Genomic DNA, 43,708 nt, shown 5'->3' with positions numbered 1-43,708 from the left:
AGAATACACAAATAGAATTGATCTTATTCAAATTTAAGGACTTAAAATGTGTTGGCAAAGATAATCAGGATAATTCCATTGAAAACACTTCGGAGATTTTTGAGAGCAATAGTTTTTTAACAGATTCAATGTCCTGGCGCACACCCAATTCCTTTTGCAGGGAGGTTACGGTTTTATCAGTGAATCCACAGGGATTGATCAGGTTAAAATAATCCAGGTCCGTATTAACATTGAAAGCAAATCCATGCATCGATACCCATCGGCTGGTTCTCACTCCAATGGCACATATTTTCCTGGTTTTTGCGGGGATTCCCACCTCCAGCCATACGCCTGTAGCCCCGGGTAACCTTTGCCCGTCAATTCCATATTCAGCAATGGTTTTTATGATGGATTCTTCTAGCATCTCTATGTATTCCCGGGCACCTTTCACAAAGTACTCCAGGTTCAGGACCGGATAGCCTACAATCTGCCCCGGACCGTGATAGGTAATGTCTCCTCCGCGATTGGTCCTGATAAATTCAGCCTGTTTTGCCTGGAGTTGCAGGTAATTCACCAGCAGGTTATCCTCCGACCCGCTCTTCCCTAAAGTAAATACATGGGGATGCTCACAGAAAAGCAGGAAATTATCAGTGACCTGCTGATCAGCTAAAGCTCGTTTCTCATTAGCAAGTTTTTGAGAAATAATCCGGTTGAACAGGTTTTCCTGGTAATCCCAGGCTTCCTGGTAATTGATCAAACCGAGGTCCCGAAACTGGGTGGGTATTTTAATTGGTTTCAAAGTGTTACTTCTTTGATGTGACGTTTATATAAGCTCAGAAAAAGACTCCCGGATTGTTCCTCAAACTGATTGATGAATAATACCAGTGTTATGTTTAGGTTAAATTGACAGAAATGAGTTGGGTAATACCCTGAATTATAGTGATTTTGACCTTTGCCCCAAAGGGGAGCCTTCGGCTCGTTTTACATTTTGCATTTTGCAATTTACATTTTTACTTATCATCAGAGCTGCTTTTCTGCATGATAACTGCTTCTGACCAGGGGCTTGCTTTCCACATGGGTAAAGCCCCTCTCAAGTCCTGCTTGCCTGTAAACATCAAATTGTTCAGGGGTAATATATTCAATTACAGGTAAATGGTGCTTTGAAGGTTGCAGGTATTGGCCAATGGTTAAAATTGAACAATTGACCGCCCGTAAATCATCCATAAGCTGCAGGACCTCATCCGGTTGTTCCCCCAGGCCTACCATAATTCCTGATTTGGCAACAATTCCATACGCTGCAATCTGACGGATCACCTCCAGGCTTCTTTCATAGTTTGATGCACTTCTCACGTCGGGTGTAAGCCTTCTGACAGTCTCCAGGTTATGCGAAATAATCTCCAGCTTTTCTGACAAGACTTTCTCCAGGTGCATTGAATTCCCTCCGAAATCAGGGATCAGGGTTTCAATGGTTGTACCAGGGCAATCGGTCCTGATGGCTTTGATGGTCAATGCCCAGATACCGGCTCCGCCATCTGCCAGGTCGTCCCTGTCAACGGAGGTAAGAACCACATGCTTTAATTTCAGGGTTTTCACCGTTGCAGCGATCTTATTGGGTTCATCAGGATCGGGGGGGAGGGGCTTGCCTGATGGTGTGGCACAGAATTTACAGGAACGAGTGCAGATTTCACCTAAAATCATCAGCGTTGCAGTACCTGCAGTCCAGCACTCTCCCATATTTGGGCATTTCCCGCTTGTGCAAATGGTATGTAATCCATGAGCTTCAACCAGGCTTTTAATTTTAAGGTAATTCTCTCCACCTGGAAGTTGAATCTTAAGCCAGTCGGGTTTTTGACGGATCTTCATGAGTGTGCATTTTCAAATTCATCCCTCTGTGTAAGTGGGCTAGCTGATTTCAGCATTCAAAAGTACTTTATTTCACTAATTGTTATTCCATATATAAGCTCTTACCGGACTATCACTATAAAATGTATTTTTGTCCTCTGTAACAAACATTTTTGATTACTGGCAGTACCTGAATTTATCGATGAATACATTATATCCGCTAAAATTTAACCCTCTCTTTAAAGATAAAATCTGGGGAGGGAAAAAGGTGAAAACCCTCCTTGGTCTGGATTATGCCCCTCTCCCTAATTGTGGGGAAGTTTGGGCTCTTTCGGGATACCAGGGGAATGAGAGTATAGTGAGTAATGGTTTCCTCAAAGGCAATGACCTGAGGGAACTGATCGAGATTTATATGGAAGACCTCCTGGGGGATAAAGTATTCGAGACTTATGGAGATGAATTCCCCCTGCTGATCAAAATCCTTGACTCTAACGACTGGCTTTCAATCCAGGTGCATCCTGATGATGAACTGGCAGCAAAAAGACATGATGGGTTCGGGAAAACCGAGATGTGGTATGTAATGCAGGCGGATGAAGATGCTGAATTGATCAGTGGGTTCAGAAGTTCCATAACAAAAGAAGTGTACCTTGAGAAGTTTAATTCAGGTAAACTAACCAGCTTGCTGAATTATGAGAAAGCATCAGCCGGAGATGTATTCTTTATGCCCTCTGGCCGGGTACATGCACTGGGTCCCGGGCTGTTGATTGCAGAAATCCAGCAATCAAGCGATATCACATATCGTATCTACGATTTTGACCGGCTGGATGATAAAGGAAACGCAAGGGAACTCCATACTGAGTTGGCCCTCGATGCCCTGGACTTTAGTTTTCACCCTGACATCAAAACCGATTATATACCTGCACCTGAAAAAACTGTATCACTTGTGAAGTGCCCTTACTTTGAAACCGGGCTCATGCACTTTGGCACAACCCTTGTTAAAAACTACAGCGATCTCGATTCTTTTGTTATTCTTTTCTGCACTGAGGGGAAATGCCAGGTGCAGTATAATGGGGGAGTTGAAAGCCTGAAAGCAGGGGAAGTTGTTCTCATCCCTGCATCAATGGAAGGCAATATTGCACTCGTCCCCTCAAAAGAGACCAGGATTCTTGAAATTTATATTCCCTAGATACTTCGCAAACCTAATCCAATCCATAATTCACTCTCAACATGAAAAAACTGTTTGTCATTACACTGGTATTTTTCCTCGGATTTACATTGATAGCCCAGGAGGTGAAAACCGATAAGGTCTTATTCAAGCTCCCCTCTGTAAACGTTGTTGATATGAATGGAAAGAAGATCAATACAGCGGATCTTGGAAATGATGGGAAGCCTTTTATTATTAGTTTCTGGGCTACCTGGTGTAAACCCTGTGTTAAGGAGCTGACCACAATTTCGGAGGTGTACCAGGATTGGCAGGAAGAAACCGGAGTGAAACTGATTGCTGTTTCTATCGATGATTCCCGTTCCTCAGCACAAGTGAAAACCCTGGTCAATGGGAAAAACTGGGAATTCGAAATACTGCTCGATGCGAATAGCGATCTCAAACGTGCAATGAATGTTAATGCTGTTCCACATACCTTCATCGTAAATGGTAAAGGTGAAATCGTATGGCAGCATACCAGTTTCAGTGAAGGTTCAGAATTGGAACTGATCAGCCTGATCAGGAAGCTGAATGCCGGTGAACCTATTGCTCACTAAGACTGTACTTTCGCAAATATGACAGGATCCACCCTCAGGGAAAGGATATAATAAGGTATGCATGAAACGTACTTTCTAAAGTCATTACCCGATTTTTAATGATAATTTTATTCCTTGATTCTCAGAAACAAACCCTGATGATTTCATGGAATTACTTAGATTTGTCCATCTGTTTAACCACCTAAAACAAGCTGATTTGAAACCTTTGTCTTTCGCTTCACTAATGTTTCTGGTTTGCATGTTATTTATTGCGCAAACCACTTCTGCTCAATCCGTTTTATCAGGGGCTCAGGTTAATGGGAATTTCCAGATGGATGCCCAGTATTACCAGGTGGACTCAGCTATCGGAGCCAATGCGATTCCTGAGAAAATGCTGATGAATTCATGGACAAATATTACCTATACAGCGGGAGATTTTTCTGCCGGACTTAGGTTTGAAACCTACCTGAATCCTATCAGCGGATATTATAAAGACCTTAAAGGTTCTGGTGTTCCATATTGGTATGTAGGATATAAAACAGGTAAATTTGATATCACTGCCGGGAATTTCTATGAGCAGTTCGGAAGTGGAATGGTTCTCAGGGCTTATGAAGAGCATAACCTGGGTTATGATAATGCCCTGAATGGTATCAGGGTGAAATTCACACCGTTTAATGGTGTTACACTTAAAGGGATCTGGGGGACACAACGTTACTATTGGCAGAAAAGTCCGGGGATTGTGCGGGGCACTGATCTTGATATCTCTATGAATGAAGCCTTCCAATCAATGGCCAACTCTAAGCTGAAAATTCAGTTGGGAGGGAGTTTTGTCAGTAAATTTCAGGATGATGAGGAAATCTCCATCGGTGTAGATACCACATTACGCTTACCTTTGAATGTGGGGGCTACTTCAGGCAGGTTCAATATTTCCTATGGGAAATTCGACCTTTCTGCTGAATATGCTACTAAAATTAATGATCCTAATGCATCCAATAAGTTTATCTACCGCAAAGGACAAGCATTATTAATGAGTGCCTCATATTCTCAGAAAGGATTGGGTGTTATCCTGCAAGCCAAACGGCTGGATAATATGAGCTTTAAATCGAAAAGAACAGAAACTGGTAATGTTTTGGACATCAATTATCTGCCAGCAATTACCAAACAACATACCTATACTCTTGCAGCCCTTTATCCTTATGCAACACAAACCAATGGTGAAATGGGACTGGAAGCACAAATCAATTACAAGATTAAAAAAGATACCTGGCTGGGTGGGCATTATGGAACAGACATCAGCTTGAATTTCTCACAGATTAATTCGATATCAAAGGACTCCATTAGCGGATTCAAGCTGGATGAGCCGGGCTCTCCCGGGTATGAATCCTCGTTTTTAAAGATTGGGGATAAGATGTACTTCCGTGATATCAACCTTGAAATCAGTCATAAGTTCTCAAAACTCTATAAAGCATCATTAAACCTGATGCGTCAGGATTATGACCCACTGGTGAATGGGCATGATGGCGAACCCATGATTCATTCCAACATAGTAATACTTGATATGACTTATCGGTTTACATCCACTCATGCATTAAGAGGAGAATTTCAGCTTTTACAAACAAAACAGGATGAAGGTGATTGGGCAATGGCTTTGTTTGAATACAGTATTGCCCCATCATGGTTCTTTAGCCTTGCTGACCAGTGGAATTATGGAAATGAAACAGAGGACCAGAGATATCATTATCCATTAATCGCAGCCGGGTATAATAATGATGCCAACCGTATACAGTTGTCGTATGGAAAACAAAGAGCCGGCATCGTATGCGTTGGAGGAGTTTGTCGGCCCGTACCTGCTTCCAATGGTTTCACGATTACAATTACCAGTAGCTTCTGATGTCGGGAAACTACTGCATTATTTTCATCCAATCTGAACTGCCATGAAATCTTTTTCAATCATACTTTTAGCCATTGTCGCTGCTTTCCTGCTGAATTCATGCGATAAGCTGGAATCTCCTTATATCAATGTTCCGGCATTTGTAGATACCGCTGCATGCCCGGTCCCGGAATTCCCTGCTGTTACCACCCATCAAAAGCGGGTGTTGCTCGAAGATTATACCGGTCATACATGTCCCAATTGCCCTACAGCAGGGAAATTGGCAAAAGATCTCAAGGATCAGTACCCTGATCAGTTAGTGGTGATGGCTGTTCATGCCGGATGGTTCGCCAGGACTTACCCGGAGTCAGGGGTACCACAAATCTTTGATTATGATTTCAGAACAACCGCCGGAAATGAATGGGATGCATTCTTTGGAAATGGAAATGCAGGGAACCCTAATGGACTTGTTAATCGTCTGAAAGTAAACAGTAAATACGTTCTGCGACCCAATGAATGGGCAGGAGTTATTAGTTCGGCATTGGCAGAAGAACCTTTATTGGACCTTCAATTGATGGTTGATTATGATCCCACCGACCGAAAAATTTGTGCTCATACAAAAACCTGGTTCCTGCAAACCCTCGACCGGAATCTGAAAATCGAAGCCGTTATCATTGAAGATAATATCATTGCCACCCAGAAAAACAATGATCCTTCCATTGGCATTGTTGGGGATATAGAAGATTTTGTGCATATGCATGTGGTAAAGGGTACTTTAAATGGGACATGGGGCTCTACCCTCTCAACCATTGGCACTCCCAACCCTGCTACTTTTGTTAAAACATTGCAATCGGTGCTTCCGGCAAATTGTGACCCGGACCAATGCCATATTGTTGCTTTTGTATTTGATGAAGCTACCAAAGAAGTACTGCAGGTTGTTGAAACAGGCCTGACTGAATAACTCAGGCAATCCTGCCCCACATGCTCTCGTCTGCTCCAAAGAATTTCCAGCGACTTAATCAGGAGACCAACCAAACCATCATATATTATGGAACCAAAGAAAGTAACCCTTGAACTTACAGGGAAGCAGTACCTAGACCTTGTCAAGCTGGTTTTTATGGGTAGTGTGGTAGCAGAAGAAGTAGTGGAAGATGACCAGATGGCCGGTTACCTGGAATCACAGCAGGTATTATTTGCAGCCTCGGGCCCAAAGAAAGGGAATACCTATATTGGGTATGATGCCAAGGACGAAGAATACTACCTGGCCGACGATGTAGAGGAACAATTACTGGAGTTGATGAATGAATATGATGAGAGCAGATTCTGGGAAAACCTGGTCATGCGACTCACCCTTCGTGATCTGCAGAAGAAGTTTTCAGAAAAGGAACTGAGGGAAATGCCTGAAGATAAAGGGACTAAAGAAATGGAAGCCATTCATGAGTACTATATCAATGAATTTGACGACCATGACCTTGAGAATCTTAAGGTAATAGCATTGAAGAAAGTATAATCTTCTTTACCTGATTCCTTGAATTTGGATTGTGTCGATTTCTGATTTCAGAAGTAAAGCATCGTACCTCAAAAATCCAAATTCGTTAATCGACAATCGCTAATCAAAAGAGTTTCTTGAAATAAGAATGTCGATTGCTGATTTCTGATTTCAGAAGTATCGTACTTCAAAAATCTCAATTCGTTAATCGACAATCGCTAATCAAAAGAGTTCCATGAAATAGGAATGTCGATTGCTGATTTCTGATTTCAGAAGTAAAGTATCGTACTTCAAAAATCCCAATTCGTTAATCGACAATCGCTAATCAAAAGAGTTTCTTGAAATAAGAATGTCGATCAACTGTGATTTCTGATTTCAAGATCTGTACTTCAAAATCCAAATTCGTTAATCGACAATCGTTAATCAAAAGAGTTTCTTGAAATAAGAATGTCGATCAACGATTTCTGATTTCAGAAGTTTCCTACTTCAAAAATCTCAATTCGTTAATCGACAATCGCTAATCTAAATTTCTCTTATTCTATCTATGAATCATCAATTTCAGAACATGTTGTTCCGTATCATTGCTGAGTCTTACCATATAGATTCCTTCAGAAAGTCCTGATACATCAAGTAGGTATTCTTTACCTGCAGGAATTATTGTAGGTAGCATTGATACCTGTCCTTTAGCATCGGAAATACTAACACGAATGATTCCTGTCAGATTGCCGGTGTGAATGGTAGCTTCATTTGCAGCAGGATTAGGATAAACGGAAGGTTTTGAAGCTTTCATTTCATTCAAACCAGTGCAGTATTCAACCCAAACGTATGAAGGTTTTACCAGGGTGTCGCTGTATTGTCCATTGGAAACAATCAGCGTAACATCATATAATCCCGGTAATGCATAGGTTACAGCAGGAGCCGGATCGGTACTCGTTTCAGGGTCTCCGCCAGGGAATGACCATTGCCATGCATTGGCTCCCCCGGTTGAATAATTGTTGAAGGTAACAGTTCCGCCTTCGCATACATTGATAGGGCTACCCATAAAATTGGCTGCAAGAGGTGTTGAAAGAACTCCGAAGAATTCAATAATCCTGCGCATATACTCATTCCTGGTGGATGGGAAATCTCCACTGGTTAGTCCTCCAAATTCAAAAGCGGAAGCAATAGAACGATAGGTTCCTGCATCATAAGCAATGGCTGAAATATACACAGGCATATTGTTCTTGAAGATGCTGAATGCGGGAGCAATCGGGGCTATATGATCAATAAATTCATTATCTCCAGCAAAAGCAAAGGAGAGGCTGTCGCAGAAGGTGCCGGCCTGTCCTGTTTCAACAGAGAGGTCATTGCCACCATCCATTACACCATTGGCTTTGAACATAGGATGGACAGCTGTTTTGGTATCATAATACCATGTGTCGCCACCTTCCATATACAGTTTTCCACCTGCCGTTAAGAAATCAGCAAGTTTCTGTCCTTCTGTGGAGGTAAGCACATGCTTTTTATTGCTTGTGCCCAGGCAGACAAAGATGGTCTGGTAGCCACTGATATCAGCAGGCATCACATTCTTGTATTCAGCAAACACATTGTTGGCAATGAGTGCGTTTAGCATCATCGGCCCTGAATTGCCATTCATATCGAGGTCGATAACGGCTACAGGAATCTGGCCTATAATCACATTGAAAGAGGTGGCGGTGTTAAGTCCGAGGTCGGCAGTCATCAGGTATGCACAAGGCACAACGTGCCCATTGGGAGCATTTTCATCTGCTACCAGGGTATAAACTCTTTCGTCATTCATTCCGGGTCCAAGATCTCCGTAGTTCTGAACAGCTGCAGAAGAAAGGGTAAGCCAGGGATCATTCAGGGAAATTTGCCCTGATACATTCGTAACAGGCGCTGTTCCTGCATTATTTATCGTTACAAAAAGGTCGAAGGTTTCACCCGGATCAGCTTTCCCGTTATTATTGCCATTGGAGTCATCAATATCAAATGAAGAAAACTTCAGTACGCCGGCATGAGCAGTAACTGTGAAATTGCCACTCCATGAATCTGTTCCGTCACTGGCCACAAAATGGAAGGGGATCACATGAAGATCGGGAATGGTATTCAGCAATGTAAAGCTAAAGGCATTCTCTACAGCGGTGGTATCTCCAGCCGGAACAACAGTATAAATTTCAGTGGAATCAATCAGGGTAATAAAAGCATCCGTTGTTGTCACATCTACCTGCACATCATTTGCAGCAAGTACTCCAATATTATTCAGTGCAAGGTCGAGGGTAACTGTTTCTCCAAAATCAGCCTGTCCGTTATTATTGAAGGCCACATCATGAACGATGTTATTATTATAAATGAGATAAGGCCCGTTGTTTGGAATAATGGCAACATCTGTTTCGTAAGGAAGCTTGTTAAAAGCTGTGATTACAACATGCATTGTATCCGGGGTCTGCATAGCCGGGAAGGAAATGGTCAGGCTTCCATTTGATATGAATCCTGAACCCATGAATTCATTGTTCATACTTAACCCTACAAGAGCGCCGTCAGTATTGCAATTCAATGTGAAGCTGGAGGAACCAAGGAAAACCTGCTCATCGTGGTTTACTACCAGCAAGGTAGGTTCGTCAGTCCGAACCAGTAATGAAGGGTCGCCAAATATGGTCCAGGTATCGGTCATTTCATCACCGCCGGCACCATATTCTTCATTCATTTTATAACATCCATTCATGGTCAGACCGCCGAAAGTGCGCTTGATATTGTCTGGAAATGTACCTACCAGCAGGTCGTCCATTTCATCCTGGCCTGCCATTGGCGGATCCCAACTCTGATTAATGGTTGACATCACTGTAGCTACAGCACCGGTAGGACCTGTGGTATTCTTGGCCCTCAGCCAGGCTTCAGCAAAACAGGTGCCACTGACAAAATCACCATTCACACAAGCAACGCTCAGAATAAATGGCCACATATGGTTATTGGTAAGCTGATTCACATTGGTGTTGGAGAAACCCGTCGTTCCCCATGAAGTCTGACTTCCATGACCGGTATAGTTGATAATGGAAGATCCAGCATTTACCACTGTTGAAACAGAAGCAGCAGTTGGGTTTCCTGATTGGTCTTCTCCACCTTGTGATCCATCATAAAGTTCAGAAACACCTGAATAAGTAAAAGCCATCAGCTTGGTACGAATATTACGTATATGCTGGTAATCATATTCATTATCATCTCCCGGACCCTGGTCAGAAGCAATACCAATACCCTTCGACATCCAGTCAACACTGGTATAAGGATCACGTTCATATTCAAGGGTTCTTTGAACCATTGTGGTTACGTGTTCTGCATTTTCTGCACTGAATCGTCCTACAAAAACATCAGGATAATGATCATTCCCCACGATATATCCATAAGCAACATCTGATGGGCCACCGAGGCTTCCTGTTGTATTGGTGGGTATTTGCGGACCGTCACCAATGAGCAGTAAGAAGGTGAGTCCATTGGTATTATAATAATTTGCAACAAAATCTTTAATAGCTGTGGCATTTACTCCAATAGTAGCAACATCTACCATCTCAGTCTGAATACCCATGCTGTTTTTCCAGTCGACAAAGGGCTGCATGGCACTCATAAACGGACCGTGGCTGATGATGAGCATCCTGCCATAGTCATTCAGAGGGGTATAATCCATGGACATTGTGTTGAGGAACTGATGCTGGTATGTTCCGGCAAAATCCGGATCCACCTTAGCCGGGAAACCATTCCGGTTGAAAGCATTGAATGGACTGGTTCCTGCCTGATACACCCTTACGGTAATATCTGTATAAACCCTGAGAACTTTGGTGACCGGGTTGTATACAAAAGGATTTACCACGACAGTTTGTCCCCTGTAATCCCTCAGGATAAAAGGGCTGCGCAATTCTGACAGTTGAGCAGGGAAAAATTGATTTTCATTATATGGCCTTCCGAATTCATAGGCGATGCTTGCAGGATCAGTAGTCCTGCTCAGGTTGCCTTTGGATGGGGCTATAAGTAAATTATTAAACTCCACATACTCTGAACTAACCACTTCTACCTCCATTAATGCCATATCCGGTATGATCAGTGAGGCCGTGAGTTTAGGCAGGTCCGGGGCATCCTTCATCAATAACTGGGAGGCATCACCTACAGATACTGTAAATGCTTCACCCCTGGGCGTTTTAACCGGGTTCAGAAAGAAACCGTCTACCTGGAAATGGATAAGGTTGTTCTGAACATCTGAACTGATCAATTCAGTTTTTGCATCTACCGGTTGCTGGGATCGAATAGGAGTCCAATTGCCGGCATTGGCAAATCCAATAAAGGAGACAAGTAACAATAGAAAGAACGCGTTTTTCATAAAAGTTTTTTGGTTGAAGGTTGAGGGCTGGTCGGTTAAGTCCTTTGTTTACCTGTTATGGACCACTTTCAGGACTTGTATATCATTCCCGCTAAAGCGCTTAATATAATAAACACCATTAGAAAGGTTGGTTGTCTCAATTTTTAACTTGTAGTTGCCCGGAGTTTTAACACCTTCTGCGATTGATGTTATTTCATCCCCGATCGCATTATACAATGCAATCCTTACATCTGAGGTTTCAGTTACAGCATATTCAATACTTAACAAGCTGCCAAAAGGATTCGGGTATGCTTTTAGTCCCTGGTTCGTAACAGAAGGCTGAATTCCGGTAAAGCCAAAATACAACTCATTTGATGGTAAGGATGGACATCCGGCTGTATTGGTTACGATGACATAATAAGCATCTGTATGAGTAGGAGTGAAGTTTTGCCCGGTTTCACCCTCTATCATTCCCTGGCTGTTATACCATTGGTTTCCGGTGGCTGAAGATGACATCAGGTAGGTTCCCTGGTTGGTAATTGCAGGGGTGGCAGGAATTTCAGCCATTTCAATGAGGATATTACCACTGGAAGTGAAAAGTCCGCTGGTAACCACAACATGATAATCTGTAGATTCTGTTGGGTTAGCAATAGGGTTGAAAATAGTGGGATCACTCAGGCTCGATGCCGGGGTCCATACATAAGAGTAATTGCCACTTCCACCTGTTGCAAAAGCATAGAGTTGAGTGGAACTGCCAGGGCAGACAGTACCTGGTAATGCGAGTATATTTACAGCAAGCGGACCTGCAGGATTCTCGCTAAATGGAGGGAATTCGATATAGTCAACCCAGCCTGCATTTTGACCGGTTAAAGTAGATTCATCAGTTTCATAAGCCCAGCTAAAACGATGGGTGCCGGCAGAAATCATGTAACTGACTTTCTCCCATTCTTTGTTTCCTGACCATCTGCCTAATTCAACTCCATCCTGATAGAATTTAAGGTAATCATACCCGTCTTCCGAAGAAACCTTCCTCCAGAATGAGAGTGTATCTGAAGAAATCACTACAACATCCAGGTACATTTCAGTACGTTGTGAATTGCCGATGTTACCTGACATGGAACCATAGTTTCCTTCATATTTTGTAGTGTTGCTGATCCGCCAGCCCTGATTACCGCTCATGCGCCAGCTATACTTGGTAAAATTGTTTGTTTCATAATCTTCAACTTGTGGACCAACGGTAGGGAACAGGTTTGAGATAGCATTGTACGGACCGGCATTTGCTGTAAAATAAAGGGAGAATTCATATCCCAGCGGTGCATCAGGACTGATCGTAAAACTGAAAGTGGACTCGGAACTTGCTCCAGGTGCCAGTGGGCTCAGTGTTTGTGCGGGGGTATTGATGGTGATATAATTTCCGAATGTAAATAATTCGGTAATAATCCCTGATGAGGTGCAATGACCAATATTTGAGGTCGGGACAGTGACATAGATGGTTTCTCCGGCATCCATGATTCCGTTTCCATTTCCACCTGTGGCTTCATTCACCATGAAAGTACCGGCCAAAAGTTCAGGAGCATAGAATTTAATGCTGAAATAGGAGACAAAGGATTGAGTGTCGGCGACTGTAGTAATGATAAAATTGCCTGTATGCTGGTCAGGAACATAGTTGTTGGTCTGAATGGCAAATACATTTTCAGCTGATGCTGAACCATTGCTCTGGATAAGTGGCCAGGTATAAGCGCCGGATGTAATACTTACATAAGGGTCATTGGTGGTTAGGGTGGAAACAGCATTTACGGCATCCTCATTTCCGAAGTTTTCGAGACCAAGGTCAACTGTAAGTGGTTCTCCAAATTCAGCCATCTGGTTGTTGTTTCCATCAGTATCCCTAACAAGGTATGAATCCAGCACAAGGTAAGGTCCTTCAGGTGATGCAACCATCAGGCTATCAATATAAGGCTGACGGTTTTGTTTTGTGACAACTACATGAGCATATCCGGGTTCTGTGAAAGGAGTAATAGCCAGGTTAGCAAGCCCGTTGGAGTCGGCCTCAACAGCACCATGTAATATGTTATCCTTGGAAATGGCAACATAGGCATAAGGTTCAGTCTGAACAGTAAATACAGGTGATCCAAGGGGAAGTAGCGGGGTGTAATTGACCGTTAAGGCAGGAGGTTCAGAAAAATAGATCATAAGAGAAGGATCGCCCATCAGGCAATAGATCTCCCAATAATACTGTTTCATACCTGAGTTGGATTCCTGAACGGCAAGGTTGCCGGCAAAAACCATCTGATCCATTGAGCAGTACCAGTCAGAATAGGGTTCACCATGATCGTGGAAGGTGCGGTCATAGGCACCTAATCCGTGGTCTTCATAGGTTGGGTTCACCACAATCTGTCCTACTCCAACACCCCAGTAATAATCTTCATCCCAATAACTGTTATTGGAAGCACCGATGTAACCCAAAGATCCTTTATCGACTGCCCTGAGCAGTTCTTCTGCAAAACTGTTCTGGTTGTATGTACTGGTTTGACAGCAGTTTCCAACCATCAGGCTGTACTTGTGGGCATTGGTCATGCCGGCAATGTCACTGATATCAAAGGAAGGATCGGCCCAACCGGACACAGAACCATGGGCGGTATAATTTGCATAGCAAACGCCATTGCTGATATCTGCCTGGATGTTCTGTGAATAATTTGCTCCACCTGGTTCTGGCTGGAGATAGGTATGTGAAAGCAGGTTATGTTCAGGGTTGAAATAGTAAGTGGTTCCATAATTGATCTGTCCGTTTCCCCAAACTGGTCCATAACTGGCGTCAGCACCGGCTACCATCACACATTCATTCAGGTAGGAAGGATCAGGCATCAAATACTGTTCGTATTCCAGGGTCTTGTCAATCTGAGGTTGCAGTTGAGCAAGGTTGGTAGCAGAGAATCTACCATAATAAACTTCAGGCAGAAAATCGCCGTTGTATTCACAGTAATAAAGGTCACTCACATGGCCGCTACAGTTGTAGGCGGGAATTTGGGCCACATCTCCTACAAATAAAACAAAGGAAGGAGCCGGATCGGATACTGTAGCCGAGGTATACATATCTTCAAGATATGCCTTGATTGAATTGAAGGTAGTACCAACGGCAGGATCATTAGTGTAAGCCTCAACAACGGTAAACCCTTTTTTCGTTTTCCACTGAACAAAAGGTTGTAAGGCAGCCTGGAACATTGGAGGAGAAACAATCACATATTTTACAGGAAGCTTCATCATGGTATCGCGATCCACTTCCATTGGACGATAATTCAATACCCTGTTATAAATACTTCTGAAATAGGGGGAATCATATTTGGCCCGAATTTCTTCGGTCATGGTAATGTCTGCGCCTGCAAAACGAACGTCAACTACCAGGTTGTCATATACCCTGATTACATTGGTAACTGGGTTGTATTGAACAGGAGACAATACCAGGTTGGCAAGGCGAACTCCTCGCATGTAACCGGCTATTTCAACTTTTGCCAGTTCCCCGCCTAAAAATTCATTTGTAGTATAGGTTGCTGAATTATATGCAAACGAAATGGGCGTTCCCAGGCTCTTTGGCATTGGGGCTTGCAACGGAAAAATCCTGTCAATGATTCCAAGGTCATTCAATTTGTATTCTTTCAGGGTATAACTAACCACTCTGACCTCAGGTGTTGCATTTGCAGGAACTTCAATGAGTCTGCTCATTACCGGTAACTCCGGATCACCTATAATACTGCTTTTTGAATACCCTCCTGCAAGGATTTGGGAGAACAATCCATGCTCTGAATCCTGGGTGCGGAACTGGAAGGTGTTAAAAGTGTTGACTACCTGGATACGAAGGTTCGAGTTCTCTGTGAGATCAAGCCTGTTTTGATTGCCAGGAATCAGTTGAATCTCTCCATTGGCAAATACAATAGAAAAACTAAAAAAAGCCAGTAAGGAAAGGGTGAATTTGATAGTTCGTAAGCAGGTGGTTCTCATGTGGTTGTGTTTAAATGTTAATCATGAAAGAAGTACAAAGTTATATCTTTTTAAATACAATAATAAACTCATTATTAATTCTTAATTAATTTGAGAAATTATGTATGATATTCCTTTTCAGAAAACATCTAAAAAACAACCGAAGACTGATGGTGATTGGATTGGAGGAATCGTTCCCGGATCACGGAGTTGCTGACTGAACAATCCCAAATTGATTATCGATCAATATTAAATCTTCAGCATCTACAACTGCATCACCATTCAAATCAGTTGATGAATATCCTGTTGTAAATTGGGCTGTTTGATCATAAACCAGTTGAATATCCAGTTCATTAATAATTCCATCCTGGTTAATATCCCCTGAATATGCCAGCCAGGCTCCATCTGCACTGCTTTTGAGTTTTGAACCGAATGCCTTATTTGAGTGATCAAAGGAATAGCTTATTCCGTTGGATGCGAATGAAACCGGTGAAGCTGAAACGATTTCCAGGCTGTTCCTGTGTTTCAGGGTGAGAAAGTAGTTGGCATTATACTGGGATGGAATGATTAGGGTTGCGGTTCCATCACAATTCAAATTGACATTATTCAGGGATAAGATCAGCGTGTTATAATTGGTTGCATCGTGGAGTTCAATTTGTATCTGGTCGGCAATATTTTCAGGAAACTGATTCCCAGAAGTATTGAGGGCTTTTCTCATGGAGCCATTACCAGTATATAATCCTTCAAGAAGAATAGAGAGTTGTAATATCTTATCCTGGGGAGGTGGTGTTTGCGTTATTTTAGCTGTAGCTCCCCCCACCACATAAATGTTATTGTCGGCACCAATAGAAAAGCCATTGGCGTAACTTCCGGGAGTTGTAAGGGTGTAGATAGAATTACCCTCCTGGTTTATTTTACAGATAGCCATTTCAAATAATGTCCCGGCTGCCAGGTAAGCATTGTTGTAAGCATCAATCTTAAGCTGTGCATGCATCAGTAAGTTATAGGCACTCCCATCAGCATCGGCATTATACCAGATCTGGTTACCATTTTGATCAACTTTAAGGAAAGCTGCTCCTCCACTGCCTGAATTTGGGAATCCGCAAACGACAGGCAGATTATCATTCCCGACTTCGATTCTTAATCCTGCAAAGGGAAAGGCATTACTCCAGGTTTGAGTTCCTGCGGGGTCTAATTTCTTAATCAGTGTCCCGCCATTGAAAACATATTCTCCTGTTGTCAAATAGGTATTACCTTCTGAATCTCCCGCGGCATCTCCAATATTTACACTATTGAGTCCGGTCTGACTCCATATATGATTTCCATCCAGGTCGATCTTGGCAAACCCATTCACGCTGCCAAAAGCGGATCTGCCAACAATCAATAGCTTGTTATCCCTCGAAAATTTAAAATTAAAAGCAACACCAATCCCTGCATTATCAAAAAAGGACCATAATACCGTTCCATCCGGAGCAAATTTCTTGATTTTCGTAACGAAACCGTTGGAACTACTTCCCATCCCAAGTACATAAATGTTATTGTTATTATCAACCAGGCATTTTTTTGTATAAGAACCATCAAAAAAAGTTTCATAAACGTTTCTCCAAAGCAATACGCCATTTGAGTCATATTTCATGACAATACTATTTGCTTTTACAGGGTTTGAATAGCCTGAATTTATTGTCCCGGTAACAATGACGTTACCGGCATGATCTGTTTCTACCCAGGTAGAGGATTCGAATAATACAGGATCAGTATTATCATAAACTGATTCCCATTGGAATACTCCATCAGCATTACGTTTTGTAAGGTGTATATCCCCCCCGGGATTATATTCATAATTTACTGTATATACATTATTATTCATATCGGTAGCTATCGATATTCCTTCAGTATATTGTATCCAACTTACAGAATTCTGGGCTTGCAGAAAAGAATACAGGAATAGACAGGTAAGAATTGTTAAAGTTGTTTTCATTTGGAATCGTTTATTGATTAAAACTTTAACAAAAGTACACTCCACAATAAGTTATGAAAAACACTTATCCTGAAGGGGAAGTATTCATAGCTGAATAAGCATAAAATCAGAATGAAGCAGAATTTAAAGCCTGATAGCTGAGGCCGGAATACAACCAAATGAAAATTATAGATAATTCCTTGCTATAATGCGGGGTTAAAGCTTACCCAATCATATAGAAATTAGACAGCCGGGATTAATCCAGAGAAGTATTGCCTTTATTGGCGAGCCGCTTCTTTAATCCGGCTACGGGAAGCCACGTTGCCAAAGTACCAATAATAAGCACCGTACCGAAAACCAGCAGGAAATCTCCGGCACGCATCTGAACCGGATAGGCTGACATGATGAATGATTCTCCCCCCTGCAGGCGGATGAGTCCGAATTCCTGTTGTAACCAGCAAAATATTGCCCCCAGGGCTAATCCCAATAATGCCCCGCCAAAGGTGATCATCAATCCTTCTGTCAGGAAGATGCGCTGGATGATTTTCCTTCCGGCACCCAGGCTTGATAGGGTAGAGATATCTTTCTTCTTATCCAGGATCAACATGGTGATGGATCCGATTACATTAAAGGTAGCAATGAGTAAAATGAAAGTCAGGATAAGAAAAACCGCCCATTTTTCTGATTTCATTGTTTTATAAAGGATTTCCTGTTGTTGCAGGCGATTCTTTACCGTGAACCCGGGTCCGGCTAATTGGGATACTTTTTCCTGGATTTTTGAAACCTGTTTTTCATTATCTACCCAGATTTCAACTGAACTGATCTCTTTTTCATATCCCAGCAATTGTCGGGCAAACCTCAGCGGAACGAAGATGTATTTGTTGTCAAAGTCCTGTTGAACTGAAAAAATTGCTGAAGGCTTAATGGTTTCCATTCTCAGCGTATTTTCTGACAAAGCATTCAGCCTTTTTCCCCGGTCAGGTACATACATGGAGAGAAAGCCTTCAGGGTCATCCACATGCAAATCAAGGAAATAAGCAATTCCAAAACCGGTAATGGCAAAATTGAAACTATCTGCGGCAAGGACAAGGTCCCCCTCTATCAGTAAAGTATCTAATGCACTCTTCTCTATAAAGTTCAGATCCACCCCTTTTATAGTGGCCAGGTACTGTTTGTCCTTGTAACGCAACAAGGCATTTTCTTCCAGAACCCTGGTATATTTTTCCACACCCTGGATTTGCCGGATCTTTTCGGCTGGTAACAAACTGTCGGGGAATGTTTTACCTTCTTTCAGACTGATTTCCAATGGAGGGTCGAAAACATTGAACATCGATACCACCGCACTTTCAAAACCGTTGAATACACTCAAAACAATAACCAGTGCCATGGTCCCAACCATTACGCCTACCACTGAAATGGCTGAAATAATATTAATGATGTTGTGTGTCTTTTTCGAGACAAGATAACGGCGCGCTATGAAGAAAGGTAGATTCAATATTTAGGGGTTAAATGCAGGCAGACTGTTTAAATTTATTGTTATGTGCATTTTTTGGAATCCAGAAGTCAGGATTCAGAATCCAGAAGCTCCTTGTACTTTATTCATAAATCGCTTTTTCCTTTTTTGAATCCCCTGAAATTTTAATTAATCAACCCTATTCTGACTTCTTGAATTCTGTCTTCTGAAATCTAGTTTTAATATATTTTGAGAATTTTAGACAGTTTTTTATTCTGACTTCTTGAATTCTGTCTTCTGAAATCTAGTTTTAATATATTTTGAGAATTTTAGGCAGTTTTTTTATTCTGTATTCTTGAATTCTGGATTCTTGAATTCTATTTGCTATACCTTGTTGTGTTCAAACCTACTTCCATGCTTTAACAATCAGTCCGGTTCCGCTTGGATGAGTCTGATCCACATCCATTTTGTTAAGAACCAGGCACACAGGAAAAGTGAACAGGTAATAAAATGGTAGCAGGATGAAGAATAATTTCGACACACCTAATAGTTGGATAGGATATTTCATGGAGAGCCTCCATGCTACCTGTCCGGGCTTGCCATACTGATACCGGGCTTCAGTCCTGCTGAAACCGGCCTGTTTTAATTTCTCCTGTATCTCAAGAATATTATAACCATCACGTACATGCTCTTCGATAAAAGAATCTTCATGGTCATGATCATGTACATCGCTGCCTCCCTGGTCGCTGGGAGTTGAAATCAGCAGCATCCCTCCGTTGTGCAACGATTGATGGAAATTCTCAAATACTTTTACATCTTCCAGTATATGTTCCATCACATCCACCGATAAAACCAGGTCGTATGAAGAAGGACTCGTATATTTCGTAAGATCACCCAGTATAAAGTTCACTTTGGTTCTGCCAATGGCTTTGAAAAACCTGTTACAATCCTCAATCTGTTCATCTTTTACATCTACACCCAGAATATTCCATGCCGGGTTTAGAGAAGACAGGTAGTAATCATATTGTCCGAATCCCGAGCCTGCATCAAGGATATGAGCATCTGCAGGGGCATTGGAATTCCATTTCCTGATCTCTTTTCTAACGTGCCAGGAACGCAACAGCAGAAGGTCAAGTAATTTATAGAATACAGTTCTCAAAAAGGGTGTTCTGTTGAAAACGGCACCCAGTGATCGTTTTATAGGGTCATATTGCATGCTGAAACGTATTTTTGCCCGGAGTTATGATTTCAGGCAGAATGGTAATTAGAAAATCAAGTATGATAGTAACAATTTGGTTTATTGAATTTCCAGCCTTAGTTCTTTAACAGGCGTTCAATATTCTCAATATAGTCGAGAGAGTCGTCAATAAAGTACTCCAAATCAGGGATATGTCGGACCTGGTTATGGATCCTGTTGCCAAGCTGAAGGCGGATCGATTTTTTATGAGTATTGATCTCCTTAAGAAGTTCAGATTTTTCTGTTTTCCCAAACAGGCTTAGATGAACACGGGCAACAGTAAGATCAGGAGCTACCACTACTTTGGTAACTGTGATCAGGTTCCCCGGGTAGTTATCCCTGCATAGGTTCTGAAAAATTTCACCCAGGTCTTTCTGAATCAGGCGGGCTACTTTTAACTGGCGAGTTGTTTCCATTTTGCAAAATTACAACAAATATCTATGTTGGAATATGTTAATACAAAGCTTACTTCTATTTTCGAGTGCTTCTTTACAATCGATATTGATTACTTTTGCATGCATTAATCCGACATTTTCTTCTTTATCCTGTAATCCTGTAAAGTGAAAAAGCTTGCCCGTTTATTACGATATGCCTACCCTTATAAATGGTATGCTGTCCTGAATATTGTTTTCAATGTTTTTGGTGCCCTGTTTTCACTGGTTTCTCTGGCCTCGCTAATCCCGGTTCTTAATATCCTTTTCAAACAGTCAGAATCAGTTGTAACACTGATGCCCTGGGCCTTTGACACCAAACCGATATTGAACAATATCAGTTATTATATCAGTGAACAAATCAGAACTGATGGGGAAATCCATACCCTGGTCCTTATTTGTATAGGTATCGTTATTCTTTTCTTCTTTAAGAATCTGTTCAGGTATATGGCTTTATTTTTTGTAGCTGTACTTCGGAATGGTGTCGTCAAGGATTTAAGGAATGCCCTTTATCATAAGATTATGATTCTGCCCCTTTCCTATTATTCCGAACAACGAAAGGGTGATATCATGTCGCGTATCACCAATGATGTCCAGGAAGTGGAATGGTCGATTCTCTCTTCCCTGGAAATGATGTTCCGCGATCCCATCACAATGGTCATCTACCTGATCGCTATGTTCAGCATCAGTCCCCAGCTTACTCTGTTTGTACTGCTGGTGCTTCCGGTGGCCGGACTCCTTATCGGCTGGATAGGTCGCAGCCTGAAAAGAACCTCTCAAAAGGGACAAAAAAAGATGGGGGAACTGATCTCGGTGATCGAAGAAACCATTTCAGGACTTAGAATTATCAAGGGATTCAATGCCATTGACTATTCGTACCAGAACTTTAATGAGAACAACCGGGGATTTATGAAACTCATGGTCAGGTTGTTCCGGAAAAGGGACCTGGCCTCCCCGGTGAGTGAATTCCTCGGGATTGCTGTAACTGCTTTGATTCTTTGGTATGGCGGACAATTAATTCTCTCTTCTGAATCTACATTGACTGCCCCTAAATTCATTCTTTATATCGGTATTTTTTCCCAGATTATCGTACCGGCGAAGGCTATCACTACTGCATTTTATAATATTGAGAAAGGTTCCGCCTCCATCGAAAGAATTAACGAGGTACTGGATGCAGAAGAAGTTATCATCGAAAAACCGGGAGCCCTGCCCATAGATGAGTTTAGCCATGCCATTGAATATAGGAATGTGTCCTTCAAATATGAAAAGGACCCGGTATTGCAACATATCGATCTTAAAATTCCAAAGGGTAAATCAATTGCACTTGTAGGCCCATCAGGCGGAGGTAAATCCACTTTGGTTGACTTGCTTCCCAGGTTTTACGATGTTACGGATGGAGCAATACTGATCGATGGTTCCGACATTCGTGAACTGAAAATTGATGGCGTCAGGGGTTTAATGGGGATTGTAAACCAGGAAACTATTCTTTTCAATGGCACAATAGCCGAAAATATTGCCTTTGGGAAGAAAGATATTAGTCCTGAACAGGTCAAATATGCCGCCCAGGTAGCTAATGCACATGAATTCATCGATAAACTCGAAAAGGGATATGATACCAATATCGGCGACCGTGGGGTGAAACTTTCCGGTGGTCAGCGGCAAAGAATCAGCATTGCCCGTGCAGTCCTTAAGAATCCTCCCATAATGATACTGGATGAAGCCACTTCAGCCCTTGATACCGAAAGTGAAAGACTGGTGCAGGAAGCCCTGATCAACCTGATGCGTAATCGCACCTCTATTGTAATCGCCCATCGTTTATCTACGATTCAGCATGCCGACGAAATTGTTGTCATACAGTCAGGAAAGATCGCCGAAAGAGGTACGCATGATGAGCTTATCGCTGCTAACGGACTCTATAACCGACTTTGCGAAATGCAGTCATTCTCTTGATAATAAGAGCTTACCGCAATAACGAGTAATTTTTGTACTCGAAAAGCCGGTGTCCGGTTATTTTTTCGACAAAATAGAGGACCCGATCTTTAAAGTGGAGATTTTTCTTACCGGTTTCGAGTTGTATGCTCCAGTTTACTTCATCGATTCGTTTTTTCATCACTGCCGGGTGAGTATCCCGAAATTCAGCCAGGGAGTCGATCAGTGAAAAATCAAATAATTCTTCAAGCCTGAAGTTTTTCCTGATCCATTCTTCATCATGCCAAAGCCTGTGAAAATCCAGCATTTTGGTTTGCATGGTCTGTGGACTCTTCACATATCCATAATGATAGATATGAGCCGGGATGGCTTTCACTCTGAGTTTCTGGTCGTACTTCCTGAATCCCTGGGCGTCGCGATAGGAGCGGATGGACTTATCGATCCTAACGATTCGGATTTCATTCCGATACCATCTCCTGGAATCACCAAGGTAGTTATAGGTACCATAAAAATGGGTGTAATTGAAGAGCAATCCCTCCACCTCAGGATGTTCAAGCCATTGCTGCATAGATGTCCTGATGGCATCATGATATTTTTCATGTACCACCTCGTCGGCCTGAAGATAAAATCCCCAGTCGAAATCCTGTGGGATCAGGTCGAAAGCTTTGTTGGTTTCAACTGCAAGTACTTTGCCGCCTTCCTTAAGTGTATCATCCCAAATGCTTTCATGAATCCTGATTTTCGGAGAATCAATCGAACGGATCAGTTCCAGGGTGCTGTCGTCGGAATTACCAACAAGAACAATGAACTCATCACAAAGGGGAAGTATTGAAGTAATGGACTCCACAATGGGATAATCGTATTTGATTGCATTCCTGACGATTGTGAAACCACAGACTTTCATAGATTTTTGAACAATGGGTGTGCAAATTTGGCAACATTTCGGTTAAGTTCCTATTATCTTACAGATAATGCTCCCTCAACAGCATATTCAGTGGCTCATTTTCTGTCGGAGATCAATTCTAACGAATTCGCTTTACTTTTGCATTTCAACATCCAACACATGAATATGGAAGTCAGGAACAGGGTTAAAGCAACTTGCATCAGTTTATGCTGAAGAAATGATCAGTATTCGCAGGTATCTGCATTCACATCCCGAATTATCGGAAAAGGAAGAAAATACAGCGGCTTTTATTTGCAAAAAGCTCGATGAATGGGGTGTAACCTACCGTAAGAATGTTGGAGGCCATGGTATCATTGCGGAGATCAGGGGAAATAACCCCGAAAGGGAAACCCGTGCCTTGCGTGCCGATATGGATGCCCTGCCGATTGTTGAACAAAACGACTGTGAATATAAATCAATGAATCCGGGTGTAATGCATGCCTGCGGGCATGATGTACATATGACCTGCCTGCTGGGAGCTACCCGCATTTTACAGGAACTGAAAACTGAATTTGAAGGTACGCTAAGACTGATTTTCCAGCCTTCGGAAGAGAAGTTCCCCGGGGGAGCAAAAGCCATGATTGAAGATGGAGTGCTATTGAATCCCGTTCCGGTGAATATTATCGGTCAGCATGTTTTACCAACCCTTGAGGCAGGCAAGGTTGGGTTTAAGGCAGGAAACTATATGGCTTCGACAGACGAGGTATACCTCACCGTGAAAGGAAAAGGGGGACATGCAGCCACACCAGAATTAAATATTGATCCTGTTCTGATTGCTTCACATATTGTTGTAGCCTTACAGCAGATTGTGAGCAGGCATGCCCTCCGGGTATCCCGACAGTTCTCTCTTTCGGAAGGTTTATTGCTGAAGGGCGGACCAATATTATACCGGATAGTGTGAAAATTGATGGCACTTTCCGCACTTTCAGCGAGGAATGGAGGGCGAAGGCACATCAAAAGATTACAGAAATTGCACAGGGACTGGCTTCCGGGATGGGAGCAGTTTGTGAAGTATTTATTGACAAGGGTTATCCTTTCCTGGTGAATGATGATGAAACCACCCAAAAAGCCAGGGAGTTGGCCATCGAATATCTTGGCAAAGAAAATGTGGTAGAACTTGACCAGCGGATGACAGCAGAGGATTTCGCTTATTATTCGCATATTATCCCGGCCTGTTTCTACCGCCTTGGGGTTAAAAATCCATCCTGGAAAGAAATCCGTAACCTGCATACTTCTACCTTCGATGCCGATGAGCGTAGCATTGAGACGGGAATGGGGTTGATGGCGTTTTTGGCAGTAAAAACTTAGTGCTGGGTGCTGTGTGCAGGGTGCTGTGACTAGCTATTTTATTGAGCCTTGCTAGTTGAAGATTGAGATTAAAGTTTGAATTATATTAGATTGATTTATCTATTAATAGTTTTATTCATATCAATTATACAATCATGACGGAAAACAAATCAGATACTCAATTAGAGGTCTGGAAGATTGCCAGAGAATTGGTTAAGGATATTTATATTATGTCGCAGGATTTTCCTAAAGAAGAAATCTTTGCTTTGACAAATCAAATGAGACGAGCTGCAATCTCTGTCCCATCTAATATTGCGGAAGGAATTGGGCGGAATTCTGATAAAGAAACAGTCCAATTTTTATATATAGCAAAAGGGTCATTATATGAGATAGAGACTCAGGTATTTCTTGCTTATGACCTTAAGTATATGGATGAGATTAAAACAAAAACCATTCAGGATAAAATAGAGAAATGCCGGAGATTGCTCTATGGTTTAATCAATTATTATAAGAGTAAATAGTTGATTACTTTCGCAAACGAGTATTTGTATTTAGTACCGAAAAGTGGAGTGGGGCCAGGCTGAGTGCAGCCCCCCCCCCGCCCCCCCCCCCCCCCCCCCCCCAGCACCCAGCACCCAGCACTCAGCACTTAAAATGAAAGTAAACAACCAGCACCACCTCACCATCTACATGCAAGGCAAATCGGTCTTCATGATCGATCAGAATGCATTGCCTTTTGAATTCAGGATTTATGAGGCGAAAGATTACAGGGATACCTGCCATGCCATTCGCAGCATGATCACAAGAGGAGCAGGGGCTATTGGCGCTGCTGCAGGATTTGCGATGGCCCAGGCCTTTATGGAATTTTGGATTTTGGATTTCGGATTAATTGATTTCAAGACAGATCTAAATGCTAATACTGATTTAATTAGTACATCACAAAACCCTGAAAATATCAATAGGGAAGCCTACATTGAACAATGCATGCAGGCAAGAAGAGAAATCGAAGCCACACGTCCTACAGCCAGGAATCTCTTTTATGCCACCGAAAAAGTGTACGAAGCAGGGCTGATTTCTCCCGAAGCAGCCTATGCCGAAGCTCAGAGGTTAGCAGCTGAAAACGTTTCTGATGCCATGAAAATCGGAGAATATGGCAATTCATTAATAAAAGAGGGATCCCGTATCCTGACACATTGTAATGCAGGGTGGCTGGGCTTTGTAGACTATGGCTCTGCATTATCTCCTATTTATATTGCCCATCGTGAGGGGAAAAATATTCATGTTTATGCTGATGAAACCCGTCCAAGGAGCCAGGGTGCCCGATTAACTGCCTGGGAATTATTTAACGAAGGGGTTCCGCATACCCTGGTTCCCGATAATGCCGGGGCTTACCTCATGTCGAAAGGTATGATCGATATGGTGATTGTTGGTGCCGACCGCATCGCTGCCAATGGGGATACCGCCAATAAAATAGGCACTTTCGAAAAAGCTATCATCGCCAGGCAGTTTGGAATTCCCTTCTATATTGCTGCACCCTTTCCACTTTCGATCTTTCTATTGCTGATGGAAGCCAGATAATCATTGAACAAAGGGAGGAAGATGAAGTACACTTCCAGCAAGGGCCTGATGAAACAGGGGTAATCCGCAGGATCAGGGTCAGCTCTCCCGGTTCAAAAGCTTTTAACCCGGCATTTGATGTAACACCGGCTGAATGGATCACAGGCATCATTACCGAAAAAGGGATTATCAGTCCTGATGCCTTGGCTATTAAAAGAGTGATTCCTTAATTTCAGGAAGGAAAACGGCTTTGTCCCTGTCGTTCCAGCATCCATGCAGGATATTCTGGTGTAAGAGCACTCACCTGGTCAAGCCTGAGCATTTCTTCTTCTGTAAGGGTCAATTGAGTGGCTGCAATATTGTCAAGCAGCTGTTCCTTTCGTTTTGCCCCGATGATAATGCTGGTTACGGCAGGCTTATTAAGCAAATATGCCAGTGCCACCCGGGCGGCTGATACCCCATGGGCTTTCCCGATTTCTATCATCACATCGATGATGTCATAAGCTTTCTCCTTATGAATTGGAGGGAAGTCGAAGTTATCCCTGCGGCTGTCGCCTGCCTTTTCAGTATTTCGGGTGTATTTCCCGGATAAAAATCCACCTGCAAGCGGACTCCAGGGCATAATGGATATTCCTTCACTCAGCGCCATGGGTAAAATTTCCCTTTCCACATCTCTTCCGGCAATACTATAATAGTTCTGACTGGCCACAAACTTTGTCCAGCCCATCTTGTCGGCTATGCCATTGGCTTTGGCTATCATCCAGGCAGGGTGGTTACTGATTCCGAGGTATCGGACTTTCCCGGATCGGACCACATCTTCCAGTCCCCGCATCGTTTCTTCCAGGGAAGTAATGGAGTCCACACCATGGATATAAAGCAAATCAATATGTGAGAGTGCAAGTCGTTCAAGGCTATCATTCACCGAATCGGTAATATGCAGGCGGGAAAGTCCAACCTGGTTGGCCCCTTTCCCCATCCGAAGCCTAACCTTGGTAGCTATAAAGACTTCCTGCCGGGATATTCCAAGGTCTTTCAGGGCTTTTCCAAGCATGAGTTCCGAAAGGCCTTCGGAGTAAGCGTTGGCGGTATCGATAAAGTTAATTCCTTCATCCACGGCTGTTTTAACCAGTTCATTCACACTTTCCTGTGGCAGTTCGCCAATCGCTTTCCAGTATCCCCTGCCGCCAAAGGTCATGGCTCCGAGGCAAAGCTCCGAAAGCAAAACTCCTGTATTTCCCAGTTTCTTGTATTTCATGGTGTCTTTCTAATTAATTTGAATAATATATTTTTGGTCTTGCCTCTGAGCCCCCCTTTTTCAAAACGAAGCTTGGTCATGTTTCTTGGTTTTTATCAATGAGAAGATCACACTGCCGGCAAGGATCAGAAAAATCACCAGTAACGAATAGTGAATCGGGATTTTAAAGAAATCTATCAAGGCCATTTTGAGTCCCACAAAAATCAGGATAATGGCCAGTCCTACAGCCAGGTATTTAAACCTGTCGATAATATTGGCCAGCGCGAAATAGAGTGACCGCAGTCCCAGGATAGCAAAAACATTACTGGTATAAACTATAAAATGATCCTGTGTCACTGCCAGGATAGCAGGGATGCTATCCACAGCAAAAATCAGGTCTGTGACTTCAATCATCACAAGCACAACAAATAGGGGAGTGGCATACCGTTTACGGTCTATCCTTATGAAGAATTTATCATCGTGCATTTCAGGGGTGGTAGGAACGAGTTTCCTGAAAAGTTTGATCACGGGATTTTTATCGGGCTCCATTTTTTTATCCTTATCAAGCAGCATCCTGATGCCGGTAAATACCAGGAACGCTCCGAAAATATAGATGGTCCAGTGGAATTTCTCAAGCAGGGCCACTCCGGCAAAAATAAAGATTACACGCATGATCAGGGCTCCGATGATGCCCCAGAAGAGGACTTTGTGCTGATAAATGGAAGGGATACCAAAAAAGGAGAATACCAGGACGAAGACAAAGATATTGTCGACACTCAAAGCCTTTTCAATCACATATCCTGTGAAGAATTCAAGGGCTTTGGTTTCTCCGAAAAGGTAGTAGATAAATCCATTGAAACATAAGGCAAGGAAGATCCATATCCCCGACCATGTCATGGCCTCTTTAACACTTACCACATGCAGTTTCTTATGAAATACCCCCAGGTCGAGGGCTAGCATAATGAGGACAAAAAGGTTGAAAAATACCCAGAACCAAATGTTAACTTCCATTTTTAATGATAATATTACTGATTATTTGAAGGTTGATTTATATGATCAAAGCAAAGATAATTACAGGTTTCTAATGACCATAGGTAATTAATCGGCTGATCTTCCAATTACCATCTGTGAACTTCCAGATATGCAAAAACCGGAAGGTGCCGCAATCAGGCTTTCCGTTTTCAATATGGCAAAACGTATGGCTTCCGGTTTCAATAGCGCCGAAGTCTTTGATTGGAAATACTTCCAGGCTTCCTGCCAGTAGTTCACGGGTAAGCACATAATCTTTTTCAAAAAGTCCTGCAAACGCTTCGATGGTTTCGGTAAAATTTCGAACACCCGTATTATCCTGGTACACTTCAAGACTCTCATCAAAAAAGGTTTTCATCCCTTCAAGATTTTTGGCATTGAAAGCTGCAAAAAGCAGGCTGTCCTGCCGGGCAATGGTGTTGTACAGGACTAAGTCAACAGGTGGGTTTTCCTGTGCTAATCCCTGAATGATGCCTGCAAAGACTAAAAGACTGGCAAATGCAAGTTTTATAATGGTTTTACTAATGCGTTTCAATATGTTTTTTTATTATTAAACACCTTTTTTATATCAATTGTTTTTGTGAGGAAATAGAATGATGATTTTTATGGTTGCCCTTTTCTGATAGACTATTTCCTCAATTTATAATGTAATGCATTTAGGTTCATTTTCTTATGGATATTGTTCAAGCCCCCGACAATAAATTGAATGGTAATGGGATTTCCGGTGAAATCAACGACATGATTTAACGTATAATCCACAAAATTGTATTTGGCCCTGATTCCTAAATACAGGTTATCTTTCAGGTAATACCTGTATCCTACTCCTGCATTAATATTATAAGTTCCTGCAGAAGCTGATTTCAAACTCCTGTCTGTATCCTCGGTAAGAGCATCAAATCCTTCAAAAGCGACCCCGCCTGTAACCTGAATTTCATGTTGTTTCCTGGTATAAAGGTCATATCCCAGGTCGAAACCAATATGCCCGCCAAAAAAGTGGCTGGTCTTCTCAAGGGAATCAGCTGATGACCTTCTCGCATAATAATCATTAGGCGAATTCAGGAACTTGAAAGTTAAGGTAACATCATAATTCATTCTCCTGTGTTTTGAACCCATTTGGAATCCCAGATCCGGATGTATGCCTAAATTTTTCATTCCACCGGTAGGAATCCAAATGCCTGTAATCCACGACATATGCAGTTCCGGTAAAATAACATATTCATAAACCGTCTTTCGGTATTCCATGGCCAAAGTGGATCTTCGATATTCATCAGATTGTAATTTTGAAAAAATAGTATCGCTGTTGTCACTATAGAATTCAGTCAGCAGGTATTCGAGGGAACCTGATTTGCATGTCTTTTTTAATTCCCCGGCTAAAGTCCTGGTAAACTGATCAAACTCTTGTCCGGGAGGGATATAACCATAATATGATTTGTAATTATCATAGGAATAATAATTTGAATATTGAATCATTGCAATCCGGGACTGATAATTGAACAGATAATTAAAAATGCCTTGGGTGATCAGGGATTCTTCGAGACGTCCCTGTTTGATTGAAAGCAACAATTTAGCCCTGTGAACAGGCTCTCTCATTCCACATTTTGACTCCCAGTATTGTAAAATTTGATTGGCAGAATCAAGCTTATTCTCAGAGACGAACTGAACGAAATACAAACCACTGTTATAAGCAATATCAGAGCAATCGACCTGCTTTTTTGACATCATATTATCAAAATTCTGGCCCGCGGTAATAATCATTGAAAACAGTCCTGCCAGGGACAAGATGATTCTTTTCATTATACTAAAAGTTGAAAGTTATACTATGTTTTTTTGCTGTACACAAGGTTAACAGATTCTATGTAATCTTCCTCAATTGCATCCAGTCGTTTCTGATACAATCGGAAGAAAAAATCCGGAACTTTTACAGATTCCTCGCGGGTGGAATAAATATCATCCTGGATATCTCTGAGCTCGGTAATTTCAATATTTTTTTCAGATTGAATGACTACATCCAGGTGTTCTGACAGCCTCTTTCTTTTTTCAATGGCATTTGAATGACCTCTTATCATTGTAAAGAAGTGAATGTAAAAGGATAAAATGGAGAAATAGATTGAGAAAATGGTTAAGCCATCTACATTCATGGCGATCAATAACACCCACAGGGCAATTGTGTATATGGTGAGGAATGCTGCCAGCCAGAACCTGAAGGCCTTTCTAAGTTCAATATCCCAGCTCGTATTTGAATGCTGCAATACAGCTACAGCTATTGGATGAGGAATCAGATGGGAAAGATTAGGGGAGTACCAGTCCTTGATATCTTCTCCTTTGTATTGTAAAGATAATTTAGACACTTCTGTATGATCCGATTTCCTGAGGGTGGATTTCCAGGGAAGCATGAATAAACGCGTATCAAATTCTTCTTTAAGAATTGCCCCTTTTGAAGTATTTCCTTTAAAAGTATTCGTCAGTAATTGAACAAGTACCGTTAGCAAAAAGGAACAACCAAATAAGACTAATTTAACGTGTTCATCCCCGATCAGGACGTAGGACACCGGATAGGCAAATGCCAATAAAACCAGGAAGTAGGTTATCTTCATTTCTCCTGATTTGGCTTTTGAATAAGCTACGGTTGAGGCCCGTAGCAACTTGATCATCTCGGGATCATTTTGTTGTTTAAGGATTTCATTCTGCATCATCGAATGATTCTAGTTTTTAACAATTTCAGCAGTAATTGTAATGAGCTTCTCTACCAGATCTATATAATTTTTTTGTTCAATTGTCGACAAATATTTCAGTAATGCATGAATAACTTTCAGCTTTTCCGCCTTTAATTCAGCGGCTTCTAAGGCTTCTTCAAACAGGTTTATAATTTCTTCTTCCGGTTTTTCTTGTTTTATGGAATAATTTGCAAGAAAAAGATAATATGCATAATTAAATTTTATTTCATTTTTATAGAATTTGAGTTCTTCTTCGAGTAATTCCAGCTTTTCATTGAACAGAAGATTATTGAAATAGAATACCAGGTGGTCCTGCATTTCTTTTTCATTTTGTTCTTGTTGAAATAGTGAAATGGCTTCCTTTAGAAAAACGCATCCCTCTTCAGCTCTTGCGATAACCTGGTTTGAGAGGGTTTTTCCAAGGCGACTGATGATTTTTAGTGACTTTGGGAATTTCTCATTTAATTTAAACAGGAAAGGTAAAATGGAGTGATATGCTTTATGTTGGATCGCCAGATAAGTATATTTTTCATAAAGCCTGATCTCATCTGATTCGAGTCGCAGAATTTCATCCAGATTCTCAATAATTGAATGAAAAGATTTTTTTTGATTTTTGAATCCTGTAAGCTGAGGAGGCTGCAGGGATTTCTCATAATATTTATTTGCTTTAGCCTTATCAGGTTCAAAGAAAAGATAGATCTGCAAAAGGTTCAGGGCTGCCCATTTGTTTTGTGGGTCGGCAGATAAGGATTGTTTGCATCTGTCAATTGCTTCCTTGTATAGCTCGTTCTCCCGATAGGTGATCGCAAGTTCATTAATGATTCTGACATTATCTTTTTCGACTTTTAGCCCCTTTAGAAAAATATCTATAGCTTCCTGCTTTAAGCCGGCTTCTCTATAAGTAATTCCCAATTCATTATAAAGTGGCAATTGCTTTGGGTCAATCGCAAGAGCCTTCAGGATTATATTGATCGCATTCTGGTTTTGTCCTATTTCCCGGTAGGTGATGCCTAGCTCATTATAGAAATGGGTTTGATCCGGTTTAATCCGGATTGCTTTCTTAAATGTGTTTATAGCCAGTTGGTTCTGCCCCATTTGACGATATGTTCTCCCCAACTCATTATATGAGGGTAATGAATCATTATTAATATTGGATTGCCTGTAGAAAAGTATCAATGGCAAGCTGATATTTCCCCGATTCACGATAGGTGATCCCCAGTTCATTCAATAAAACAACATCCCCCGGACTTTTTTCCAGTCCTTTCTGAAAAGTAAGGATGGCCTTCTGATCCTGGTGGTTATATCTATAAGTCATTCCTAACTCATTGTAATAGGGTAAATAGTTAGGATAGATTTCCAGCAGGCTGCTATAGTTACGGATGGTGTTCTGCAAAGATTGTTCAATAATAGATTTTACATCTCTGTCACGAAATTTTAAAAACATTCGTTGCCCAAAAAATTCCAGGTCCCTTTTCCCGACTTTCTTATAATGAAGAATGATAGAATCTGCCAGATCCCAATCCAGTTTTTTGCTTTCCTTTAATTTTTCTTCAAAATAGTTGCCGATTTTTCGATGGACTTCTTCTTTATTATTAAGTTTCTCATAGGCGTAGTCCTTGATCATTGCATGAGAACTGTATTTGCCTTCCCCGTCATTGTTAATGAACTTCCTGCGATTAACCAGGGAATTGAAAATTTCAATTTTGAAGGATGGCAACTTGCGAATTACATCGAAGGCTGAAAACCCGAAGAGTGCGCTGAATTCACAGAGCAGGTTGATTTCTCCAATCCCGGCTTTATTAAAAATATTATCCAATAGCCTTTCACTAAACCTTTTACCCTCTTCATCCAGCTCTGCTTCAAATTTGGGGAGGTCATTCAAAATATCATCCAATTTATCACCAAAATCTGCGAGGCGGATAATCAGATGGCCTCCAAGGGGGTATCCCTGGGCCTTATCAAATATTTTATCCAGTTCCGCATCCGAAAAAGTTCTTTTATTCTCAGTGGAAATGTAAGCATACATGGCTTGCTTGAAAGGTTCCCTTTTTAATGCCGGCAGTTGCAGGTGATAAACTTTTTGTTTTTCAATTTCCTTTGGAACCGCGCGGGAAATCAATAGCAACTTTCCCGCCGGAAGGCATGCTAAATCGGGGAGTAATTCTCTTACATCAACATCAATAATTTCATAAAAGTCATCAATGATCAGGAATATTTCTTCTGAGGTAAACTCTTCAAGGAATCGATTGCAAATCTCTTTATTGCTGACTAATTCAACCGGGAATCGCAGGTTGCAGGCTTTAAACAGATCTTTTAACTCAAAGTTCCTGTCAGCTTTTACCCAATAAAACGTTCTCCCGATCGCATTTTTTTCAAGGCAAATGGAGAGTAAATGTGATTTACCCATTCCCCCAACGCCATACAGTAAAAGGAAATGATGACTATCATCCATGATAAAATCATCCACAAATTTTATATCCTCTTCACGGCCGAAATACTCGCCTTCAAATTTCTGATAATAAGGTTTGGCAACTTTTTTCCTTGTTCTTGCCAGGATGAATTCGATGAAGGGGGTGAAATTATTTTTTAATTCATGCTCCAGGCTGAATTGTTTAGAAGTCCCGATGTGTGATACAAATTCAGAAATTGTACTGATTACCTGGTGTAAAAGGTTTACATCATGCCTGAAAGGTAGCCTGCCATGCCCCAGCGAGTGGCTGAAATCTATTGCTTCAGAGAGCTCCTTTTCCTTATCGGACCAGTATTGTTCCAGCTCATTGATGATCGCAGGCCTCCTCAGGGTATCATATATTTCATGATTATCAGACAAGACCAGTGGAAAAATTCTTTCTTGTATATCCCCCCTGTTGATCATATGGGCTGCTTCAATGAGGCAATTTAAACGCTGGAGGTATCTCTTCCCAACGATTGGAATAACAATGCCTCCATAACCTATAACCTTAAAAAAATCGGGGAGCGATTGGTGATAATCAAGATGTGTTTTATCCAGGACCAGGTTAAATCCATAGTCTGAAAGGGCTTTACATAACCCCATTACCGCAATTGTCTCTTCAGACTCATCGGAAATGCCCCAGGCATACGAGATATAAATAGTGCTTTTCACAAGTAGGTTCTTAATTGGTATGATGAAAAACTGATAACTGTTGAGAACATAAGCCCCATTCCATAGAATTAACAGGAATGAAAAGTATTCTCAATGCATTTGTGCCGGTATCCATTGTATGAAGAAATAGAGAATCTAAGTTATGATTGTTTCTTAGATAAACTAATGTTTGATAAAGATTCAGGATTAGTTTTTATACTGAAATGGAATTTGTTTGCAAAATGCTGAAGTTGCTACATGTTGCATAACTCATTCTGATCAGCTTTGCTGTCAACCCCTGAGTTTAAAGGTAATGATCCTGTGGGTCAAAGTTTGACTGACCGGAGAGTTTATTCCGCACTTACTAGTTCAGAAATGGTTGATCTGAAATAGTTTGCCACTCAATATAAGTAGCATCCTTCTCTGAAATGTCAAACCTGCCATTGGGAATGCATCTGCATGGTCCTTCTGACGGAGTTCTGCCTCCAGATACCCGCCATTCTGAATGGGCCTGAGCCATATCTCCATCATTTTTTCATTCATCGGATCACCCGGGAATAACTTTCCTAAGGGTCAAAACTGATGATATAAGAATGCCTGTGATGGAAGGCGGCAATCCCTGTTTTTATTTAAACGGCCATTTTGATATTGGCTGCTCCGATAGTGCCTGTTACGGTCTTATCGCCGTTTATCCGGATAGATATTTGAATGGAATCCGTATTTCATTTTTCGGTTCCGTTCTTACGGTTACCTTGCTTTTAGCCCGTACCCATTGCCCGGTATACGATTCTGGAACCTGCCAGCTTTGCAGCTAAAGATGATCAGGGTTAACAGGGTAAAAGATAGGATGAAACTTTCATATTATTTTATGATTTCTGTTTTCAACCAGAAATGAGTAAATGAAAAGTATGATTTATAGGGCCAGCCTGGATACTGTACCTGCTAATACTGCCATTTCTTTATTATCCCCTAAACTTTGGACCCTTATCTTCTTATTCCATCTCAATAAATACCTCGATCCCCGATTGAACTCCGGCAGGGATTACAGGATGTTCCTGAGGTATTCCGTTAACCAGGAATGCTTTTATCTTTTGTCCGTTCCCTGTAATTTCCACACTTAGCTTCGAATGCCTGTAGGTTAAATCGGTCAGCTTCAGGTAATGAACTTTTTCAGGTAAACAAGGGGCGAATCTTAGGCTATTATTATTGAATCTCATACCTGCCAATCCATGAATGATCATATTCAGGTAGGCTGTTGCCGACCAGGTCTGCAAGCGGCAGGAATTCCAGTGATGGTTGGGCTTATCCGATCCCATTGCCTGATAACCTCCATCAGGTTTCCTGGTATATGGGTTGTATATTTCCCAGAATTCATAATTGCCTTTGTCTTCATCAAGGGCAAGACTTGTCAGGCTGCTCAGTTCTTTATTAAAAAGCAGTGATATTATCAGCAATGATGCATGCTTTGGCAAAAATCCATTCGCCATAGGCCAGATAATATTGTTGTGCCTGCCGGTTGTGTGGCTGAATAACGGGAAAATCCGGTACAGGCAGGGAATCCCAAAGGCGGAAATATTTGCATGCCTGATAAGTTCATAAGCCTGTGAGGGATTCAATACCCCGAAAATAATGGCAAATGAATATCCCATAGCTTCCTTGGTATTGATGAACCTTTCGGAATGATCCATCATGTAATTTAACTTATGTTCCGCTCATTATAAAAAGACTTTAAAATGGCCGACTTCAGCTTATCACCCTTAATTGTAAACTCTTGGATGAGTTGAGCATCTTCATTCAGAATGACCGCCATCTCTGTAAGGGCATGATAAGCTCCGTAATAAAGGCAGTTGGTGCTTAAACATTTGATATCAGCAGCATGATGATCAAGTACATAGGAAGAGAAATTGTTTTTATCAAATACCGGTTCCGGATACCCGGCGATTCCATCGGCAAATACCGCCGGGCCGGTAAACAACCCGGATTCCTTATCAAAAGCCTGCAATTCAAGTTGATGAAGGGTGTTTTCTGAGCATCGGTAGGCTTGTTTGAGAAAGTCTGGATCACCGGTGATATAATAATGATTTAATGCTGATACAGTCCAGAGGATCTTATCCCAGTATTGATGAGCAATGGTATCCTTATTCAGGGTTACACTCCAGAGTGATCTTTCTAGCCACACTGGGGTAAAGGAGACTAACAGCATTCCATGAATTTATTGCAATGTCTCTTGTCCATTCCCTCCATAATCACCTCCCGGCAGCCAGAATTCCCCGCCTTACATTGATCTCCACAGTATTTATGAATGGTTGCTGCATCCCTAATTTGAAGGTTGTCACATTGTATGCTTTGTGAATAAACCCCACTTAAAAATATATTAAACAGTAGTAAGAAGGCAATTTTCCTCATTTGAATTAATTGGTTGATTTTTCCCGGTTATTGAGATAGTATTTCTTCCAAACTTGAAATAGGTCAAGGGATGCAGGACTGGGGGGCGATTATCCCTATTCCGTAATGCTGATCTTTTGTACCTGGTAATCCTTGTAGTTAAAGGTCATGAGGCTGAATATAATGGAATGGTCGGGTTGCAGAATTCCTGTCCGGGGAATTGGCATTGGCGAATCCTTATCCTCCTTCTTTCTGAAAATACTTTTTTGTTCTTTGCCGTTCGCATCCAGGCGGGCAATGTATGAATTACCCACGTCAATATTTTTAAACATACCATCAGATGCTTCAAAAGAGTTGTAAATGAAATAAAGGTTGCCATTTTTCTCAATACTGGAATATGAATTATAGGTATCAGTATTCAGCCAGTATTGTCGCTTATGCAACTTGTCGATCCGGGTAATCTGGTTTTCGCTGTTCAAATTAACCACATACAGGTCATTATGCATATGTATGGCACTGTAGATTGTCATATTTCCGCTTCTCTCTGTTTTTGTCCCTCCAATGTATTGTTCAGCAATAAAATACCTGTCGCCGTTGCCTTTGGTTTTTACCTTATCCAGTATGTATGCAAATGGATCCCATTCCTGTTTGTTATCAATGCTTCTCCTGAAACGTTTTAACTCAGTCGGGTCAAGGTCCTGGCTGATAAGTTCCTTGCTCATTTCTTTGGTACTCAGTCCAGTCATCTGTTTGGTCGTAAGGTCATAAGCGAAAGTAAATCCACCTTCCACACTTATTTTTTCACTCTTTGCATACATCCCAAAGCAAAATATAGAGTTATTTCCCGCGGGGGTAAAACTCAGGCTACGGATAAATTTTCCGGGTATGGATAATGGGTGAATATCCGCATTTTGGTCGTTAGCCGTATACTTATATAACTCATAGCTGTAATTGGGTTTATCTGTGTAATAGACATCATTCGAAAAGAACCCCCGATCCTTGAAATGAGCAGCATCATAATAATTTTCCTTATCAGCATAGTGCTTCCCTAAAAGGTAAACATTGCCTCCTCATTATCAACCCTGAACCTGTCGTATTCAAATACTCCTCCCGCAAATTTGGCAGTAACATTCAGGTTCTTCCATAACAGTTCATTTCCTGGTTGAAGACATACATGCCAGTATTTAAAGTCTCATTCTTTTTGCTCAGCAGGGTATAAAATACCAGCACTTTTGAACTGTCGGCAGATATCTCGTAATGAAAGATTGTATTATTATATTTATGCAGACTGCCATAGTCGAGTTCCCCGATAAGCTTGATATTAGGGACAAGCTGGAGGGTGTTGAAATTGAAATTTTGTGCGAACAGGTAATGCTTTTTGTCTTTTGTATTCTGAAATGAAGAAAACACAATACACTCATCCTTGAGTCGCAGAACACCCTCGCAGGTTAGCTCTTTCTTATCCTGTTTCAGCTCAATTTCGGCGCGTTTAACCAGGTTGAGATTCTTGTCGAATTTGCCAATGTAAAAATTCTCAGTTGAGCCCACGCTTACCTGGTTAAACACAGCTATAAATGGATGGTAAAGGAAATAGGAATAGCCATTAAGATTTCCCAGGCTGGAGATATCCACTGTACGTTCAGTGATTTTATCACGCAGGAGTTTGCCTGAAGTCAGTTAAAACCGATTTGCTGGGCATTAACAAAGCCAGCAATGCAAAGAGCCATCAAAAAGGTGGAGATTTTTTTCATCTGATAATATATTTATATTTTCTTAAAGCATGAAACCTGTATGAATGACAACAGGGACCATAAATCGGGTTCCATTATCGGGATAAACGGTTTCCGCAATGATGAAGTTGTCTTTATAGTATCTGAAACCAAAGCCGGCCTCAAATCCCAGCATCCATTTTCGCACAATGGCACGTTGGTAACCTATTTTAACACAGGCAAAGTCGTAAATGGTTTTTTCTTCAAAAAAGCTGACCCCTGACTGCAATCCGAAATACATCCGTTCAGGGAAGGTGTGCTTAAATACTTTAATGGTTCCGCTGAATGCCAGTCCGTATCCTGATTCGCCTATGGGCATGGGATCTTCGGTATATAACCAGTTCTGACGTTTGACTGAAACAGGGGCTGCACTTAATTCCAGTGAAAATTTCTTGCTGAATCCATACTCAAAAATCAGTGGTAAAGCTCCATTGATCGGATCAAATCCAATTTTCAGGTTCAGTTTACTGTTGGAGGCTCCTCCGTCGTTCAGATATTTTGAGATGTTCTGTGATTGGGCCAGGTAGCTCGCAATCGTAAGGAATATAACCAGGATAATGCTATTAGATCTCATAAATGAATTGTTTTAAAGATGAAGAAACGAGTTGAATATTAATGTAGAAGAATGTATAATTGGGATGTAGTTCTATTGGTATTTGGTTAGTTTCCGGGCAGAGAATCCTTTCTTAATGTTTTTCCTACAAACTTATGGAAGTAGATTGATTTTTCGCATCATTCCATTGAAATTGAAATTAAAAAATAATAGATGAAATTGAGATGAAGATTCAATAATATATGGCAATTCTTGTTTAAGAATTGAATCTCCCGAAAAGTATCAAATGTGTTTTTAGTTTCGGAAAACTGTTTATTGAGTGTTCTCAGAATATGGATCATCACAGATCGGTCTTTTCCCGTCATCTATTTCAAATCATCAGGATGAGGAAAATGAAAAAGAAAGGTAAGAACGAATACTATTATTCACTTACTCTTTCAATACAGGTGCAACATAAATCCTATCTTCGGTTTTCGGCTTTTATCAGGTAGAATCCACTCTTAAGGCGGCTCAGGTCCATTAATTGTTCTTCAGCATGAATATTCTCTCTCATCACTTCCCTGCCCTTGTATATCTATAATACTCAGGATTCCAACTGAAATGTGGGAAGGGTAATTTAACTATTATTTCACCCTTGTTGGATTTGGGAATGACTTCAGTCGGTTTTGTATCCTTGGGGGACTGTCTATTCCTACACTTCCATTCATCAGTTTTCATTATGGTTCCTGCTTCACCCACCGCATAACCTAGTTTCCAAGGTGTGGGAAAGTGTACGATAACAAATCATAGGTTGAAGTTGATACCTGTTTATTCCATTGCATACCGGCATTTGAAGTGTGTAAAAATAATTCCATCCGGTCCAACTGCAAAAGCATTTGTGGAATCAGTAAATAAGCAGCATCTAGCCAGCCGGAATTAATCTGTTCCAAACCATGCCAGCTGGCGCCGCTATCGTGGGTATAATTAATCACAGAGTAGGAATACATTTTTGTGCCTAGCTTTCCTCCCCAACAATCCCGTCGATTTGCCTGTAAAACAAACATCATTCAGAGGTGCCGTTAAAGGGGTTCCATATATTTATATCCCAGCTTAATCCACTATCCTCGATTGAAAATGCTCATGTCAAGGGGGGATCCTACCAGGTACACTGTATTTGTGTCAATGATACTTATCGCCCGCTGGGCACTGGTGTATAGGTCCAGCTTAACCTTCCATCCACTGTTTTCCCTCTTCTTAAAATCTGATCGTGAAACGTAGCCTGTGAAGGCATCAGCGAAATGGAGGGCATTCGGTCGACTCAGGTCCCTGTATTAAGCAATTCCCAGCTGTCACCTGCAGTTATGGTCTTCAGTGATTACTCCATCATTCCCGCAGCTACCCTGTGTTAGAATAATAAAAAAACAGCATTCAGTGAACTGACTGTACCGCATCCTGCCACTACCCACCGGGAAGTGCCATCTATGGTTTTGGCAGCGTACCTGCTCGCCGTAGATGAAACCCGGTTTGTTCATCTGTAAAAATATTGATTTCAGAGTGTTTAGTTCCGGAATCTCTGCAATACCCATTGGAGTATTAACCTTCCAATAAGAAAAACAATACTTAGAGGATAAAACTTTTCACATCAAACAACTTCAGTATTTAAGACAATTGAAAGTCATTATACCTCATAGGATCAGTTATTTATTCTCATTCTAATCAGTTCCTGTCAATAAGTCGGATTGCAAAACTGCCATGAATGAGTATAATCTCCTAAATTATTTTTTAATTTTTTTATAACTTATTTGCCGCCAATTTGCTGGTAAGTATTGACATAGGTACACCTGCAGGACCATAAGCCCATTGTCCTGCTCTGGTAAATTGAAGGTATAGGTGTTAGAACTGAACGATCTTGAGATTTGAATTTTATTTACAACTGGCATATTTTTTGAAATGACCAGCCAACAATAGCTCCTTCCAGAACTGCCTACCTGTTTTCTAATGCTCTGCGGTGTAAAAGAAAAGCGGCTATGATTTTATCTTTTAGCATAGGGTAAATAGAATCAGTGCATTACATCAATAAATATGATTTTCCATTTCAACGGTAAACTGGATCAATCCAGCCTGCTTTTTGAATCTCTCTGAATAAGTCATATTCCGCAAGTAAGCTTATAATAATGCCTGCTTTACTTCAGGTGGAACCATTGCCGGATCTTTTAAGTCCGGGGAATGGAAATTTACAGGTATTCAATTTGGATAAATTTGTCAAGCCAGGTAATTATTTGTTCTTTTTAATGCTTCTTGTACTCCTAAGCAAGTCATATAGTTCTTTCCGTGTGTTTTGCCTAATCCTGTTTTTGATGGTGAAAGAAATGCCCATGAGCACTCGCACTGAAATTTTCATGGCACATCTACTTCAAGAAATAAGGAAAAACAGAATTTCCACTTGGTTTGCCAGCATTCTGCTTCCCATTTCACTAAATCTGGCTTTGATATCTGGAGACAAGCCTTGTTTTTGGCTTCATGTTATATAGTGTTTCAAATCAGTAGCCTATATAAGATGATTATATCTGTAACTGATGTTTGTTTTGATCAATAACAATACATTTATCAGCCCTTATCAACGATTTGTGAAATTTGCCTTTTAAGTTCTCCTCCACATTCTGATATTTGCCTTTCAATGCCCGAAAGCCAACTCTCCTTTTGGATAGAAATAATCCAGGTATAAGGAAAAATAACTCAATGCAAAAAAAGGCAGGTGTATTTTTAAAGAAATGCTGTGGAAACTACATCCCTGAGGGCAGGGCTTTTTATAATAGTTTCTTAAATAATCCTCCCACCGCATGTCTTATTCGGTTAATCTTCTTCCCTACGGTTAAGAAACATGAATTTCGGCAGCCAGGGTAAAAGTGTTTTAAACAAAAAATTTTTATTGCTATCAGGTCTTTAACTATGACTTTCGCAGCTATAGAGTACATTCATGTGTTTCTTATTATTTTTCTAGATTTTAATTACCCTATCAATCTCACTTACTTTCTTCTTGTGGAAATACCTTACATGTATTCCCGTATTTATGTAAATCATTTAAGGTTTCTATATTAATAACCTCATTTTCTACACCTTCAGAAACAGGACTTTTAACAACTTCAAGCTGAATGCCTAAATCCTTTAGCAAGAAGCGAAAAATAATGCCTGCATCTTCTAAAGTTCTTTACTCCAGCTTCAAACAAACCATCATTGAAAAACGAACTTTACCAGGCCTCCAAATCTACCTATTTTTTCAATCAGCAATACTTTTTGTCCTGAACGCGCAAGGCCACTGCTGATAAAGGTTTGCAATGCCACCACTCAAACTGAAGGCCGTATTGTATGTATGATCAGGCAAACTCTTTTCTTCCATATACTTCAATTAACTCTTTTCATTATATGTCGTTGCTATTTCATTTTTCAAATTCTGGCAATCCGACACTGCAATGATCTCGCTTTTTACTTCTGCAATCCTGCTAATTGCATGCTTTTGTTCCATAGTCTCAATGGCAACTTCCTTGTCCAAAGCAGGAGGAGCAGGCTCTTCCTCTGTAAGTTAAATTAAAAATTTACAACTAACCTTTTCAATCTTTCTCAGAAACCTCCAAGATAGTACAATGCCTCAGCTGAAATTTCCTGGAGATTTTAATGTTTTAATAAAAATTTTTTTAAAACCAACGATATACAGGTCATTTTCTTTTCCTGTATCTGTTTTCACTGCACCAGGATGCATCGTATTTATGGTTACTCCAGAATTTTGTATTGCCCATCAAAAATGATCATCGATAATAGTTGCGCGGCTTTTGCTGAGCTTGCTAGCTTAAACCTGAATACCTGTGATTTTCCTGTAATTCAGACTAATATCAATCCTTATTCCCAGGCTGCAAAACGATGTCCTCGGAGCCAACCATTATAATTCTGGCTTTTCCTGTGACTTCCAACTTATCCTGCAATAGAAAATTAACGCTATAAAGGTTGATAGTAGTGAACCACAAACACTCCTTCTAGTCCGTCGGCAGTTATTTCTTTTGTAAGGTAAACACCATTGTGGATAAGCATCATTAGAAGTCTTCATTTCAGTAAGTTCCTGAGCAACCCGCTTAATATCACTCAAACTGCTTAAATCTGCAATTTTGTAGTCGCAATGAACCTCTCAAACCATTCTCGATCCTCCTGGCTAGGCTTCTTGATTTCTGAATATTTCTGATTAATACATAAAATATTTGCTCTTTATGATGCGTATTTTCTGACAGTATAGTAGCCAATTCCTCCTGAGGTGGTCCTGCTCATACCAATAGCTTTATTTTTAAAACTTTTAATGCAAATTTTTGGGTCTGAACGATTATTCCTGATCATGGCAAACATTGTTAAATTCATTGATATTGTTTTAATATTGCAATTTTTTTATTCATAAGCGTTCCTCATCCAAACTTTCATCATAAATCTTCTGTAAACTTCGCCACTGTCCCGAATATTGTCAAAACTGCCGCCCCATAAATCGTAATAATCCCGGCTGCTCAGTAATTTTGCCTTTCTTCATTAATAGTCAAACCGACTTCGTGCCAAAACAAAATAGAACTTGGATATTTTTAAAACTAAGAGTCATTTTAACCCAACAAATACAGTATTTCTTTCCATGAAACCCGGACAATTTCTCATCTTCTGTATTCTTGAACGTTGGGTCAGAATGTTTTATCACCTTCGTAAACGCTTTCGATTCCATGTACTTCCTGGATCGAAACCCTGGAATATATATTATTGTCATAAATGTGGGAGAATGTGCGACCAATCAGGTTTACCTGCTGTATTAGCGTTTGTGACCACAGCTCTTTTACTGTGTCAATTGTAAAGTTATTTTTACGTTAAGTATATCTTGATTTACGGGATCAG

At 41.1% G+C, this 43,708-nt stretch carries 31 protein-coding genes and 2 pseudogenes; 9 read left to right on the top strand and 24 right to left on the bottom strand.

Annotated features, from left to right (window positions below; translation table 11 throughout):
- Positions 1-64 precede the first annotated feature (64 nt).
- Together lipB and lipA are read right to left on the bottom strand one after the other, a co-directional pair.
- Positions 65-763, bottom strand: a complete 699-nt coding sequence (gene lipB, locus IPH84_17320; protein ID MBK7174939.1) for a lipoyl(octanoyl) transferase LipB — start codon at positions 761-763, stop codon at positions 65-67.
- A gap of 236 nt (positions 764-999) precedes the next feature.
- Complete coding sequence (gene lipA / locus IPH84_17315; GenBank protein ID MBK7174938.1) at positions 1,000-1,842, bottom strand: lipoyl synthase; 843 nt, start codon at positions 1,840-1,842, stop codon at positions 1,000-1,002.
- A 181-nt stretch (positions 1,843-2,023) separates the two neighbouring features.
- On the opposite strand from lipA, the gene IPH84_17310 reads away from it, so the two are divergent.
- The 5 genes from IPH84_17310 (at position 2,024) to IPH84_17290 (ending at position 6,938) form a co-directional block, all read left to right on the top strand.
- Positions 2,024-3,007 (top strand): class I mannose-6-phosphate isomerase, encoded by a 984-nt coding sequence (locus IPH84_17310; GenBank protein MBK7174937.1) that lies wholly within the window; start codon positions 2,024-2,026, stop codon positions 3,005-3,007.
- 41 nt (positions 3,008-3,048) lie between these two features.
- Positions 3,049-3,579: a TlpA family protein disulfide reductase gene (locus IPH84_17305; GenBank protein MBK7174936.1), complete on the top strand. Its 531-nt coding sequence runs from the start codon at positions 3,049-3,051 to the stop codon at positions 3,577-3,579.
- Positions 3,580-3,775: 196 nt separating this feature from the next.
- Positions 3,776-5,449, top strand: a complete 1,674-nt coding sequence (locus tag IPH84_17300; GenBank protein MBK7174935.1) for a hypothetical protein — start codon at positions 3,776-3,778, stop codon at positions 5,447-5,449.
- 43 nt (positions 5,450-5,492) lie between these two features.
- Complete coding sequence (locus IPH84_17295) at positions 5,493-6,389, top strand: Omp28 family outer membrane lipoprotein (GenBank protein MBK7174934.1); 897 nt, start codon at positions 5,493-5,495, stop codon at positions 6,387-6,389.
- A gap of 87 nt (positions 6,390-6,476) precedes the next feature.
- Complete coding sequence (locus IPH84_17290) at positions 6,477-6,938, top strand: hypothetical protein (protein ID MBK7174933.1); 462 nt, start codon at positions 6,477-6,479, stop codon at positions 6,936-6,938.
- A 517-nt stretch (positions 6,939-7,455) separates the two neighbouring features.
- Here IPH84_17290 and IPH84_17285 read toward each other — a convergent pair.
- The 6 genes from IPH84_17285 to rbfA form a co-directional block, all read right to left on the bottom strand.
- Entirely contained in the window at positions 7,456-11,280 is a 3,825-nt protein-coding gene (locus IPH84_17285) for a T9SS type A sorting domain-containing protein (GenBank protein ID MBK7174932.1), read from the bottom strand.
- A 48-nt stretch (positions 11,281-11,328) separates the two neighbouring features.
- The gene (locus IPH84_17280) at positions 11,329-15,255 is read right to left on the bottom strand and encodes a T9SS type A sorting domain-containing protein (GenBank protein ID MBK7174931.1); all 3,927 of its coding nucleotides are present in this window, start codon (positions 15,253-15,255) and stop codon (positions 11,329-11,331) included.
- 181 nt (positions 15,256-15,436) lie between these two features.
- Positions 15,437-17,212: a hypothetical protein gene (locus IPH84_17275; protein MBK7174930.1), complete on the bottom strand. Its 1,776-nt coding sequence runs from the start codon at positions 17,210-17,212 to the stop codon at positions 15,437-15,439.
- 235 nt (positions 17,213-17,447) lie between these two features.
- Positions 17,448-18,686: an ABC transporter permease gene (locus IPH84_17270; GenBank protein MBK7174929.1), complete on the bottom strand. Its 1,239-nt coding sequence runs from the start codon at positions 18,684-18,686 to the stop codon at positions 17,448-17,450.
- Positions 18,687-19,050: 364 nt separating this feature from the next.
- Complete coding sequence (locus IPH84_17265) at positions 19,051-19,860, bottom strand: class I SAM-dependent methyltransferase (protein MBK7174928.1); 810 nt, start codon at positions 19,858-19,860, stop codon at positions 19,051-19,053.
- Between the two features lie 98 nt (positions 19,861-19,958).
- A complete protein-coding gene (rbfA, locus tag IPH84_17260; GenBank protein ID MBK7174927.1) occupies positions 19,959-20,297 on the bottom strand; it encodes a 30S ribosome-binding factor RbfA in 339 nt (112 codons plus the stop codon).
- Positions 20,298-20,441: 144 nt separating this feature from the next.
- Here rbfA and IPH84_17255 point away from each other — a divergent pair, with 144 nt between their 5' ends.
- Positions 20,442-22,262, top strand: a complete 1,821-nt coding sequence (locus tag IPH84_17255) for an ABC transporter ATP-binding protein (protein ID MBK7174926.1) — start codon at positions 20,442-20,444, stop codon at positions 22,260-22,262.
- Positions 22,263-22,272: 10 nt separating this feature from the next.
- Here the strand turns inward: IPH84_17255 and IPH84_17250 are convergent, their stop codons facing one another.
- Positions 22,273-23,145, bottom strand: a complete 873-nt coding sequence (locus tag IPH84_17250; protein MBK7174925.1) for a glycosyltransferase family 2 protein — start codon at positions 23,143-23,145, stop codon at positions 22,273-22,275.
- Between the two features lie 217 nt (positions 23,146-23,362).
- Between IPH84_17250 and IPH84_17245 the strand changes: the two are divergent.
- From IPH84_17245 to mtnA, 3 genes and pseudogenes are all read left to right on the top strand, one after another.
- Positions 23,363-24,492: pseudogene (locus IPH84_17245) on the top strand (amidohydrolase).
- A 134-nt stretch (positions 24,493-24,626) separates the two neighbouring features.
- Positions 24,627-24,992 (top strand): four helix bundle protein, encoded by a 366-nt coding sequence (locus tag IPH84_17240; GenBank protein ID MBK7174924.1) that lies wholly within the window; start codon positions 24,627-24,629, stop codon positions 24,990-24,992.
- A 133-nt stretch (positions 24,993-25,125) separates the two neighbouring features.
- Positions 25,126-26,258 (top strand): annotated as a pseudogene (gene mtnA / locus IPH84_17235) (S-methyl-5-thioribose-1-phosphate isomerase).
- Positions 26,259-26,260: 2 nt separating this feature from the next.
- Here mtnA and IPH84_17230 read toward each other — a convergent pair.
- From IPH84_17230 to IPH84_17160, 15 genes are all read right to left on the bottom strand, one after another.
- Positions 26,261-27,283, bottom strand: coding sequence for an aldo/keto reductase (locus IPH84_17230; GenBank protein ID MBK7174923.1), 1,023 nt, complete (start codon positions 27,281-27,283; stop codon positions 26,261-26,263).
- A 60-nt stretch (positions 27,284-27,343) separates the two neighbouring features.
- The gene (locus IPH84_17225; GenBank protein ID MBK7174922.1) at positions 27,344-28,273 is read right to left on the bottom strand and encodes a TerC family protein; all 930 of its coding nucleotides are present in this window, start codon (positions 28,271-28,273) and stop codon (positions 27,344-27,346) included.
- Positions 28,274-28,343: 70 nt separating this feature from the next.
- The gene (locus IPH84_17220; GenBank protein MBK7174921.1) at positions 28,344-28,826 is read right to left on the bottom strand and encodes a nuclear transport factor 2 family protein; all 483 of its coding nucleotides are present in this window, start codon (positions 28,824-28,826) and stop codon (positions 28,344-28,346) included.
- Between the two features lie 92 nt (positions 28,827-28,918).
- Entirely contained in the window at positions 28,919-30,085 is a 1,167-nt protein-coding gene (locus IPH84_17215) for a hypothetical protein (GenBank protein MBK7174920.1), read from the bottom strand.
- A gap of 23 nt (positions 30,086-30,108) precedes the next feature.
- On the bottom strand, positions 30,109-30,942 hold the full coding sequence (locus IPH84_17210; GenBank protein ID MBK7174919.1) for a hypothetical protein: 834 nt from the start codon (positions 30,940-30,942) through the stop codon (positions 30,109-30,111).
- A 51-nt stretch (positions 30,943-30,993) separates the two neighbouring features.
- Positions 30,994-32,100, bottom strand: a complete 1,107-nt coding sequence (locus IPH84_17205) for a hypothetical protein (GenBank protein ID MBK7174918.1) — start codon at positions 32,098-32,100, stop codon at positions 30,994-30,996.
- A 49-nt stretch (positions 32,101-32,149) separates the two neighbouring features.
- Positions 32,150-34,129, bottom strand: a complete 1,980-nt coding sequence (locus tag IPH84_17200; GenBank protein MBK7174917.1) for a toll/interleukin-1 receptor domain-containing protein — start codon at positions 34,127-34,129, stop codon at positions 32,150-32,152.
- Between the two features lie 348 nt (positions 34,130-34,477).
- The gene (locus IPH84_17195) at positions 34,478-34,651 is read right to left on the bottom strand and encodes a hypothetical protein (GenBank protein MBK7174916.1); all 174 of its coding nucleotides are present in this window, start codon (positions 34,649-34,651) and stop codon (positions 34,478-34,480) included.
- Positions 34,652-35,100: 449 nt separating this feature from the next.
- On the bottom strand, positions 35,101-35,796 hold the full coding sequence (locus IPH84_17190; GenBank protein MBK7174915.1) for a hypothetical protein: 696 nt from the start codon (positions 35,794-35,796) through the stop codon (positions 35,101-35,103).
- A gap of 8 nt (positions 35,797-35,804) precedes the next feature.
- Entirely contained in the window at positions 35,805-36,311 is a 507-nt protein-coding gene (locus IPH84_17185) for a hypothetical protein (GenBank protein ID MBK7174914.1), read from the bottom strand.
- Positions 36,312-36,609: 298 nt separating this feature from the next.
- Positions 36,610-37,311, bottom strand: coding sequence for a hypothetical protein (locus tag IPH84_17180; protein MBK7174913.1), 702 nt, complete (start codon positions 37,309-37,311; stop codon positions 36,610-36,612).
- A gap of 313 nt (positions 37,312-37,624) precedes the next feature.
- A complete protein-coding gene (locus IPH84_17175; GenBank protein ID MBK7174912.1) occupies positions 37,625-38,125 on the bottom strand; it encodes a hypothetical protein in 501 nt (166 codons plus the stop codon).
- A gap of 141 nt (positions 38,126-38,266) precedes the next feature.
- On the bottom strand, positions 38,267-38,836 hold the full coding sequence (locus IPH84_17170; GenBank protein MBK7174911.1) for a hypothetical protein: 570 nt from the start codon (positions 38,834-38,836) through the stop codon (positions 38,267-38,269).
- 725 nt (positions 38,837-39,561) lie between these two features.
- Complete coding sequence (locus IPH84_17165; protein ID MBK7174910.1) at positions 39,562-39,801, bottom strand: hypothetical protein; 240 nt, start codon at positions 39,799-39,801, stop codon at positions 39,562-39,564.
- 3,247 nt (positions 39,802-43,048) lie between these two features.
- Positions 43,049-43,195: a hypothetical protein gene (locus IPH84_17160; protein MBK7174909.1), complete on the bottom strand. Its 147-nt coding sequence runs from the start codon at positions 43,193-43,195 to the stop codon at positions 43,049-43,051.
- Between the last annotated feature and the right edge of the window lie 513 nt (positions 43,196-43,708).

Source organism: Bacteroidales bacterium, assembly GCA_016707785.1.
In the GTDB taxonomy this organism is placed as follows: domain Bacteria; phylum Bacteroidota; class Bacteroidia; order Bacteroidales; family UBA4417; genus UBA4417.
This window is presented reverse-complemented; position numbering and strand designations above follow the sequence as displayed.

Coding starts and splice junctions, on each gene's coding strand:
- lipA (MBK7174938.1), bottom strand. CDS start 1,842: ATGAAGATCCGTCAAAAACCCGACTGGCTTAAGATTCAACTTCCAGGT.
- IPH84_17310 (MBK7174937.1), top strand. CDS start 2,024: ATGAATACATTATATCCGCTAAAATTTAACCCTCTCTTTAAAGATAAA.
- IPH84_17305 (MBK7174936.1), top strand. CDS start 3,049: ATGAAAAAACTGTTTGTCATTACACTGGTATTTTTCCTCGGATTTACA.
- IPH84_17295 (MBK7174934.1), top strand. CDS start 5,493: ATGAAATCTTTTTCAATCATACTTTTAGCCATTGTCGCTGCTTTCCTG.
- IPH84_17290 (MBK7174933.1), top strand. CDS start 6,477: ATGGAACCAAAGAAAGTAACCCTTGAACTTACAGGGAAGCAGTACCTA.
- IPH84_17285 (MBK7174932.1), bottom strand. CDS start 11,280: ATGAAAAACGCGTTCTTTCTATTGTTACTTGTCTCCTTTATTGGATTT.
- IPH84_17280 (MBK7174931.1), bottom strand. CDS start 15,255: ATGAGAACCACCTGCTTACGAACTATCAAATTCACCCTTTCCTTACTG.
- IPH84_17275 (MBK7174930.1), bottom strand. CDS start 17,212: ATGAAAACAACTTTAACAATTCTTACCTGTCTATTCCTGTATTCTTTT.
- IPH84_17265 (MBK7174928.1), bottom strand. CDS start 19,860: ATGCAATATGACCCTATAAAACGATCACTGGGTGCCGTTTTCAACAGA.
- rbfA (MBK7174927.1), bottom strand. CDS start 20,297: ATGGAAACAACTCGCCAGTTAAAAGTAGCCCGCCTGATTCAGAAAGAC.
- IPH84_17250 (MBK7174925.1), bottom strand. CDS start 23,145: ATGAAAGTCTGTGGTTTCACAATCGTCAGGAATGCAATCAAATACGAT.
- IPH84_17240 (MBK7174924.1), top strand. CDS start 24,627: ATGACGGAAAACAAATCAGATACTCAATTAGAGGTCTGGAAGATTGCC.
- IPH84_17230 (MBK7174923.1), bottom strand. CDS start 27,283: ATGAAATACAAGAAACTGGGAAATACAGGAGTTTTGCTTTCGGAGCTT.
- IPH84_17225 (MBK7174922.1), bottom strand. CDS start 28,273: ATGGAAGTTAACATTTGGTTCTGGGTATTTTTCAACCTTTTTGTCCTC.
- IPH84_17215 (MBK7174920.1), bottom strand. CDS start 30,085: ATGAAAAGAATCATCTTGTCCCTGGCAGGACTGTTTTCAATGATTATT.
- IPH84_17210 (MBK7174919.1), bottom strand. CDS start 30,942: ATGATCAAGTTGCTACGGGCCTCAACCGTAGCTTATTCAAAAGCCAAA.
- IPH84_17205 (MBK7174918.1), bottom strand. CDS start 32,100: ATGGGGCAGAACCAACTGGCTATAAACACATTTAAGAAAGCAATCCGG.
- IPH84_17195 (MBK7174916.1), bottom strand. CDS start 34,651: ATGAATGAAAAAATGATGGAGATATGGCTCAGGCCCATTCAGAATGGC.
- IPH84_17190 (MBK7174915.1), bottom strand. CDS start 35,796: ATGGATCATTCCGAAAGGTTCATCAATACCAAGGAAGCTATGGGATAT.
- IPH84_17185 (MBK7174914.1), bottom strand. CDS start 36,311: ATGCTGTTAGTCTCCTTTACCCCAGTGTGGCTAGAAAGATCACTCTGG.
- IPH84_17180 (MBK7174913.1), bottom strand. CDS start 37,311: ATGTATGCAAAGAGTGAAAAAATAAGTGTGGAAGGTGGATTTACTTTC.
- IPH84_17170 (MBK7174911.1), bottom strand. CDS start 38,836: ATGAGATCTAATAGCATTATCCTGGTTATATTCCTTACGATTGCGAGC.
- IPH84_17165 (MBK7174910.1), bottom strand. CDS start 39,801: ATGTATTCCTACTCTGTGATTAATTATACCCACGATAGCGGCGCCAGC.
- IPH84_17160 (MBK7174909.1), bottom strand. CDS start 43,195: ATGAATTTAACAATGTTTGCCATGATCAGGAATAATCGTTCAGACCCA.